Source organism: Metabacillus arenae, assembly GCF_014773385.1.
Classification (GTDB): domain Bacteria; phylum Bacillota; class Bacilli; order Bacillales; family Bacillaceae; genus Metabacillus_D; species Metabacillus_D arenae.
Genome location: NZ_JACXAI010000014.1, coordinates 1 through 57671, shown reverse-complemented (window position 1 = coordinate 57671; position 57671 = coordinate 1). Strand labels below are relative to the sequence as shown.

The window sequence follows — 57671 nt, the reverse complement described above, 5'->3', positions numbered from 1 at the left end:
CCGCTGCTATCGTTGGTCTTGGAAATGATGCCACCTTATTCATAATCAGATCTATTTTCTTTTCATAGTTAAGACCATCCTGACCAGTAAAGCCTCTAAACTGGCTAATATCTGTACCTGCCGCCAATGCCTTATCCCCATCTCCGCGAATGACTAGTACTCGATTCGTAGTGTCGGCGGCAAGTGCGGTTAAATGTTCTTCCAGCCGTTGATACATCTCCCAAGTCATTGCATTAAGCGCACTTGGACGAGAAAGCGTCAATTGAGCAACCGCACCAAAACGGTCAAGTATGACGGACCCAGCTTCAAAGGTATTTTTAACGGACATTTTTCATCTCCCCTTACAATAGAATTGAGAGCAATAGCTTTCTACTATGGCATTAGTTTATAGTTGTTTTTGGGTATCAACGAATAGTTTTCATCCTTTATTTTAGATTTTTTAAATTCAAATCCTATTCTCTTTATAACGCTTGCCATTATTACGGTAGAACGATGCACCTTCTTGAGCCCGCTCTAATAAATTGCTTGATGCTTCTTTTAATTCTTTAGCAGGGACGCCCGCAGCAAGCATTCTTTCCTCAATTATTTTATTTTCTGTGACTAGAGCTCCTGCTGCCATAAAAGCCTGTTTTTTTATGACAGCTCCATTTAAAACCGTTCCATTCATACCAATTACAGCATCCTCTTCAATCTTACATCCATGTATCACACAATTATGTCCAACGGTGACATTCTTTCCTATATACACAGGATAACCTGGATCGGAATGTACAACTGCTCCATCCTGAACATTTGCTCCTTCATCAATCAATAACTTTTCATTATCCCCTCTAAGAACCGCATTAAACCAAATGGATGCATTTGCTTTAATTTCTACATTTCCGATAATTTGTGCACCAGGAGCGATATAAGCAGATGGATCGATGATAGGTGAATAGTCGTTTAATCGAAAGATTCCCAATTAGAAGCCCTCCTTCATTGTTCTGATGTTCCCTATATCCTTAGCAATAGCTAGTGCAACCAGCCAATAAGTTTTTATCTTTCCTTATCGGGAACTAACTTGAGGATAATGATCTACAATACCTTTTTCTCTATACGTTTGGATGTCGTCTTTCGAGTAACCGAGCTTACTTAATACTTCTTCTGTATGCTCTCCTAAAAGTGGTGCAGGTGTTTCAATGTTCACCTTCGTTTCCGAAAACTTTGTTGGAGACCCGATGACTTTCATCTTTCCTAAAAGGGAATGTTCCAGTTCCATGATCATTTCTCTTTCAAGGTAGTGTTCATTGCTAACCGCTTCCGCGAAATTATTAATCGGGCCAGCTGGTACACCAGCCTGTTCACATTTATTAATCCAGTAGCTGGAATCCATCTTTGTTGTCATTTCTTCAATTTCTCTCTCAAGCACTTCAACATTCTCGTGCCGGAGAGAATTAGTTATATACCTGCCATCTTTGAGCCACTCGGGCTTATTAAGAACATCTAAACAAAATCTTTCCCATGTCCTTTGATTAGCACAACCTACCATCATATAAGAATCCTTTGTTTGTATCGCTTGATACGGAGCCGATACTCTGTGTCTCCAACCTGATGGTTCTGGGATTGTCCCATTAGCGAAATAGGCAGCTGCTTCCCAAGTAAACCATGGGAGACCACATTCTGCTAAAGAGATATCAACTTGTTGACCTTTTCCCGTTTTTAGTTTGTGAATATAAGCAGCCAAAATGGCATATGCTGCCGTAATTCCAGCACCAATATCATATACCGCTACTCCTGATTTTAATGGTCTCTCACCTGGCAGACCTGTCATGCTCATCAATCCAGTCATTCCTTGGGCAACTAAATCAAATCCTCCTTTATGTGAGTAAGGACCCGTTTGACCGAAGCCTGAGATCGAACAATAGATCATCCCTTCATTCAACTGATTCATCGATTCATAATCGATTCCTAAAGATTTGGTTACACCCGGACGATAATTCTCAACCATAATATCTGCCTCTTTTGCTAGCTCATTGAAGATCTTTTTACCCTCTTCCGTTTTTAAATTAAGAGCAACACTTTTCTTATTTCTATTAATCTGAAAAAAACAGGTAGATTCTCCATTTACATAAGGGCCCATTTGTCTAGAATCATCGCCGCCATTAACCTTTTCTATTTTGATTACCTCTGCACCTAAATCAGCTAACACCATCGTACAATAAGGACCAGCCATAATTTGGGATGCATCTAATACCTTTACCCCTTTAAGTGGACCCATCTTACCATCACTCCTTTATTTTTCTAACCCCTACAATTTCTGGTAATATTTCTCGTAATTTTGAACGAAAAGCGCAAGGCGCCCGCCTATCGGCGACAAGCATAAGACGAGCCGGCTGGAAGGTTGTTCTTTAACCTTCTCGGGCGGATTGGCTTATGACCTAAGGGCCGATGGCGCCTGAAGCTGGACATCGATACTAACTTTAACACGTTAATACTTTAATTAACTTAAACTTTCTGATTTTTTAAAAAGATACTTACATTTTTTATTGGTACACATAAACTAATCGTTATTTTATAAGCTCTTTATCGTATATTGAATACTGTATACAGTATTCAATATACGATAATCTTAACCATTGCATCCAAATAAGTCAATGAATTTTCTCACTATTTTGAAAATCGATCTATTTACTTTTCAGTTACAATTAAGAATCTAGGTAATGAAAGGAACCCAGCCTATTCTTGATGCCTGAGATAGCTTGATAAAAATTACCTTTAAGTCAACTGATCAAAGGATCTTCTTCTTAAATTCCTCGCAAAAGAATGATTATCGAGAGTAATTCGGAGCGAAATCTACAAACTCTTAACCCCACGGCACTCCAATTAATACGAATACCAACCAAGCCAGCCCAGGTCCTAGAACAACAATAAAACCAGCAACGGTCAATAGTTTCGTATAAAATTCACGTTCTTTCATTCCTTGTGCATTCGCGACCAGCAATGCCCCGCTTGTAGAAAAAGGACTTAAATCCACGATACTTGAGGCAATCGAGATTGCTGCAATAACACCAACCGTCGACATCGTTGGATCCTGAAGAATCGGAGCTGCCAGCGGTATAATAGCCGCCAAGAAACCTGTCGTTGAGGCAAACGCTGAGATTATTCCACCTACGTATGAAGCTGCGAGAGCTGCGATAACCGGGCTATCCACTGAAGCTATTAAGTCAGTCAAATAATCAAGAGCACCAATACTTTCAAGCACTCCTACATATGTCACAATTCCAGTGATCATAAAAATTACCGTCCATGGTAAATTCGCCAGAACCTTTGCATTTTTTTGCGGAGCAATTAGTGTAAGAGCCAAGCCTACGATGAGAGCAGAGAAGCCCATGTTCATTTCTAACACCAGCGCCATGACGATAAGAACAACTATCCCCAATAGAGTCATTCCTCTATACCAAGTTAGCCCAGTCTCCTTACTATCTATACCATCTTCCACAGTAGCTGCTACATAAACTTGAGATGAGTCCTGCTGTTTTAACAAGCGCAGGCCACCCATTGCTACAAATAAAATAAGTGCAGCTATTGTGCTGAAGAGTACGGTGTTTAAGAAGAGCAGCGCTGGTTCATGAGGTATGGAACTTGTTTCCATAACTCCTTTAACGATTAAGCCAAAGAGATTAAGCGGGGAGAATGCGCCAGCAGTTGATGCGATCACTACTAAGCACCCCATCATAACAGGATTTATTTTATATTGGGCAGCTAATCGTAACGCAATTGGAGCTATAATCATGACACAAGCAGTAGCTTGTGTGCCAATGCTTGCCAAAAGCAGCGTTAGCATAAACATTACCCATGGCATCAAACCGACTCTTCCTCTTACCAATTTCAGACCCCAGCCTGTGATCAAATCGATTGTGCCGTTATTCTGCACAATTGCAAAGAAAAAAGTGACTCCCGCAAGCAGGACGAATAGATCTCCAGGATAACCAGCAAATATGTCGTCAACTTCCATCCCAGCAACTACAGATCCAACGAAATAAGCAGCAACAAAACCCAAAAGGCCAATGTTTATCGGTAAGATTGAGCCAATGATGAACATCAGCAAAAGTATAAGTATTGCGATGAGCTCAATACTCATATGATTACCCCCTTGTTCAAATAGTGAAATCCATCCCTATTTTCAATAGTAATCTATAAATCTTGTATTATCTTACTGATCTTGAAGTACAAATCGTAATCGTTATAAGAAAAGAAACCTTAATTTTTTTATATTAAAAAATAGGACAAGTCTAAATGACATTTCCTGCTCATTTCTGTAACTTCACTCCTTTTACAGGTGTATGATAGCGCTTCCATTTTATTGTTTACAAAAAAATCTCTGTAATTTCATAAGGTAAATATAGTTTTGTCAAGGAATGCGATGAAGACAGCCTATATGTACGTAAATATTATACTCATTAGCCCACCTCCTTTTTTGTATCCTGTATACACTATACAATATTAATGACTAGGGTAGGAAATGTCAATTAATTTTCTGATTATTTCAAAATTTATAGGGTAGCTTCTTAGATAAAGACTTTCACCATTGCAAGGCATGTCTTGCAATGGTGAAACTTTTTTATCATTGGTCACTTCCAAAGAAATTTCGGAATGATTGAATAGTGGTATTACGATTTAAGGCAGCAATCGATGTAGTCAAAGGTATTCCCTTTGGACATGACTGCACACAGTTTTGAGAATTTCCACAATTCGCGAGACCGCCATCCCCCATAATCGCTTCAAGACGTTCAGATTTATTCATTTCACCCGTTGGATGTGCGTTAAAGAGGCGGACCTGGGATAAGGGTGCAGGGCCGATAAAGTTCGATTTACTATTTACATTTGGACATGCTTCTAAACAAACCCCACAGGTCATACATTTAGATAATTCATAAGCCCATTGGCGTTTTTTCTCAGGCATACGTGGACCAGGTCCTAAATCATACGTACCATCTATAGGAATCCAGGCTTTTACTTTTTTCAGAGAATCAAACATACGCTTACGATCAACCTGCAGGTCACGAACAACAGGGAACGTCCGCATTGGCTCTAATCGAATTGGCTGATCTAACTGATCGACAAGGGCTGTACATGATTGACGCGGTTTACCGTTAATCACCATTGAACATGCCCCGCAAACTTCCTCAAGACAGTTCATATCCCAATTGATTGGGGTTGTTTTTTTCCCTTCTGAATTAACAGGGTTACGTCTGATTTCCATCAGTGCAGAGATAACATTCATGTTCGGGCGATAAGGAATTTCAAATTTTTCCTGATAAGGTTCAGATTCGGGCGATTCTTGTCGGGAAATAATAAATTGAACTACTTTATTCTCGCTCATTATTTATCCCCCTTTTTACTTTTTGAATAGTCGCGTTTACGTGGTTTAATTAGCGATACATCCACATCATCGTAATGGAATGCAGGAGCGGTCCGATCACCTGTATGTTTAGCCATGGTTGTTTTTAAGAATTCTTCATCATTACGCTCAGGAAATTTCGGTTTATAATGAGCACCACGACTCTCGTTTCGATTGTAAGCTCCAAGTGTTACAACACGAGATAGCTGAAGCATGTTTTTCAATTGACGTGTGAAGGCAGCCCCTTGGTTACTCCATTTCGCCGTATCATTAATATTAATGTTATCAAAACGTTCAATCAGTTCTTGAATTTTCTCATCTGTTTTAAGAAGTTTATCATTATGTCTTACAACAGTAACGTTATCCGTCATCCATTCCCCCAACTCTTTGTGAAGAACATATGCATTTTCATTACCATCCAATTCCATCATTTGATTCCATTTCTCTTCTTCCTGTTTCACAAATCCATCGAAAAGTGCAGCAGAAAGATCCTCGGCACTCTTATCAAGGCCATTCATATATTTAACTGCATTTGGACCAGCAACCATTCCACCGTAGATTGCTGATAGTAAGGAGTTCGCACCTAAACGGTTCGCACCATGCATTGAGTAATCACACTCCCCTGCAGCAAATAAACCAGGAATATTTGTCATTTGATCATAGTCCACCCATAATCCACCCATTGAATAGTGAACCGCAGGGAAGATTTTCATTGGAACTTTACGTGGATCGTCCCCCATGAATTTTTCATAGATTTCTATAATTCCACCCAACTTAATATCAAGCTCTTTAGGATCTTTATGAGATAAATCCAGATAAACCATGTTTTCTCCATTGATACCTAGCTTTTGTTCAACACAGACGTCAAATATTTCACGTGTTGCGATATCGCGTGGAACCAGGTTTCCATATGCAGGATATTTCTCTTCAAGGAAATACCACGGCTTTCCATCTTTATATGTCCAAACTCGTCCACCTTCTCCACGAGCAGATTCACTCATAAGGCGAAGCTTGTCATCACCCGGTATTGCAGTAGGATGAATTTGAATAAATTCACCATTGGCATAGTAAACACCTTGCTGATAAACAATTGAAGCAGCAGAACCGGTGTTAATGACTGAGTTAGTGGATTTTCCAAAGATAATACCAGGTCCGCCTGTTGCCATAATAACAGCATCAGAACGGAATGATTCAATTTTCATAGATGCTAGATTTTGTCCTGTTATTCCGCGACAAACACCATCATCATCAATAATTGCACCTAAAAATTCCCATCCTTCATATTTAGTTACATGACCAGCAACCTCATATCGTCTCACTTGCTCATCTAATGCGTACAGTAACTGTTGGCCAGTTGTTGCTCCAGCAAATGCTGTACGATGATGCTGTGTACCTCCGAATCGGCGGAAATCAAGCAATCCTTCCGGTGTACGGTTAAACATAACACCCATTCGGTCTAATAGATGAATAATGGCAGGAGCTGCCTCTGTCATCGCTTTAACCGGTGGTTGATTTGCCAGGAAATCCCCGCCGTATACCGTATCATCAAAATGTTCCCAAGGAGAATCTCCTTCACCTTTTGTATTTACAGCACCATTTATTCCTCCCTGTGCACAAACAGAGTGAGAACGTTTAACAGGTACTAATGAGAATAAATCTACTTGAACGCCGGCTTCAGCGGCTTTGATCGTAGCCATTAAACCAGCTAATCCGCCTCCGACAACAATCATTTTACTTTTACTCATGAAGCCACTCCTTTTCATAGCTATTGCTGATTAAACGAATGCAAAAATTGCTCGAACTCCCACGATGGAAAGCGCTACAAATATTGCAAGCGTTACGTACGTGGAAATAACTTGTGAGCGAGGAGTAACTGTGATCCCCCAGCTAACTGCAAATGACCATAATCCGTTCGCAAAATGGAAGATTGTTGAAATAACTCCAATTAAATAGAATACTAGCATAACAGGACTGCTTAATATGGAAGCCATCATATCATAATTTACTTCGGCTCCAAATGCGGCTGCTATTCTCGTTTCCCAAACGTGCCAAGCAACAAAAATAAACGTAATAATACCTGTTACACGCTGCAGCATGAATAGCAAGTTTCGAAGATAACCATAATTGCTTACATTGTTTTTCGCAGTAAAAGCAATATAGACTCCGTAAATAGCATGGTATAAAAGTGGAAGGAAAATAATGAAAATTTCCAAAAGATACCTAAATGGCAGCATCTCCATAAAATGTGCTGCCTCATTAAATGCTTCCGGCCCTCTTGTAGCAAAGTGATTGACAACAAGGTGCTGAACTAAAAAGAGGCCAACAGGTATTACACCTAGTAGTGAATGCAGTCGACGATTAATAAATTCCTTATTTACTCTCATAAATTATTCCCCCTTTTGAAAAAAGACTTGTTTTGTTATAGAAAAATTCATCATTTGACTATTTTTGAAATTTTCTTTACTTTATCATATAGTTGACGTATTATAATGTCTAATTTATTATTTGCATAGTTTTCATGCGTTTCAGTAATGAATTGTCCAATATATTACTAAGAGGTGATCCATAAATGGAATGGCAACAAATCGAGTATTTTCAAGTTGTTGCACGTTTACAACACATTACACGTGCTGCGGAAGCCTTATTAATCTCGCAGCCTGCTCTAAGTCGTTCTATTGCTCGATTAGAGGAAGAATTAGGTGTTCCCTTATTTGAACGTCAAGGACGTTCAATTAGACTAAATAGTTATGGTAAGTTATTTTTAAAGCGAGTAGACCGAATAATGAAAGAATTTCAAGATGGCAAGCAAGAAATCCAAGATTTACTTGATCCGGATTATGGGAATGTTTCATTTGGATTTATGCCTACCCTTGGAACTTATCTTATTCCTAACTTAATCAGTTCCTTTCGCTCAAATTATCCAAATGTTAATTTTCAATTCAAACAAAATGGAAACGATTCGCTCCTTAAACAATTAGAGTCTAGTGAAATTGATTTCTGCCTAGTTTCTTCTATTGAATCAAAAGATCAATTTCAATGGGTTCAGTTATGGCGAGAAGAATTATTTTTAATCGTTCCATCAAAACACCATTTAGCAAAACATGAAAGTATTACTTTACAAGAAATAGCTGACGAACCATTCGTGCTCTTAGAAAAAGGAAATGGGCTTCGCGGGATTACTGACCAACTGTTTGAGGAGGCAGGATTAAGGCCCAAAGTAACTTTTGAGGGCGAAGAAGTACACACTATTGCTGCATTTGTAGCAGCAGGACTTGGTGTTACGATAATACCCGAATTCAAAGGAATAGATTGGGATAATATAACTCGGATACGATTACGCTCTCCAAATACCCAGAGAGTAATAGGACTTGCTTGGATAGAAGAAAGATACCTATCACCAGCAGCAAAACGGTTTCAACAATTTATCTTAAATTATTTTAAATAATCATTCTATTAACGTTACCTTACTAGTAGGGATAAGATATTAGTTTTAAAAAATAAAAGCAAACGTTCTCATTAAAAACGTTTGCTGCTTCATCTTTTTATTCAGATATCGTAAGGCCTCGTTTCTGATCATTCAAAAGATGGTTCTCAATCACTTTAATAGATTGCTCAACATCTCTAGATTTAACGGTTTTATAGATCTCCATATGCTCATGATAAATTTCTTGATAATATTGTGGTTTTTTGTTTATATTTGCTCGATAGATTAATAACAATGATCGAACATGGTTTAAAAGATGGGCCAATTGTTGATTAGAGCAGCTCATGATTAACAATTCATGAAATTGAGTGTTTAACTCAAGGATTTTAAAGGTATCTCCTGCTTCTATTGCTTTCTTCGATTCCAAAAGGACTTCATAAACTTTTGCCAGCTCATCTTCTGTGATTTCTGTCACAATCATTCTGATCACTTCTTTTTCTAAGAGCAATCGACAATGAAAAAGTTCCAAAAAATCAGACTTGTTTAATTCAACTACTTTCATACTTGTATGGTCCTGAACGATCAACCCTTCAGTTTGCAGTTGTCTTAAGGCTTCCCTTAGCGGTGTTCTACTTATCTTATATTTTTCAGCAAGCTGTGACATGACTATTTTTTCACCAGGCAAAATTTGACCTGTTAATATTAATTTTTTAAATTCTCGGTATACCTGTTGGTACAAAGGTTGAACAATGTTTATTTCCAATGTCAATTCCTCATTTCCCAATGTACATATTGGTCTCTGTTTGGTTTATAAAATATATGATATAGAGATTTATAACAATATGCAACTTTGAATGAGTATGACAAGTGAATAATGCTCCAATTCATAAAGCAATCTATATTCTATTGATTCTTCTGTTCTGCCCGGTTGATAGACTCCATCAAATAATCAACTATATGAAGTGGTTTGATCGTTTCTTCCTTTTTATTCTTGTAAATTCCCGATTTCATTTGCAGGAAACAACCTGGGTTTGCTGTAATCAAAACATCTGGCTTCATTTGATTTACTTGCTCCATTTTTTTATCCAAAATATCGTTTGCAAGTTCGGGCTGCAGCAAATTATAAATACCCGCAGATCCACAGCAAAGCTTTGAATCAGGAAGGTTTACAAATGTAGAATCCGAGAGTGTTTTTAACAATTTTGTTGGTGCATCCTTCACCTTCATCACATATTGTAAATGACAGGATGGTTGATACGTTACTCTTTCGCCTTCTCCAACTCCTTGGGGAAGAGACCCTTTTTCTAAAATAACTTCACTAATATCACGAACTTTACTTGAGAATTTTTTTGCACGGGGCAGCCATTCTGGATCATCGCGAAACAGCTCTTCATATTCACGTAAAGCTGCCCCACAGCCGCCAGCATTTGACACGATGGTTTCTGCATTCGATTGTTCAAACACCTCAATATTTTGCTTTGCTAATTCAATCGCTTTCTGCCTTTTTCCATTATGCATATGAAGAGCGCCGCAACATGTTTGCTCAGGTGGGGTATGAACATGAAAGCCTGATTTTGAAAGTAATTTTATAGAGTTTTCATTTGTTTCTCTAAACATCACATCCATTATGCATCCCCGAAACATGGCTGCGCTTTTAGGAGATTCTACATTTCCATTTGAATTCGCGGTCAATATTGGCAATGTTTTTCGCTTTCCTGGAGAAAGGATTTCAGGCATAATTCTTTCCATATCAGCCAGCTGAGGAGGAAAAAGTTTCATTATACCAAGTTTTCTAACTAGCCGCTGCAACCCGCTCTTTTGATAAATCCATAACAAATGCCCCAATAGGTGCAGCCGGGTTTGATGTGGAAGAATTTTTTCAAAAAAGAATGCTTTTGCTCTTTTTATAAATAAGGACTCTTTAGGGATATCCTTTACTTCAGCTTTAATATTTTCGCGAGTTTCATCAATTTTTGATTTGGCTAACATGACGATATCTGGTACTGGAACATCAATTGGACAGGCATCGACACAAGCAGAGCACAGCAGGCAACGATCCAATTGATCTTTTATTTCTTTGTTTACTGGAATATCCCCCTGAATCAAACTCCGTGCCATTAGGACACGCCCCCTTGGGCCATCCGCTTCTCTTCCTGTAATATCAAGTGTTGGACAAACTTCACGGCATGCACCGCACCTTACACATGTATGCATAGCCTCTTCTGTTGTCAAAGCTTTCATACTATTCTCCCTTTCAATTAATTTGGAAGTGCCATCTTTCCAGGATTTAAAATGTTGTTGGGATCCATTGTTTTTTTAATTGCCCGCATTAACTCCAGCGCTGGACCGTGTTCTTTCTCCATGTACTCTGCTCTCACAAGCCCAACTCCATGTTCGGCTGTCGTCGTTCCCTCCATCTCAATGGCCAAATTATGAATATCATCGATCATCTTCTGGACATTCACCACTTCCACTTTATTGTTAAGCTTTATGACAGGACCTGTATGAAGATTGCCATCGCCAACGTGACCGTAAATTCCACAAATAATTCCATAAGATTCCGCTATATTTTGGATGCTTCTAAGAACTTCCGGCAGTCTGGATATTGGGACACAGATATCTTCCCCTCCATATACTCTAAATCCACCTGGATTTAAGAGACCAACTGCTGCTCCGACAATTTGTCTTGCTTCCCAAAGCGTCTGACATTCCAAGGGTTCATCACTGAACTTAACGAATACTGAATATTCATTGACCACTTCTGTCAACCTGTGAACCTGAGCAGTAACCTCATCCTTACTTCCGTCTACTTCAAAGATGAGTAAAGCTTCATTATCGTCTGGTAAATTCAAATCTGGTTTCATCATATTCGCCGCTTTCATACAATTTACATCCATGATTTCAATCGCAGACGGTTGAATACCTGATCGAAAAGTGGCATTCACAGCTCCGCCTGCGTCCTCTAATTTCTTAAATGAAGCTAACACGATCCCTCTCGTTACAGGCAGCGGAAGAATTTTCAACCGCAATTTCGTCACAATTCCAAGCGTCCCTTCAGAGCCGATCATTAAGTGGGCAAGATCGTAACCCGAAACAGATTTTAATGCTTTTGATTTCTCTCCTCCTGTCATAATAACCTCTCCCGTTGGCAATACGACCTCAAGCCCAAGTACATACGTACGGGTGACCCCATATTTTACTGCTCTCAGACCGCTCGAATTATTCGAGACCATTCCTCCAACCGTACACATTTTTGCACTCCCAGGGTCAGGTGGAAAGCGCAAATTATATTCTTTCAAAGCTTGATTCAGGTCTGCTTGAACAACGCCAGGCTCAACGATGACCTGCATATTTTGATGATCGATTTCTACTATTCGATTCATTTTGGAAAGATCGATTACGATCCCACCTTTAATGGGAACCGCTCCTCCGGTTTGCCCCGTTCCTGCTCCTCGTGGATAAAGAGGGATTTTATATTCATTTGCCAATTTCACACACGCGCTGACTTCCTCTGTCGATTGAGGAATAACAACAACTTCTGGTTCTTTCGGATCCAGCTGTGTCGCAAAAGAAGCATCATAAGAATATGTCATTCTATCCGTTCTGCTTGTCAATACTCGATTTCCACCAAAAATTTTTTTGAGGTGTAAAATCAGTTTTTCGTTCATTTAGGGCCTCCTTCTTTATTATGGGTTAATTTTCGCCATAGAGTAGATCGTCCAATCCCCAGTATTTTAGCTGCTTCAGTTTTATTACCGTTTACTTGTTTTAACACTCGGTTAATGTATGCCTTTTCATTTTCGAGCAAGCCTTGATTATTTGTATCGGCGATCATTTCCTTTACATCCCACTCATTCTTCTGGGTCAGCTTTTCAAATGGTGAACCGCCTGCTTCTAAAACAGTGGAATAGGATATCGTCTTTTCTGGTGATAGAATCATTGATCTTTCAACAATATTTCGTAACTCTCGAATGTTACCCGGCCAATCGTATGTTTGGAATAGTTTAATGGCCTCTGGTTCAAAACCAATTAATTCTTTTCCCACGTTAGAACTTAATTCTTTAAGGAAATGCTGACACAATATAGGGATGTCTTCTTTTCTTTCTTGTAAGGAAGGGATCGTAATATTCAGTATATTAATTCTATAGTATAGATCGGATCTGAATTTTTCTTTTGCAATTTGGGCTTCTAAATCCCGATTAGTGGCTGCTATAACCCGGATATTAATTGGGATAACACGGTCATCACCTAGTCTTCTAACTTCCGCTTCCTGAAGCACTCTTAAGATCCTTGCTTGCAGCAGCTCTTCCATCTCTCCAATTTCATCAAGAAAAATCGTGCCTCTATGGGCCATTTCAAAAAGGCCCATTTTGCCTCCTTTTTTAGCACCGCTAAATGCTCCTTCTACATATCCGAACAACTCACTTTCCAATAGAGCTGCTGGTATAGCTGCACAGTTGACAGCAACAAACGGACCTTTTGATCTAGAGCTTTCACTGTGGATGATATGAGCAAATACTTCCTTCCCCACCCCAGTTGCCCCCGTAAGTAATATCGTAGAATCCACCTTTGCATACTTTTTAGCTTTGCTAATAGCTTGTAGAAATTTTTCACTTTCTCCAACAATTTGGTCCATTTTATATTTTGTGATATGACCATGATCGGCAAGTTTTTTCCGTATTTCTTGCTCTTTTTGCTGCAGCTTGTTTATTTCCTGAAAAGTACTAACAACACCCAGCACCTGATTTTCATGATGAATAGGAATGTGATTGGCTATCATTTTCATGCCATTGATTTCTTGTATACGATTAATTTCTTCCTTTTCAGTTTCCAGTATGGTAGAAATACGAGAATTAGATAATAGATCATCAATGTTTCTGCCAATCATATTCCCGTAAGGAATATTGAGCATTTTTTCAATTGCGGGGTTGCAAACGGTCACAATTCCTTTATTATCAACAGAAATTACACCATCTGTAATAAAGTCAAGGATTGCCTGCATTTGTTTCGTTCGTTTTATTTCCTTTCGCCTAACCCTCACTATATTTTCTGCTTCTCTAATTGCCTGTAAAATGGAATCTACTCCTGATTTCAACATCACGGATTTGACACCCATCCGTTTTGCAGATTGAACATAAGTGAACTTTCCTATTAAAACATCGATTCCTTTTTCAATTAGAATATTAACCGCTTGTTCTATTTCATTTAACGAATGAACCGGAATTTTCTCTATTTTAATATCAAGAATAGCCTCTAAGCTTTCAACACTGCTTATCATTTTTGGCGTATCTACAATACCAATTCGTTCTCCTAATTTTTTTGCATTCACATAAGCCCTTAGCAGATCAAATCCATTAATCGGGATAGAAACGACTGGAATTCTCACCGCTGATTCCATGATTTTCAACGCAGCCATCCCGCGGGAAATAATCACTTCTGCGCCACTGCTTTCCACTTCTTTTGCCACTTCTACAACTTTATCCATCTTGACATTATATATAGGAATTTGAGTTCCAGATTTGAGGCAAGCCTCTTTTGACCTATCTGCTAAATCCTTAAACGGCACTATCATCACAATCGAAGACATGTTCTCCCTCCAAAATGAATCAATCGTTTTCTAATTCTATTATATTATTAAACCATAACTTAGAATTTTATTTTTTGGGGGTATCAATTGATTGTGATAGTAGATAGGATGCTCATTGTCCATTTCATTTGGATAAATTTTTATCACTTTTTTCTATTAGACTAAACGGATATTACACCGTTATCGGGTTAAAACACTGTTATCTTGATAATTGGACCGTTACCGGATTTTTGCTCCGTTATCGGATTTTTTGCACCGTTACCGGGATAATTACACAGGCCACAATCCTAACCGAATCTAGTTTCTTGTTGCATTCATCTTTCCAACGAAAGAATTAACAGTGTGGATTTTCAAGCCAGAACTTTTGCGCAGCAGCCACTCCGGCACCAAGCTCAACATTAACACCAGTTCGCCTCAATCCTAACTCCAGGGCACCGAACATTTTTAGAATATCCGCGGCATCGGTATAGCCCATATGACCAAGGCGAAGCAATTTTCCTTTTAATTGACCTAAGCCGCCGCCAAGGGCTACATGCAAATCCTTGCGCATCATTTTTCTAAATTGATCAGCATCCGTGAAATCAACTACAACCGAAGTCAAAGTAGGGCTTGCAGCAGAATCTTCTACCAATAACTTCAATCCTAATTCTCGGACGCCAGCTCTAGTCATATCGCGCAAACAAGCATGTCGTCTGTATTCAGCTTCAATTCCACCAGCTTTTCTAATCATGCGGCATGCTTCCAGCAATCCATTGACAAGGGCAATATTCGGTGTGTATGGGGTATGACCGCTTGGCAGAAAGTTTCTGTATTTTTTTAAATCAAAATAAAAGGACGGGCATTGATGTCTCTCAATAGCTGACCATGCTTTTTCACTTAATGTCATTAAGGCAATTCCTGGAGGAAGCATTAATGCTTTTTGACCACCTGCAGCCACTATATCTATTCCCCATTCATCCATATATAATGGGGTGCCTACAATCGAGCTCACAGCATCGACCACAAATACAGCATCCGTTTCCTTTACAACATTAGCAATCTCTTTAATTGGATTAACAGCTCCTGTTGATGTTTCACAATGAGTGGCATAAACAGCCTTCACTTCAGTGTGTTTCTTCAATACGTTTCTTACATCTTCTGGGTCTACAGTTTCTCCCCAACTCGCTTCAATTTTTATCACTTTAACCCCAATATGTTCGGCAATTTCTGTTAAATACTCACCAAAATAGCCAATCGAGCAGATTATAATCGTGTCTGAAGGACCAACTAAATTAACCATTGATGTTTCTAAGGCTGAAGCTCCACTTGCAGTTAACACATAAACCGGGTTATCCGTTTGGAAAATGATCTTTGATGCATCTGTTGTTTCCTTTAATATTTCCTGAAACTCTTCATTTCGATAATCCATCATTGGGTGGTCAAAGGTTCGGAGCATGGCCATCTGTATTTCCTTTGGAACCTGCACAGGTCCAGGTAAACGTAAATCCATTTTTTCTGAAAACATTTTTCACCCTCCTAAATAAATTTTAGTACTAACTTACTTACCCTTTTATAAAGCAAGTTCCATGCCAAATGTAAAAAATGCTGGTATTACGATTAAATCTAGAAATAAATCCGTTTTAACGTTTCATAATAAAACAAATAAGCGTTTCATATCGAAACAATATGAAACGCTTTTTGCCACTTCCGATATGCAATTTTTTTACCTATCACTCCAGTTCAACTGTTTACTCAGACACCTTTTTTAGAGCATTTCTTCTTTTTCAAAGGATTTATAGCTATACATATACTAAAAGATATAGAAAATTATGTACTATCTCATTTATAATTAAAAGAAAAGCAATAGTAGACACTTTTTAAATGGAGATTTGAGGGTAATCATACTATCAGTTTCTACAGATCCTTGTTAAAACTATAAAATAAGAGCGCTTCCATTTATTATTTCCGCTATCTTCCAGCAGTCCCTAAGGTTACGGATCAATAGCCTGGTCATTATTAACTGTGCCATATAGAGATCAAGCAGAAATTTCCGTCAAAAAATGCAGGAATTATGCAGGGGTTAACATACAGCAAAATGATTGGAGGTCATTGGAAAATTTGTTTGAGAGCTTTAAGGTTTAATCAACGGCTATTATAGTACCTATAATCTTTGAAGTTTTTATTGTTAGTTTATATTATAGAGTGGAGAGATACCGATGAAAATTGTCATAGCACCTGATTCATTTAAGGAAAGTTTAACAGCTTTGGAAGTTGCTAGTTCCATAGAAAAAGGATTTAAACAAGTATTTCCTGATGCGACTTATATAAAAGTACCGATGGCAGATGGCGGTGAAGGTACAGTTCAATCTTTAGTTGACGCAACAGAAGGACAAATTATAGAGAAAATAGTAATAGGGCCGTTAGGTAACCCGGTCCCAGCCTTTTTCGGAATGCTAGGAGACGGTAAAACAGCTGTTATCGAGATGGCAGCTGCCTCTGGACTTCATCTTGTCCCGCCGGAAAAACGAAATCCGCTTTTAACTACTAGCTGGGGCACAGGAGAACTGATTTTAGCTGCTTTGGACTACGGGGCTACCCATATCATTATCGGACTGGGCGGCAGCGCAACAAACGATGGCGGGGCTGGAATGATACAAGCACTTGGCGGGAAACTTCTTGATGATAACGGTGATCAGATCGGATATGGCGGAGGTCAGTTAAACAAATTAGCTGCAGTTGACCTTTCTTCACTTAATGATCGAATTGCGAACGTCACGATTGAAGTGGCATGTGATGTTGACAACCCTTTAACAGGCCATAAAGGAGCGTCTGCTATTTTTGGTCCACAAAAAGGCGCAACCCCTGACCTTGTTGAAATTTTGGATCTCAATCTTCAACATTATGCAAGGGTAATGGAAGAAACGATACATAAAGAAGTCCGAGATACTCCTGGCGCGGGTGCTGCAGGCGGTTTAGGTTTTGGGCTGCTTTCCGTCTTATCTGCTGAATTAAAGAGCGGCGTTGAGATCGTTTTGAAGGCCGTTCAATTTGAAAAGCATCTTAAAGATGCCACTTTAGTTATAACGGGTGAAGGAAGAATTGACAGCCAATCCATACATGGAAAAACTCCGGTTGGTGTTGCTAAAGCTGCAAAAAAATATCACCTTCCTGTAATAGGAATTGCTGGTTCTATTTCGACTGATAGTGATATCGTCAATGAACATGGAATAGATGCCTTATTTAGTGTCGTACCTGGCGCCGTTTCCTTAACAGATGCATTTAGGAATGCAGAGGAGTATGTTTCTCTCACTGCTAAGAACGTCGCGGCAACTTTAAACCTTATTAAATTTTAGTCTTATGAACTGACATAGCTGAAAAATCATGCATTGTTTCGATTGTTGAAATGGTTATTTTGTTTCCAACTTGGCTTTGATGCCCATTCTGAAAGCTATATTTTTACCCCTAAGAGTGTATGGGTTTAGATTACGATAAAGGACGTTAATACTCATTGACATAAAACAAAGAGTTGACCCAATAGAAAGTGCCTGGCACCTCTTACACAAATTCTTCCCTTCTAAATGAAGAATATAAGACAAGTGATATTTTTTGGACGCTGGGCGTTGTGGGTCATCTCTTTTTAAATTGATTAAAAAATGATTCTTTTAATACGGCGTCAAGCATTGAATGGAAACTTCCATCATCGATCGTAATCTTCCTTCAGCTGTTTTTTAACATAATCAGATAAAATTGCCCGATGGATGCTTTTACTTGCAACTAGTATACTGTTTTTATCCAATAAATTTATTTTTTCTCCATCGAGGGTAGTTGTCAGCCCGCCTACCTCCTCAATTATGACCAAGCCTGCTGCAAAATCCCAAGGCGCTAATCTTAAAGTAATGTATCCATCCAGCCTTCCAGCTGCTACATAAGCAAATTCGATTGCAGCTGATCCATAGGATCTGGTTCCTCTCACATCTCTTACTAATGGAGCTAGAATATTTGGATCGATTCTTTTATTTTCAGTGACCCATGTAGCATTTAAAGAAAGGATTGACTCGCTTATCGGGACATCTTTTAGATCAGGAAGTTTTATACCGTTCATATAAGCTCCTTCACCTTTTACCGCATGATAAAGTTCATTATGGACGACATCATAAATTAAACCGATTTTTCCGATACCATTTTCATATATCCCGATTGAAATGGCGAAATTTCGCTGCTGATGGACAAAATTCATTGTTCCGTCAATCGGATCTATAATCCAAATAATTCCGTCTGTTGAAGCCAATTCATGGCCTTGTCCCTCTTCACCTAAAATGAAATGATCTGGATATGTATTCCTGATTTTTTCTAGAAAAAATTGTTCTGTCTCTTTGTCCATATTTGTTACGAGGTCATTCGGGTTTGATTTCGTTTGAATCGATAACGTTGTATTAAAAGAACTCCGAATTCTCTCACCGGCTTCTTTTACCCACTCTTTTGCAGATTTGTCAATCTCCGCCCAATTATTCATATGTATACCTCACTTTTATGTAACTTTCGCTGCTTTAAGGATACTTGAAAGAATGAAAGAAATGCAAGTCAAACCACTGCTCTTTAGCAGCCCAGGGCCTACAGACAAAAACGAACCACCTAAGGTTCGTTTAGACTCGGAAGCTTTATGCTTGCAGTCTCAACCATTCTTTTCGAAGTCGTTCCAGCTTTTTTTTGCATTCATTTACTTTTTCATTATTTTTTTCTTCCATCGCCTCAAAGAGCGTTGCTAGTTCATAATCAAGTTCTAACCTTAAAACTCCCAATCGATTTTCTGATTCTTTTTTTTGTACTTGCTTGACAATCTGTTTCAATTCCCTCCGCGCCCCTTTCATAAATGATTAAATGTGGATAAGACCGTACAGTATGTTTTATTGACTTCTCAGATAACTATTTGTTTTTAATATCGTATGAAGATTTGCTTTCATCTGTAACTCTCTGTTACAAATTGTGTGTTTACCTATTATTTAACTTTACCTCTTTTACTCGCTTACAAAACACATTTTACTTTTTTTGGGATGATTTCGTAAGTAAAAAAGAAGAAAACTAAGCCTTACATAAAATTTTTTATTGTTCATGTCGAATATGCTAAAATAATCGTAAAAAAGGCAGAATCGGAGGAAATTATGGGATTTAAAGGATTTAAACAAAAGGATTTTAATGTATTTAAAATAAATGGTTTAGATGAAAGAATGGAAGCATTAATTGAAAGGGTGCGCCCTAAACTTGAAGAGCTTGGCGAACATTTTGCCCCAACTCTTTCCGCGGCTACAGGCGAGGAAATGTTTCCCCATGTCGCCAAGCATGCACGCCGCTCTGTAAACCCTCCTGATGATTCGTGGGTCGCTTTCGCAAACAATAAAAGGGGCTATAAAAAGCATCCGCATTTTCAAATCGGCTTATGGGAAACGCACGTTTTTGTTTGGTTTGCAATCATTTACGAATCACCCATAAAGGAAGAATACGGCAAAGAGCTGAAAAAAGAGTGGGGAAATATAAAAGGACAAATCCCGTCAGACTTTGTTTGGTCAATTGACCACACCGTACCTGATGCAGTGAAACAAAGCGACCTTTCTAAGGAAGATTTCGATAAGATGTTTGAAAGACTGCAAACCGTTAAAAAAGCTGAATTGCTGTGCGGAATTAATATACCACGCGACGATGTAAAAAAGATGACCGGAAAGCAATTTATTCAAAAGGTAGAAGACACTTTTCAAACCCTTCTGCCGCTGTATAAATTGGCTCAAAAGGCTGCAGTTAGCTCTTAAAAGGAATTTTTGTTTGGTCACTCTGCGAGATTTATGATATCTCCCTGAGGGCTGCTGTCATAAATGGATAAACCAAAAAGAGGCAAACCTTTAGAATAAAGATTTGCCTCTTCGCTTTGTAAACAATTGTCCAGACTCAGGTGGTCATCGCGTGCTCATGTGCATTCCTTCAAATAGTTAAAGAACAAATTTTTTTCAGGTCGCCTAATACTTGCCGACGAAAGACTTTTTCTTACATTTTAATTAAATCACCGTCTTGTGCTGCCTTTGCCTTTTGAACCGTTCTATATGGCGAATAGCTGCTTAGCTCTTCAAATTCATGGCATAATTGTTTTTCTTCAGACTTGCTGGGAACGATCTCCTTAAAGCGGCGATAAGCTGTCATAAGATGTTTTCTCACGATCCCTTTTTCATAAGCTTTTTCAATATGTTCATAAAAACGAATGACATCAATAATTTCTTCAGTGCTCCATTCATGGGAAATAGGGTATTGGTACTCCATGCTGTCACCTCTTCTATGCTTTTCCATTTCTAAACCTACCATATTTGTTCGTTTTGTCAAAGTTATTTCCATTTTTGCCGGATAGTGTTTGCCTCTCCAATCATCCGCTCAAAAAGCTCTGATACTTTAGGAACATCTTTTATAAGCCCCATCACTTGTCCAGCCCATGCAAATCCTTCGTTTTCAAGTCCTTCATAAATATATTTTTTGTTAGCATTTCCGCTTATATATTCTTTTATAGCTTCATACCCTCCCTGCTTTGATTCAAGGGAAAGAATTTGATCCGTCCAGGAATTCATAATAGCTCTTCCAGGAGAGCCCAAGCTCCTCTTAATAATGATTGTGTCATTTTCTGTTCCTTTTATTAAAGCCCTTTTGTACAGTTCATGGGCATGCACACATTCTTTTGTCGCAATAAATCTCGTTCCCATTTCAATTCCTTCTGCGCCGAGGCTCAGGGCCGCCATTAATCCTCTTCCATCCCCAATGCCTCCGGAAGCGATAACGGGAATCGAAACAGTATCGACTACTTGAGGAATTAAAACGAATGTTCCTGTATCATTTTTTCCAAGATGGCCTCCCCCTTCCTGTCCTACAACCATTACCGCATCAGCACCAAGCTCGGCAGCTTTTTCTGCTTGCCTTCGAGCAGCAACTAATACTAGCTTTTTTACATTTACTCCTTCTAATTGTTTAAATAGTGGAGCTGGATTTCCACCTGTCATGGAAATGACGGGTACCTCCTCCTCTATGGCAACTTCAAGCATATGCTCAAAAGGACGGCCATGCTGACCAATTGCATAGTTTACTCCAAATGGCTGATCTGTTTTTTCTTTCACTTTGCGAATCTCACTTCTTAATTCTTCTGGAGTTTGTAACGACATTGCCGTTATTTGACCAAGGCCGCCTGCATTTGACACAGCACTCGCAAGCTCAGAGTATGCTAAATAGGCCAGCCCTCCTTGAACAATTGGATATTTTATTCCCAATAAATCGGTAACACGTGTTTTCCATTCCATTTTTATTCCCTCCCCATACACTCTGCGAAACTTCCAAAAGAAATTCCTTTTATTAGTGTATTTATAACATGCTAGCTGTCCGTTCGTCCTGTTTAGCGTCTTATTATTCGATTTTTTCTGGGATTATTTCTTAACTAAAAGAAAAACTCTTTACTTTACGGGAAGAATATAATACAATTCATTTGTTTTATGTAAAAATTACTTAAACAATATACATGATACAAAATAATTGCGTTAAAAGAAGGTGGGAAAGTAAATTGCAGCAGAGTCACACTCCATTATTTACAGGGCTATTAAACCATGCAAAAAAGGATCCGATCCAATTTCACATACCAGGCCATAAAAAAGGGAATGGCATTGATCCTGAATTTCGAAATTTTATCGGAGATAATGCACTTTCTATAGATTTAATAAATATAGGACCTCTTGATGATCTTCATTCTCCAAAGGGGATCATTAAACAGGCACAGGATTTAGCCGCTCAAGCTTTTGGTGCGGACTATACATTTTTTTCAGTTCAAGGGACGAGCGGTGCGATCATGACGATGGTAATGGCCGTTTGCGGACCTGGAGACAAAATAATTGTTCCGAGAAATGTTCACAAATCTGTTATGTCAGCTATTGTTTTTTCTGGGGCAACACCCATTTTTATCCATCCGGAAATTGATAAGAATTTGGGTATATCGCACGGAATTACAACTGAATCTGTAGAAAAAGCACTAAAGCAGCATCCAGATGCAAAAGGTGTTTTAGTGATCAATCCAACCTATTTTGGAATCTCAGCAAATTTAAAAAGAATTGTAGAAATTGCTCATTCCTATCGTGTACCGGTATTGGTTGATGAGGCGCACGGCGTCCACATTCATTTTCATGATGAGCTGCCTTTATCAGCGATGCAGGCTGGTGCAGACATGGCGGCCACAAGTGTTCATAAGCTTGGCGGGTCTATGACACAAAGCTCAATTCTCAATGTAAAAGAAGGATTAATTTCACCGCACCGGGTCCAATCCATTTTAAGCATGATGACAACTACGTCTACTTCCTATTTATTGCTCTCATCTTTGGACGTAGCCCGCAGACGCCTTGCTACTGAAGGCAAGGAACTGATTGAAAAAGCCATTCAGCTGGCAAATAGCATTCGAGGAAGAATTAATCAAATCGAGCATCTATCTTGTATTGGAAATGAGATACTTGGAACAAAAGCAACTTTTGATTATGATCCCACAAAATTAATCATATCGGTTAAAGAATTAGGATTAACAGGATATGATGTAGAAAAATGGCTTCGCGAAAAACATAATATTGAAGTTGAACTATCAGACATTTACAATATTCTTTGTATTATTACACCTGGCGATACTAAACACGAAGCAGATATTCTAGTTCATGCATTGCAAGATTTGTCGGACGAAATGCACCGAGAATCCGATCAAGCACCAAAAGCTGAGGTGCTGCTGCCTGATATACCAGTTTTGGCTTTAACTCCAAGGGATGCCTTTTATGCAAATACAGAAGTTGTACCATTTGATCAATCAGCAGGCAGAATTATTGCAGAGTTCATTATGGTCTATCCTCCAGGAATTCCAATTTTTATTCCAGGCGAAATCATAACAGAGGAAAATTTATCTTATATCAAGAAAAATTTAGAAGTAGGCCTTCCCGTTCAAGGACCAGAGGATCCCACTCTTCAAAATTTCAGAGTGATTAAAGAACATAAAGCCATTCAATAGGTGTATAAGGATGATTCTTTTTATAGAATCATCCTGTTTTGTTGGATGGAATTAGAACTAAAATTCCAAGCTTTGTTGATCCGTGATTGTTTGATATAAAGTTGAACAGTTATAACAAATCATCTCATGATACATCGCTTAGTTTCTTTATTGCTGAAGTTCTTTTAAATTTGTACGTATTCATGAAGATCCCGGCACATATAAAAATGGCTCCGATCATCATACTAAATGTGATCTCCTCCCCAAGTTGCAGATAACCAAAGATAATGCCTAATATAGGAACAAACATTAATGCCATAGAGGCTTTCGCTGCATCTATTTGATTTAAAACCCAAAACCAAACGACAAATGTAAATGCAGTAGAAAACAAACCATTAAACAATAATGATAAAATGGCTTCATTAGACCACTGAATGGAGTTGTTCGGTTCTAATAGTAAAGAGAAAATGAATAAAAAGAATGTTCCCATAATAAGCTGCCAAGCATTCATATGAATGATATCTATATTTTTAAACTTTAGTTTGCTGAAAACATTTGCTAATCCCCAACAAACGGCTGAAATTACTATCAATAACTCTCCAAAAATTACTTTTGTATCGAAATTAATAATTTCTAACCCTAAAATAAATAATAGACCGCTCAGACCAAATAGCAATCCAATCATTTTATACATATTCATTTTCTCATTTAATTTAAAATGACTAATAATGGTGACAAATATAGGCATTGTGTACACTAAAACTGACGTTTTTCCCGAATCCACAAATTGCATACCATAAGTCAATATTCCCATATAGCCTAAAGCCATTAAAAAGCTCATGATAAAATAGTTTTTTAAATTCTCTTTCCCTACAGAAAGCCTTTTCCTTTGTATGATTAGAATGATAAACAAAGGAATCGACCCTATTAATAAACGTAAAGATGAAAATAAAAACGGAGGGATGTCACTAATTGCTATTTTCATCGTAACCCATGTATATCCCCAAACGAGTGTAACAGAAATGATCCCTAAGATAACTTTGAACATAAAAAAATCCCCTTTCTCTTAATGTAATCTAATAGTATGTTATATTTATATATAACTGAAATACATTTTTCGAATATAGGTGATAACTAAATGGTTATGAATATGAACAACCTAAGAATATTTATAAAAGTTGCAGAAAAATTGAATATTACAGAAGCTTCTAAAGAGTTATTTATATCACAACCAGCAGTAAGTAAGGCGGTTAAAAATTTAGAAAAGTCTCTAACTATTAAATTGTTCATTAGGAATAAACAAAATGGAGTAATGCTCACTGAAGCGGGAAAGGAAATTCTGGTTTTGGCAAGACAGATGAAAGGTATTGAAAACAAAATATATCAAGTCGCTGAACAAGAAAATAAACTTCTAAGCGGAAAGATTAAAGTGGGTTCTTTTCCTGCTGTCTCAACAAATATATTACCTAAGACCATCGCTTTATTCAGGTCAAACTATCCGCTAGTTAATATAGAATTAGTAGAAGGAACCTCAAATCAAATAAAAGAATGGGTTGGGGATCGAACGGTTGATATGGGTATCGTGGCATCACCCTTTGAGCCGTTTGAATTTGAAATAGTAAACAATGATTATATGGTTGCAATAATTCCTGAAAATCATCGATTAACTCAAGAAAAAAAGATTGATCTGGAAAAATATCAAAATGAAATTATTTTTTGTAAAGGTGGACACGAAATCGCTATATCAAAAATATTTCAACAAAATAAAATGGAGTTTAAGGAGAACTTAACCGTTCAAAATGCTGAAACTTTAATTAATATGGTCAAAAATAACTTAGGTATAGGTATTATTTCAAATTTTTCACTTTCTTCTGTTTCTCATAACCTAATCATTAAAGATATTAATCCAAGGATAAATCGTGATATCGGGATGATTACACACTCATTTGATGATGTAACACCTGCTACAAAAGAATTCATTTACGTCATGAAAAAATTTTGTGAATCTGAGTTTTTTACACCAGAAAGGTTTTCAGACAAAAATAAAATCGAGTAAGTGGCCAGCCCCCTTTTACTCGATTTTAGGATCATAAAACAGCTCTTTTCCTACTTGTTTCCCTTCCCAATATCCTCTTTGAACTCCGAAACCATGCCTTTTCAAAAAACTATTTGGACACTTTAAAGTGTGACAAAAATTCTTTACGAAATCCATATAACCTAAAGTTTAAAATTAAATCCATCAAAAAAAACATTAAAAATCAACTAATTCTGCTTTCTCACAAAAAAAAGCATGTAACGCCCCTTTCGTTACATGCTTCCTTTTATATAAAATAATACCCCTTTTTGACCTGTTAAGATCTTTTTTCTATTTTTTCGTTATGGCAGCCGCAATTCGTACACTTGCCATACAAAGTCGTTACCTTTTCATCATGAAAAGTACTTATAGTTGAATTGCAGTCCTGGCATACGATTGTTCCCATCTCCCATACCCCATTTCACATAGTATTGGCTTTCCTTTTTTTGAAAGCGTTTAAATACCTTGTAAATCTATAATAATATAACACAATTAAAACGTCAAGCCTAAATTGTATGTCACATTTAAAAATAAGAAGGTGAATTATTCCAAAAATGATTGATTATGAAAAAATCATTCTTTGAAATGAATCGTTTTTATCTTATTTTATATGCAAGAGACTGTAATACCTTCTTCAAAAGTGACCTTGCTAAAATCATGAAGCTTTAAGGTCATAATTTAGAAGAATGTTAGAATGTCAAATCATATTGGAATTTCTCGAGAAGAAACTTGGCTTCCATCACAACAACATAGATAGAATGCAGGAAAAACCTTAGAAATAAAGCGATGAATGGTAACCTCAAGAAATAGAGGATAGCCTAATTTGTAGAGCCAATAGAACTCTCTACATAGGTATCCCCTGCTTCAATCAGCCGCAGCATGCATAAGGGGGGTAGTTCAATCATATTGTGTATTTAACGGAATTGAGGGAATGGCTTCTTTTAAAAAATCAGCCAGGCTTTTTGCTTGAATTATGGATTCTAGATGAAATGCTTGGCGAAGGTGATCAAGGTCCTCTAAATCTTCTGAATCTAGTAAAGCAGAGCGGCCTGTTTGCATGCAAATAACGAGGGGTTTTCCGAAGAACATGTGTGAATAAACAATTCCAAAGTCATATCTGATATCCTCTGTCGAGAAGCCAACGAAACGAACGTTTGCCTTTTCAGTTTCATCATAAAACTTTTCGAAAATATTCAAGATAATCCCTCCTTCAGAATATTCTGACTTTTATTATACAATAATCCCTCCACATGTAGCAAGAGACCTATTTCCTAATCAATTATTGCGAGTCAAACAAAACAGATGTAAAATTTTAATTATTGCAACTTATCAAACAAAGGGGGCATGTGAGATTGGCCAGCTATGCATTTATTAAACTTGGAGAAGCCGATACGGGGTTTAGCCGAGAAGATTTACTTCATTATATTCAATATTATAAAGAAATCACCTCAAAAACTGGACAGCAATTAGATTGGGGATACGAAAATGCGGCTTTTCCATATGATGTAGATGATGTAGACGATCACTTAGTCTTGGCATCTAAAGAAAGGGGATATTACAAGATCTTCTTAAGTGTCCAGCAAAAGGATGAAAACGAGCAGAAGCACACATACATTCAAGTTTTCCTGCCTGAAAAAGCGACACATGGGGATAAAGGCAAAGCAAATGAATTTTGCAAATTTATTGCAAAAAAAGTGAAGGGTGAACTTCATCTTTTTAGCGGGAAAGTAATGTCTTTCAATAAGAAATAAGCGATGAACTGAAAGAAGAAATCGGCTGACTCGCCGATTTCTTAGATTCCAGCCTGTATTATCTGTCTTCTAGAACCCCCACGAAGCGATTTTCTTAGAATGTCAGAAAGGTTAAGTTAGTTAAAGTATTACCGTGGTGAAGAGTGTTCTCATTGTCCAGCGCAGGCGGACTGGACGTCCTAGTGCCGGCAGGCATAAGGCCGTGACGCCTTTGCCGGCCGAGCGCCACCGGCCCTCAGGTCTCAGGGTCAATCCCTGCCCGCTCACCTTGTGCTTTTCGCCGAAAGATTCGCGTTCTGCGCTTTTCGTTACAGACCTTTTATGAGGGCTGGGTCCACAATTGTATACCCTTTATTTTGAAGACCTTTTACTATATCAGGTAAAGCATCTCTCGTCCATACACGATCATGCATAAGCAGGTTCGCTCCATTTGTTAAAAAAGGACTATCAACCATGATTTTTGTAAGGGCCTCCTTGTTTTGGTATTCTGATTCCCAATCATATCCATAGGTCCAATTCATTGCAATCATTTGCTCTTCTTCGATGATCTTTTTACTAGTTTCTGTATTTTCTCCAAACGGTGCCCTAAAAAATCTCGGCTTTTCACCAGTAACTTCTTTTATTAATTGATTTAATTGAATAATTTCTTTTCTTTGCTGCTCTTTCGTCAGGTCGTTTAAATTTTGATGGGTCATTGTATGATTTCCGATTGGAAATCCCATACTATGTATCTTTTTTAGAATTTCTTTTTCTTCATCCGAACGTAAAAAATGTCCATTCACAAAAAAGATCGCTTTTACATCTAGATCTTTTAAGTGTTTAGCCATCTCAAGCGCGTATTGATCTGGTGCGTCATCTATTGTTAGCAGGACAACTTTTTCATTTATCCCTTCTTTAAGGGGTTTGACTAGGGAAGTTTCAGGGGATATTTCATATTGGGGCTCAATCGTGTCATCATTATCCCGCAGGTCTTTTGAATCCTCTTCGTTTAATTTCTCTTCTTTTTTTGGTTTTGCATTTTGTTGATTTGATTCATTCCTTTCCTCGACCTTCGCCTCGTCTTTGCTTTCTTTAGTGCTGGTGGATTGATTGGCCTGCTGTGAGCTGCATGCTTGTACAAAAAGAAGCATAAAGCTTACCGAACATAATACTAATAACTTAAACAAAATCTGTCCCCCATTTCGTTTTTTCATCCAGGTATATTATAAACCTTATTGCTTCACTATAAAAAGAAGAAATGTTACACTAACAACCGTGTGTCTTTTACATAACAAATATAAAGGAGGAAAACTATCGAATGAAAAAAGTAACATCTGTGTTTGTCGTTTCAGTTATCGTTTCTGTGCTTTTTATTATTTGGGGCATTCTTCCTGAAAGTATGATCGGAAGTGCCAACCTTGCTAATGTAACAGGTCTCATCCAAGCTTTTATTATTGAGAAGTTCGGCTGGTTTTACTTATTGACCGCCACCTTTTTTTTAATTTTTGCGATCGGCCTCATTTTTTCCAAATTCGGCAATGTTAAACTCGGAAAAGATGACGATGAGCCTGAGTATTCCTATTTATCCTGGTTTGCGATGTTATTCAGTGCCGGTATGGGAATTGGATTGGTATTCTGGGGTGTTTCCGAACCAATCAGCCATTACAGCGCACCGCCTCCAAATCAAGAAGCATTCACTGATGCTGCCGCTAGTGCAGCTATGCGCTATTCTTTTTTCCATTGGGGTTTACATCCATGGGCCATTTATTCAGTCATTGCTTTAGCACTTGCTTACTTCACGTTTAGGCATAATCAAAACGGGGTGATCAGCAATATCCTCCGTCCTGTTTTTGGTGACAAAGTGGACGGGAAGCTTGGGGTATTAGTTAATTTTATCGCTGTTTTTGCTACAATTTTTGGAGTTGCCACCTCTCTGGGCCTTGGAGCTATTCAAATCGGAGGCGGTGCATCCTATTTATTTCCAGGTATAGAAAATGGATTTGCTACACAATTAGTGATCATTGTCATTGTCACTGTATTGTTTATGGTTTCGGCTCAAACTGGGCTGAACAAGGGCATCAAATATTTAAGTAATATTAATGTAGTATTAGCCATCTTGCTAATGATTTTCCTGCTTTTTGCGGGTCCAACAAACTTTATTATGGACTTTTTCACAACTACACTTGGAAGTTACATCCAAAACCTGCCTTCATTGAGCTTTAGATTAACACCGTTTGATCAAGAAAATACTTGGGTACAGGATTGGACATTATTTTATTGGGCTTGGTGGATTTCTTGGGCTCCATTTGTGGGAACGTTTATTGCCAGAATTTCTAAAGGTCGTACTGTCAGGGAATTCGTAATCGGTGTATTGGCTGTTCCTACTATTTTCGGCGCTCTATGGTTTTCAGTATTTGGAGGAGCAGGCTTATTTCTACAGCATTTTCAAGGAATAGAGATCATTGAAATTATTAATGAAAGAGGAACAGAAGTTGCATTATTTGCTGTATTAGAGAATTTTCCAATGGGAACATTCATGTCTATACTTGCTATTTTGTTAATTTGTACCTTTTTTATTACATCCGCAGATTCAGCAACATTTGTACTTGGCATGCAAACAACGAACGGCAGCTTAAATCCCCCGAATTCAGTTAAATTTGTCTGGGGTCTTATCCAATCGGCAACTGCGGCTATTCTTTTGTATACTGGAGGCCTAGAGGCCCTGCAAACAGCAGCTATTATAGTAGCCTTGCCATTTGCAATTATTATGATTTTGATGGTAGTCGCTCTATGGAGAACCTTATTTAAAGAAAAGGTCATTCGAGTGAAAGTCGTTGAAAAAAAAGATCATTAAATCAAGCTAAAAGGGTTGCCTTTGCGCAACTCTTTTAATTTGGGCAGACATAATCAGGCTGGGTTTAAAGCTTTATTGATTAGATGGTGTATCAAACAGCAATTGGATGAGTTCACCTCTTATGGGTGCGATGTCTCCTATATAAGGTCCCTTCTCTATTGCCGAGTTTTTGTCGGTCTATACACGTGAGTATCACCTCTCTATGAACGAGTTTCCCTCTTCTATGCACGACCTCATCTCTATGAACGAGTTTTGACGGTCTATGCTCGAGTTTCACCTTTCTATGAATGACTGTTCCTCTTCTATGAACGACTTTGGCGGTTCTATGCACGACCTTACCTTATTGCGCGAATTTACACCACTGCAGCATTAAAATTATTAATTTTAAAAGGATGTCCGAACTAATCGGGCATCCTTTTATGTTTTTTAATATTAAATTACTAATAAACAATAGATTCATAAATTTTTTCATTTTTGTAACAATTGGATGACATTGGGAAAAAAAGAGTTTTCGTATGATAAAATAGGATTAATTTACAAGTTTATCTAATAAAATCTAGGAATTTAGTCGTGTAATTATCAGTAACTTTAGGTCATAGATCATTATTTTTACAATAAGAGGTGTGGGAAATGGCTAGATCCATTAAATTTTTCTCTCTGCTAATTCCATTATTCATCCTTTCTGCATGCAGCCCGACTCAGCTTTTTGCTAATGACCATTCTTTAAAAGGGCTAAAAGACCGCCAAATCCTTTTCTATTCTGATGTGCAAAACATGGATAAAGAAGCCGTTTATTATGACGCATTGCTAGAATTAAAAAAAGAATATCCTTCAGAAGTAAAAAACATGAAGGTTTATCAAACACAGCAAGAAGGACCTTTCGACATTGATACATACCCTTCGCTTATAATTGTAGAAAACAATGAAATAGTCATCCATATTAAAGGGAATGTGATGGACAAGGAAGAAATTACTGACCCTGTTTTGAAAGTCTTGTCGCAATAGTAGAAAAACGCTGCGCGCTTTTCTGGAGGTCGGAGGTCAGATTTGAGGAAATCAGGAATGGAGCTGATTTCTTTTATATAAAAATCACCTATCCTTTGGTGAATTTAAAACTCTGAAATGAAGGCAATCGGTGTTTCGCCGATTGCTTCTATTCTCACCTCTCACTTCTCACCTCTAAAACTGAGGTCGGAGATGGAATGTGATAAAATCAGCGAGAGAACTGATTTCTATTTACATAAACCACCCTATGCCTTTTTGAACTAAACCATTCTGTTCTTAATACTAAATGCTCACATAGAGCCTTTTCAATCCTCAGCCAACCCGCCAAAAAGGTTGTTCTTTAAGCTCCTTGACGGGTTGCCTTGGGATCTTGAGCTATGGCGCTCGGAGCTGGGCAACGATAACATTCTTTAGCAGGTTTAATACTTTAATCAAATTAAACGTTCTCATACTATTGGAAAAGCCTCAGTCAATTGACTGAGGCTTGATTTATATTATCCTTACTTTACAATGTGAATTGGGCTTCCGATCGCTACTTCTGCAGCTTCCATTGTGATCTCCCCTAATGTTGGGTGAGCGTGAATGGTCATGGCGATATCTTCAGCCGTCATGCCTGCTTCAATTGCTAAGCTCAGCTCAGAAATCATATCTGAAGCACTTGATCCGGCGATTTGGGCACCAATGACTAAACCATCCTCTTTTCGAGTGATGAGTTTCATAAAGCCTTCAGTAGAATTTAATGATAAGGCACGGCCGTTTGCTGCAAACGGGAATTTAGCTGCTGTTACTTCAATTCCTTCTTCTTTTGCTTGGGCTTCAGTATAGCCTACTGTTGCTAACTCAGGTTCAGAGAATACAACCGCAGGAATACCCAAGTAATCAATTTCAGCATGTTCTCCAGCTATGGCTTCTGCTGCAATTTTTCCTTCATAAGAAGCTTTATGAGCTAGCGGAGGTCCTTCTACTATATCACCAATCGCATAAATGTTTGATACACTAGTACGACATTGCTTGTCAATTTCAATGACACCGCGGTCAGACATTTTTACTCCAACCTGCTCCAAGCCCATTTCATCTGTGTTTGGACGACGTCCAACAGTCACTAACAGATAATCAGCTTCAACCGTTTGTTCTTCACCTTTTACTTCGAATGTCACTTTTACGCCTTTGTCTGTTTCTTCAACAGATTTTGCTTTCGCCTTTGTGAAAATTTCCACATTTCCTTTTTTCTTTAGACCACGTTTTACTAAAGAGCTCATTTGCTTCTCAAAGCCTGCAAGAATATCGTCAAGCGCTTCAATAAACACAACTTCCGTACCAAAGTTAGCGTAAGCTGTACCTAACTCAGTTCCGATATATCCAGCCCCAATAACGACAAGCTTTTTAGGAGCTTCTTTTAAATTAAGGGCGCCGGTAGAATCTAATACACGGTCAGAATATTTAAATCCAGGAATTTCAATAGGACGTGATCCTGTTGCAATGATTGCATTTTTGAATTTATAAGTTTGGGATGAATTTTCGTCCATTACTTTCACAGACTCATTGTCTACAAAATAGGCTTCCCCACTTACGATTTCTACTTTGTTTCCTTTAAGTAATCCTTCAACTCCGCCAGTCAGCTTCTTCACAACACCTTGCTTGAACTCTTGGACTTTTGAGAAATCTAAAGTGACATTCTCTGCTTTGATTCCCATGTCTTCAGAGTGCTTTGCATTTTCATAACGGTGTCCTGCAGCGATTAAAGCTTTAGATGGAATACAACCAACGTTTAAGCACACACCGCCAAGAGTGCCTTTTTCTACGATTGTAACTTTTTGTCCTAGTTGTGCTGCGCGGATAGCGGCTACATAGCCGCCAGGACCCGCACCAATGACAAGAGTGTCTGTTTCAATTGGGAAATCTCCTACTACCATCGATTACGCCTCCATTAAAATTAATTGTGGATCATTCAGTAAACGCTTGATGTGGTTTAATGCATTCTGAGCAGTTGCTCCGTCGATTATACGGTGGTCAAAGCTTAGTGATAAAGCAAGGACTGGTGCTGCTACAATTTCACCATCACGTACAATCGCTTTTTCAGCAATTCGGCCAATACCTAAAATAGCTACTTCAGGATGGTTGATCACCGGTGTGAACCATTGTCCGCCCGCAGATCCGATATTAGTAATTGTGCAAGACGAACCTTTCATTTCCGCAGGAGCAAGCTTACCTTCACGCGCTTTTGTAGCTAAACCATTAATTTCATCTGAGATTTCAAATACAGATTTACGCTCTGCATGTTTTACTACAGGAACTAACAAACCTTTTTCAGTATCAGCAGCAATCCCAATGTTGTAGTAATGCTTTTGAATAACTTCGTCTGTTTTGTCATCAATAGATGTGTTAAGAACTGGGTACTTTTTAAGAGCTGAAGTAAGAGCTTTCACTACGTACGGTAAATATGTTAACTTAATACCTTGGTCTGCCGCAACTGTTTTGAATTGTTTTCTGTGAGCAACAAGGTTTGTTACATCCACTTCGTCCATTAATGTTACGTGCGGCGCTGTATGCTTAGAGTTGACCATAGCTTTTGCAATTGCTTTACGGATTCCGCTCATTTTCTCACGAGTTTCAGGCAGGTCGCCTTCTGGAATTGCTTTTGCCGCAGCTTTTTGTTCGGACTTCTCTTCTTTTGCAGGTTGATCTTCTGTTTTAGCTTCGTCAGCTTGTTTAGAACCGCCATCTAAGAAGGAATCAATATCTTCTTTTACAACACGGCCGTTTTTGCCTGAACCGGAAACTTGACGAATTTCCACACCTTTTTCCCGGGCATATTTACGAACAGATGGCATTGCGATAACTCGTTTGTTCGGATCTGCTTCTGCTTGGTCCTGAGCTCCTGCACCGGTTTCACCTTTTGGTTCTTCGTCTGGAGCTTCTTCTTTTTTCACTTCTTGACCAGCTTCAGCCGTGGATTGAACTTGACCTTCTGTTTTCTCTTCTTTCGGGGCATCATCACTTTCGTCACCTTTAAACTTAAGGTTTTCATACCCTGGTGCATCAAATGTGACAATTGTTTGCCCAACAGTCGCAACCGTTCCCTCTTCAACTTTAAGCTCGATTACTTTTCCTTTTACAGGAGAAGGGATTTCTACTACTGCCTTATCATTTTGGACTTCGGCAATGACATCATCTTCTTCTATTTCATCGCCTGGTTTAACAAACCACTTAACGATTTCACCTTCGTGGATACCTTCGCCGATATCTGGCAATTTGAATTCGAATGACACGATATTCAACCTCCTATTAGTAGTAAGTCTTTAAAATAAGAAATCAGACTATCGATTTCTCTCCGAGTAATTTATATTAGAAGTTCATTACTTTTTTAGCTGTTTCCAATACATCTTTAAAGTTTGGAAGCCATACACCTTCCGCTTGAGAGAATGCAAAAACAGTGTCAGGTGCTGTAACACGCAATACTGGTGCTTCCAAGCTTAAGATGGCACGGTCATTGATTTCAGCGACAACATTAGCTGCGACACCAGCTTGTTTTTGAGCTTCTTGTACAACAATTGCCCGGCCCGTCTTTTCAACAGAGGCAATGATTGTTTCAATGTCGAGCGGCTGAACAGTACGTAAATCTATTACTTCTGCAGAAACGCCATCTTTTTCCAATTCATCAGCCGCTTTTAACGATTCATGAACCATTGCTCCATAAGAAATAATTGTCAAGTCTTTTCCTTCACGCTTCACTTCTGCTTTGCCAAGCTCGATTGTGTACTCTTCTTCAGGAACTTCCTGACGGAATGAACGATATAATTTCATGTGCTCTAAGAAAATAACCGGATCGTTATCGCGAATGGCAGAAATTAAAAGTCCTTTAGCATCATAAGGAGTAGAAGGGATAACAACTTTTAATCCAGGCTGCTGGGCCATTAAGCCTTCCAAACTGTCAGCATGCAATTCTGGTGTATGTACCCCTCCGCCAAATGGAGAACGAATGGTAACAGGTGAAGTCCAGCGGCCTCCGGAACGGTAACGCATACGAGCCAATTGACCAGAAATAGAATCCATTACCTCATATACGAAGCCGAAAAATTGAATCTCAGGAACAGGACGAAAGCCTTCTAAAGCTAATCCGACCGCTAAACCGCCAATTCCAGATTCAGCAAGAGGAGTATCGAAAACACGGTCTTCACCGAATTCTTTTTGTAATCCTTCAGTCGCACGGAATACGCCGCCATTGACCCCAACGTCTTCTCCAAATACTAAGACGTTTTCATCGTTTTTTAGTTCAGTGCGTAACGCATCAGTGATCGCTTGTATCATAGTCATTTGCGCCATGGCCTACTTCGACTCCTTCGCTTTGTAAATTTCATATTGTTCTTTAAGGTTTACCGGCAGCTCTTCATACATATTTTCTATTAAGTCGGTTACCTTTTGTTTTGGATAGTCATCCGCTTTTTTAATCGCTTCTTTAATATCTTCTTTCGCTTGCTCAATTACTTTAGTTTCTTCCTCTTCGTTCCAAAGACCTTTATCTTCTAAGTATTTACGGAAACGCACAAGCGGATCTTTTTCTTCCCACTCTGTTTCTGTTTCTTTTGTACGGTAACGGGTTGGATCATCGCCTGCCATGGTGTGAGGACCATAACGGAACGTTAGCATTTCAATTAATGTCGGACCTTCGCCATTAACAGCACGCTCGCGGGCTTCATGAGTCGCCGCATATACAGCCAATGGATCCATACCGTCTACTTGAATACCAACGATTCCCGCCGCAGCTGCTTTTTGAGCAATTGTTTGAGCAGCTGACTGCTTTTCAACAGGAGTTGAGATGGCATAACGGTTATTTTGGACAACGAAAATAGCCGGAGCTTTGTATGCACCAGCGAAGTTAATTCCTTCATAGAAATCCCCTTGTGAAGCTCCGCCGTCTCCAGTATAAGTAATCGCAACTGTCTTTTTGCCGCGTTTTTTGATTCCTAAAGCTACTCCAGCTGTTTGCACATATTGAGCCCCAATAATGATTTGTGGAGATAAAGCATTTAGATCCTCAGGCATTTGGTTTCCATGGAAATGTCCGCGAGAGAATAAGAAAGCTTGGTATAACGGTAAGCCGTGCCAAATCAATTGAGGTACATCACGGTAACCAGGCAGGATATAGTCTTCTTTTTCTAATGCATATTGAGAAGCAAGCTGAGAAGCTTCCTGCCCTGCAGTTGGAGCATAGAACCCAAGACGGCCTTGTCTATTTAAAGAAATAGAACGTTGATCTAGTACTCGAGTGTAAACCATTCGAGTCATTAATTCTTTTAATTGATCATCCGATAAGTCAGGCATCGCCGCTTCATTTACAACTTCGCCTTTTTCATTAAGAATTTGTAATGTTTCGAATTGCTTAGCAATGGCATCAAATTGCTTTTTGCTATCTACTATAGCTTTTTTAGTTTTAGCAGCCATCTAAGTCACCTCTTCCTTTCAATTTAGCTGTTATTATTTAAGGCTCTAATCAAAAAATGTTGCTGTTGAAGTATCATTGAAAATTAAATAAATGCAATCATTTTGTTGCAGATATCTTCAACTCTCACATACCGCCTCTTACCTCAAAGAGACAAAAGTTCTCACGGTGATTATGTTTCAATCGCAACTAAATTTACGAAAACAGCCTTATTAAAGATGATCCCTAAGACATACAGCATTAGGTTACCCCAAAACATTAAGGATGACACGTAGTACTTTATTAACTGTTTACCACTAACCATTACGCCCTAAAACGTTTATGTAAAAATGGGGTTGTATACTCGTTGAACTAAACTGTATTAATTAAATTTTTAATTAAATTAATACAATCAAGTTTATCAACATTAAGTTTACAACAACTGTTTTCTATCCGTCAATGTCTTTGTTTATATTACAGTTGTAGAAATTAGGTAATAGACAACAAACCAATTTTTAACAAACTTCACAACTGTTTTAATACACAGATACAAACTGTACTAGTATTATAAGAACAGATCAGAGTATCGCATTATTCATACAACACCCACTTTAGCGGCTGAAGGCGGTGAAAAGCTAGTTAATAACAACGGAAAAACTACCAGGTCCTTTTTTAATTGAGCCAGGATTGAACGTTTCTCGAATAAAAGCTATGATCCGACTAATCTAAGCTCTTCCTCCATGCTCGGAGATTTGAGCAATTTTTACGTTTGCGAGCCAGGTCAAAGAATTTGGTGTCCAGTTCTCAATAATCTCACAGTGTTCATCAAAAAATTTCGTTTATAAATATTTGTTTCCATCCATGAAAAATACCACAGTTAAGGGCTGTGGCAGGAAAAATTTTATCCTTTCTTACTATCTATCTTTTATGCGGTGATCCTTTAATCAAATTAAACTTTCTTGTAACAGGGGTGTTGATTAACCAAAAAAAGTAAGAAAAATATTCCTAAAATGAAAAAAAGAGCTGACAAATCAGCTCTTTTTTTCAGATTGTGCTACTTGAATATCAGCAGCTTTATAAAATTCTTTTTTTGATTGGTTATATTCCTCAGTTAGTGAATTAAATTTCTCACTTTCTTCTAACACTTTTTCATAGCTTTTATTGATTTCTGTAATATGCTTTTCTAATTCTTCTAATTGTAAATCCTCTTGTTTAAGCATGGTGTACAGCTTTTTATCAAGTGCAATAGCATCCTTATATGTATTATATAGATTTTCATATGTGGAATATCTCTCGGACATAACTTTCTGAAGCTCAGCTGCCTGCGTTTTAAGTTTCTCATCGTTTAATTTTTCTATCTCTTCATTCACAGTTTTAAATTCTTTCTTAGCACTGTTTATGCTTTCTTTTTCTTTCTCAATGTGTTCTTCACGTTCCTCTACAAGCTTTATCGCCTCATCTGACAAACTGACGATTTTGTCATACTCTTTCATTCCAAGACCTATGATTTCATTGTAAAGGTCACTTTCTTGCTTTTCCAATTCATTTATAGGTTTTTGCTGCTGTGTAAACGTATCTTCCAATGAGACAACTTTTTCAAGCGTATTGTAAATGTTTTCTTCTGGAGATGCTCCAATACACCCTGTTAGCAAAACAGTAGTAAACAATAATGCTGCCCAAAGAGCAGACACTTTTTTCTTTATTAAAAGCACACAATTTCCCCCTTACTTTCACACTATCTACTATAAATTTTCCCACTTCATTTTACAATACGTTTTAAGTAAGTATTTTCACTGATATCGGGTAAACCTTTTAGAGAGGATACAGATGTCTGAGAAGGACACGCCAGCTTTCCCACATCCTCCGCAAATGTATACTCGGCCCCTGGCAGTAAACCCTGTTAATTTTGAGGGCGATGCACAGAAACACGCCTATCAAAAATAGCTCTATTATACATATGAAACTGTCCAAAAATTAGTCCTTTTCATTAGAAAAAATTCAAATATTTGGGCGTTTGACTATACACTCTTTTATTAAGATCATATCTTATACTAGACGCTCTGTCTGCAAAAGAGCGTATTTTAAAAGGAGGTCATCTTCAATGTACGGTTACGGCGGTTACGGTTGCTATCCTTCATATGGTTATGGTGGAGGTTATGGACGCACTTTTGCGTTAATAGTTGTTTTATTCATTTTGCTTATTATTGTAGGAGCAGCATATTTAGGCTGCTAATGCAGCAAGGATTATGAATTCGGCTATTAATTGCCATTTAAAAGGAACCATCGATGAATAACGAGTATATTAAAAGGGGCCAGGCTTTATTTATGGTGTATGATATGTACTTTATTAAATTGCCTGGTTCTGATTAATTACTAAAAACCTTTACACGTTTGCTTTCAATACGATAGAGCAAAATCCTTCTCTCTTTGCGCGAATACATCATCTATGCGCGATTCTAGATTAGCTATGCGCGATTCATCAGGTTCTATGAGCGATTTTCTTGGTTCTATGAGCGAAATCCTTCTCTCTTTGCGCGAATACATCATCTATGCGCGATTCTAGATTAGCTATGCGCGATTCATCAGGTTCTATGAGCGATTTTCTTGGTTCTATGAGCGAAATCCTTCTCTCTTTGCGCGAATACATCATCTATGCGCGATTCTGGATTGGCTATGCGCGATTCATCAGGTTCTATGAGCGATTTTCTTGGGTCTATGAGCGAAATCCTCCTCTCTTTGCGCGAATACATCATCTATGCGCGATTCTGGCTTGGCTATGAGCGATTTTCTTGGGTCTATGAGCGAAATCCTCCTCTCTTTGCGCGAATACATCATCCATGCGCGATTCTGGCTTGGCTATGAGCGATTTTCTTGGGTCTATGAGCGAAATCCTACCTTTTATGCGCGGATCCGCGATCTATTCGCAATATTTGGCTTTGGCTATGTTTTTGGAGTTCCAGGAGTGAATTGTCTTGCTCTTTACGCCATAATCTTTATTCATTTATCTCAAATCAGATACATAAAAGTATAATGAACTCCCATCTGTTCCGAGTTTTTATTGGATGGAATGGGGGAGATAAGTGTAGACCCTTTCCGTTTTTCGTTCCTTTTTATATAATGACTATATGTGCTTTGCTGATAAGGAGTGATAGTATGCTAACAATGAAAGATGTTATTAGAGAAGGGCACCCAATTTTAAGAGAGGTAGCAGAGGGTGTCAAGATGCCTCCTTCAAAAGAAGATGAGGAAACATTAACGAAAATGATTGAATTTGTTAAAAATAGTCAAAACCCTGAAATTGCGGAGAAATATGATCTGCGCCCTGGTATTGGGTTAGCAGCCCCACAAATAAATGTTTCGAAAAGAATGATTGCCATTCATGTGACAGATGAAAAAGGTGAACTTCATAGCTACGCCCTGTTTAATCCTAAGATTGTCAGTCATTCAGTTGAAAAGAGTTACTTAACAAGCGGTGAAGGTTGTTTATCAGTAGATCGCTCTGTACCTGGATATGTTCCTCGTTATGCAAGAGTTCGGGTTAAAGGCTTAACATTAGAAGGAGAACAAATTGATATTCGTCTGCGCGGATTACCTGCCATTGTATTTCAGCATGAAATAGATCACCTGAACGGTGTGATGTTTTACGATCATATTGATGAAAATGATCCATTTAAAATCCCTGAAAATGCGAAAGCAATTGAAAGATAAATCAAAAGAATCCTCTAGTCCCTAATTGAGTTCAGCCTGAAAACCACGAAATAGCGCTCTTGGTCTCCTGCACACTGAGGGCTGGTATTCCCTATCTTCTAAGAATTTTGTGGCATAAGGTGTTGAGGGGAAAAAACCTAACAGCAACGATATTTCTAATACCAATAGAAAAGAGGCTGCTAATAAACAGCCTCTTTTCTCATGATCAAAAATTATGAGTGCACCTATAAAAAACGCTTTAAGCTTTTCCGTACTTATTTTAATAACCCAAGCTTTCTAACGCCATTTGCGATCCCGTCTTGGTCAACTGGGGTTGTAACAAAATCTGCTACTTCCTTTAATTTTGGATTGGCATTTCCCATTGCCACGCCTGTTCCGACGTATTGAATCATCTCCAAATCATTAAGCTCGTCCCCAAAAGCAATGATATCTTCACGTGTGAAATCTAATCTTTCAACAAGCCTTTTAATTCCTTCTGCCTTAGACCCTCCGGTTGGCAAAATATCTGTGGAAAATTTATGCCATCTAATAAAATTTAAGTCTTTGTATTTTCTGTACTGATTTTCTTCTCCATCCTGACAAAAAAGCAATGTTTGATAAATTTCATTTGTTCTAAAGAAATCAGGGTCATATTGCGGATGTTTGAATTTTAGGCTTCCAACACTTTCATGAATATATGGGTGATCTTCAACACTAGCCATCATTGTTTCATGGTTCATAAAAACAAGTGGATGCCTTGAGTCATTTGCATAATTTAATAATTGATCAAGTGTTTCTTTTTTTAAAGGATTACGATAAATCACTTTCCCTTCGAAGACCACATATTGGCCATTAAAGGAAACAAAAGATTTTATCCCAAGACTCTCTCTTAAATCAGCGAACATAAATGGGGCCCTGCCAGTTGCGATTGCTACATGATGCCCTGCATCTTTTAATTGTTCAATCGTCTCTCTTGTTGATGCTGGAATTTCTTTATTATAGTCATACAACGTTCCATCTATATCAAAAAATATCACTTTCTCTTTCATTTAAATCAGACTCCTCTATGATGAAATCAAGCTGCGGCTTTTATCTTCATCTTTTTATTGTTTTGATTTTAAATAGAACATATATATACAAGTTTACATTAAGATTAACCCAACAATCATGTTAGCGGATATTTTCTTATGAAGCAACCAATAGACATCACTAAAAGCAGAACGAAATCAGCAATCAATGATGCAAACTCTTTACTGCCATCAAATCACCACATTCCAGCTAATAAGATCCATTGCCTCCCTCTAGCGGAATCCATCAAAATAATCCACCAATTTATGTTCCATTGTTTGCTGTCTATTAAAGATATCCATAAATTATCTAAAATTTTAGCAATTGTCAATTCTTTTCTCCATTTCTTACCACCTTCTCCATTGAAAGAAAAACAAAAAAATATACATACTAATAATGAATAAAGGAGCGGAACCCTTTTTCTTAAAAGATTAAAAAAGGAGATGAAAATTGGTGCTAAGAAAACTTAGAAAACGTCTAAAAAACCAGTGGAAACACCTTGTAACAAGAAAATCAATCGCTTAATATTAATCGTATAATAAAACTTTATTCTAAGACGTTGCTGTTACTTTTAAAAAGCAATCGGTCAAGCGCCGGTTGCTTTTAGTCTCATTTAAAAACTCTCTATTTGGCGGGATATTAAAATCCATCCTGTGATTTCTTTGTTACTTTTGGTGGTCCTACTCAAACACATAGCATGATTTTTAAAATTAACAAGCCATGATCCTCTTAAAAGAGCAAGCCCAGCATTAAAATGAGGCTCTCTTTGTACTGCTCTAAGCAATGAAAGGTGCTTCGCTTTTCTTTATAGGGAAAGAAAGTTAAAATGATTAAAGTGTTATTGTGTTGTAGAATGTTGTTGTTGTCCAGATGCGACGCCTAGCCCTTCTGAGGTCACAAGCCAATCTTCAAAGAAAGGGAAAAACGCCTTTCTTTGAAGCTCGCCCGAGTGCTCGCCCTAGGCTGAGCAAGGCGCTTCCGCTTTTTCTTGTTGGTCAGCTGCAGCGCCCAGCCCGTCTGAGGTCGCAGGGTCAAATCGCCCGAATGCTTGTATCCGAAGGGCTGTCTAGCACCTCTCGTTTTTCTAATAAGCAATGGAGTTTACAAAACAGCCTAAAATAAAGAGAATCTTTTCTATCAGTTGGGGTTTTGATGCATATGCTGAAGAAGTAGAAGCCCCTGAGACAGGACGCCCGGGAAATTCAGCCTTTGTTCATTAATCCCCTACTGATGGTTATTAGATGAGGCCAGCAAGATGTGAGTCATACAGACGTTGCCACGGACGTGGCGCTTTTTAGTCTGTATTCCTTTTCCCGGACACCTGCGGGCAGTTCCCCAACTTACCTTAATTGCTTCTGCTGAATTTGAGGGTTTTTCTGCCCGTTAAGAGAGTGGGATAAAACCGGAACAGGCTCATAACAGGAAAACGCTTAAGCTTGTCCCTCTTGGCTTAAATGGTAATTTCGAATATAATAGAAAAAGTTAGTCTAACATACGGAAGCTAAGGAGAGATTTGGTAATGATTTTTAAGGTATTTTATCAAGAGAAAGCTGACGAAGTACCGGTTCGTGAAAAAACGAATGCGTTATTTATTGAAGCGGAATCAGAAAAGGATGTTCGTTTAAAGCTAAAATCGCACAACTATAACATTGAATTTGTTGAGCGGGTTACGGGCTCTTTTCTTGAATATGAAAAACAAAAAGAAAACTATAAAGTATTGGAGTTATGATAACAGATGAAATTTGTAAAAAATGATCAAGTTGCCGTTTTTGCGCTAGGCGGTCTTGGAGAAATCGGCAAAAACACGTATGGGGTTCAATTCCAAGATGAGATTATTCTCATAGATGCTGGGATTAAATTCCCTGAGGATGAACTTCTGGGAATTGACTACGTGATCCCTGACTATACCTATTTAGTCAAAAATGAAGAAAAGATCAAAGGTTTATTTATTACGCACGGTCATGAAGACCATATAGGCGGAATTCCTTACTTGTTAAGGCAAGTAAACATTCCGATTTATGGGGGAAAATTAGCACTTGGATTGCTAAGAAACAAATTAGAAGAGCACGGTTTATTACGGCAAACGAAATTAATCGATATCCAAGAAGAAGATATTATTAAATTTAGAAAAACATCTGTATCTTTCTTTAGAACGACCCACAGTATTCCTGATTCCTATGGTGTTGTTGTAAAGACTCCACCAGGTAATGTCGTACATACCGGGGATTTTAAATTTGATTTTACTCCTGTAGGAGAGCCTGCTAACTTAACAAAGATGGCCGAGATCGGTAAAGAAGGAGTCCTTTGTTTGCTTTCTGACAGTACAAACAGTGAAATTCCGGATTTTACGATGTCAGAAAGACGAGTAGGAGAAAGTATAAATGACATTTTTAGAAAAGTAGATGGAAGAATTATTTTTGCTACATTTGCCTCAAATATTCATCGTCTGCAGCAAGTAACGGAATCAGCCGTCATAAATGGAAGAAAAATTGCTGTTTTTGGTAGAAGCATGGAAGCTGCTATTAGAATCGGTCTTGAACTTGGGTATATTACAGCTCCGAAGGATACCTTCATTGAAGCAAATGAGATTAACAAGCTGCCGGCTAACAGAATTACGATCTTGTGTACGGGCAGTCAAGGTGAGCCGATGGCAGCATTATCTCGGATTGCAAATGGTACCCACCGTCAAATCCAGATTATTCCTGGGGATACTGTTGTCTTTTCTTCTTCACCAATTCCTGGAAACACACTAAGTGTCAGCAAAACCATTAATCAATTGTATCGGGCTGGTGCAGATGTTATTCATGGGCCATTAAGTGATATCCATACATCGGGTCACGGCGGACAACAAGAACAAAAATTGATGCTCCGCTTAATGAAACCTAAATTTTTCATGCCGATACATGGTGAATTCAGAATGCAAATTATGCATTCTAAACTAGGTATTGATTGCGGAATCCCGGAAGAAAATTGCTTTATTATGGACAATGGCGAAGTCTTGGCACTAAGTTCTGATGAAGCATCTGTAACAGGGAAAATCCCTTCTGGTTCAGTATATATTGATGGAAGCGGCATTGGGGATATCGGAAATATTGTTCTACGGGACCGCCGCATTTTATCAGAAGAAGGTCTTGTTATCGTAGTCGTAAGCATTAATATGAAGGAATTTAAAATTTCAGCAGGACCTGATATTATTTCTCGCGGCTTTGTTTACATGAGAGAATCAGGTGATCTTATTAATGACGCACAGGATTTAATTACGAAGCATTTAAACAAGGTAATGGAACGACGTACAAGTCAATGGTCCGAAATCAAAAATGAGATTACGGATACACTTGCTCCATTCCTATACGAAAAAACGAAACGCCGTCCGATGATCTTACCAATCATCATGGAAGTATAATGACCATAAGGACTTGTCCTCTGCTTTGAGAGGGCAAGTCCTTTTCTGCTTCAATCTTAAGGTTTTACAAGTTTTTATTTGGGTAACTTGATAAGAGAATCTTTTTACCGTATAATTATTTTATAACTGACCGTTCAGTCACAAGGTGTAAATTAATTTTTTTATACATATATCGTGGATGAAAGGGTGTGCTTGCCATTCAAAATAATAAGTCATCTCTTAACAAGTTTGTCGAATATTTTAAAAAGAAGGGCGTAAAAATAGAGACAATCAGTCCCTCTAAGAAGAAAATTTTTAGTTTAGTTAACCAAAAAAGAATTTATGCTTACCCGCCGCATCACGAATGTGAAAATTAGGAAAAATAGTGTGAAAAGCCATTTTTTAATCTGCCAGATGGATCATGACCTACCTCTCAATTTTTAATTAAGGCTTAAAAGTTTAGGATTAGTTGTTTTTTCATTTATGAATTGTGGTATGATAAAGATAAATAAACATAAGATGCATTAAGTAAACAAAAACTAAAAAGACCGTAAGTGCTGCAACACTTACGGCCAGGCATATCGTTCGTTCCCTATGGGGATCGGCCAATTAGAGAATAGACCTCTCCCTCACTTTGCGGTTAAGGGAGGTCTATTTTTTATCGTTAAATGACAGGACTGCGATAATGAGTGTCGCGAAAGAAATCGCAAACGTTAAACTCTCGAATACTGTCATTAAGGCATCACCCCCTCTCTATAGAGGAATTAGGGGTTAGCCGACCACCCTTAAAGAACGAATAATAGCTTGTTTATATTATAGCACGTTCACGACAAGAACAAACGTTCGTATTGAAAAACGGGAAAAAAGTAACAGAAAATTTAGAAAGCATAAGACGAGCATTTAATTAATTAGATGATTTCTCTCTTCTGTCTATATTCGGTCACTTTTCGATAGGCGCAGTTTGGTTAGTGTGGTCACCAGTTTTTCCTCTTTATGAACGACTTTCCCTCTTCTATGCACAACTTCCCTCTCTACGCACGAGGTTTGTCGGTCTATGCTCAAGCTCAAGTTTCTCCTCTCTATGCACGACTTTCCCTCTTCTATGCACGACCTCCCTCTCTATACACGAGTTTCGTCAGTCTATGCTCGAGGTTCTCCTCTCTATGAACGACTTTCCCTTTTCTATGCACGACTTTGGCTGTTCTAGGGGTTCAGCCGAGATACATGTAAAAATGGGTCAAAGGCATACTTTTAGTTCCAGCCTATAACCCATTTTATGTTTATACTGGTATTTTCTCCTTTACTGGCAGCTGTAAGTACATTCCTTCACAAAATTATAGAAAAAGCCAATCTTTCTATTTTGGAAAATTGGTATTTTTTCTGTAATTAATTTTAAACAATAAGCTGGGTTTATATTATAAACTGTAATGTTACCAATCGATTGGTTTTCCATCATTAAAAAACCCCCCATTAGGTCCTTCAGGTCCAATCGTCGCTAACCAAAGGATAGACTCAGCTGCTTGCTTTGGCGTTCTTGGAGCAGATGGTCCACCCATATCTGAGCTCACCCATCCTGGATCGACTGCATTTATTTTGATATCACCATGGAATTCCGCAGCTAGCAATCGTGTCAATCCATTAAGGGCAAATTTAGACAACTTATAAGCTCCTACTCCTGGATGTGACAACTCGCTTATCGCCCCATATTCTGAGGAAACATTAATAATTCTCCCATAGCCTTGTTTTTCCATGAGGGGAATAAAGGAACGAATCACATGGAAAACTCCAAAGAAATTGGTTGCCATTGTTTTCTCCAGAATAGAAGGGTTCATAGCCACTAACTTTTTATTCTCATCCAGATACACGCCAGCATTATTAATCAATACCTCTAATTTTCCAAAATTCTCATTTATTGTATCCGCAGCTTGACGGATGCTTTCTTGATTATCTACCTCTATCGACACAAACGAAACGTCCAGATTTGACTCCCTAAGTTGTTGTATCGCTTTATGACCCTTCTCTGGATCCCGACTTCCCAATATCACCTTAAAACCCTTCAAAGCTAATTGTTTAACCAACTCATATCCAATTCCTCTATTTCCGCCAGTGACAAGTGCAACTTTTATATCCTTTGACATTTTAATTCCTCCATTTTATGGCTACTAATCTTGGGCTAGAACAGATTTAGAAAGTTGTTTTGTAGGATTATACATATAATTTCTTAGTAAAATTGTTAGTAAACCTATTATCAATGATAAGATTCCCACCAATACGACGTATTGTGTACCCATTTGTGATATAAATAACCCGCCTACAGCTGCACCTATTGTTGTTCCTACGTTACAGGCTGATATAAATAAGCCATTGGCGAAATCAGGCGCTTCGGGAGCTGAAGACGCAATCAAATATTGATTAATATTTGCCATTATCCCTCCAGCCAATATTCCCCAAATTATCGCAACCGTTTCATTACCGAGTACAGTTATGCACCAAGCTTTATTATCAGACATGGTGATTACCTCCTGAAATTATAATTTGCCTCAATTACATAAGTAAGTATAAAAGTTATAGTTAACTCTAACGCAAGAGAAAGGTTTAGAAAAAAGGGAAACCAATCTACTAACTTGACTAATCGTTAACACGATCTCTATGTTGTAAAGTCGTTTTGAGTTAGTCATAAGGGGGATATTGAATGGTAAACCTTATGATGACTGACTCCGTAGTGGACATGTTGGGGCTTTATATGATGATACTATGTTTGGGGTTAGGGCAATCATGGAATGGTTGTTTCAGAAGGAAGGGGAAAATGATACTGCTGTTATCGGGTCAGTGAGTGAAATGATATTTCGGCCAACTAAGCAAGAAATATAAAATCTCCAATTATATGAATGCTATATGATGAGAATGAGTAAATTTTCCTTCATACTCACCTTTTTTTGTTGAATTAATAAGCAAAGGTTTAGGAATTTAATTGAACAAACCAACATGGTTATGAGAGACCAGAGATAGAAAATGATCCAAACAAATAGAGCCATCTGTCTTTCAAAGCAACAGTTATGAAGGACAGGTGGCTCTCTGTTAATTAAATTTTGCTATTTTATCGTTTTTATGAATGTCTTCCGTTCCGGCATCCAATGCAGTCTTGTAATACCAGCATTTATGCTCGATGACTTCCATTGTTTTTTTTAGTTCTTCCATTTGGGCCTCTACATTAGCTTTTCTTTCCATAAACATGGCATATCTTTGTTGCAACGTAGAATCCCCATCAGAACACCAATCAATAAAAGCTTTAATTTCCTTAATAGGCATCCCAGTGGCTTTCAGGCATTCAATTATTTTTAAGGCATTGATATCGGATTCTTTAAACAATCGTGTTCCGTTGGGTCTCCGTTCTACAAAAGGCATAAGTCCCTCCTTGTCGTAGTAACGCAAGGCATATGGTGTAAGATTTAATTCTTTTGCCACTTCGCTAATAGAATATGTCTTCATCATTTATCTCCTCTTTTTAGATATTTATAGTTAGAGTTAACTATAAATTTTTAACAAACCTATCATTGTATTTGTTAAATGTCAAATTCAATGTATAGGGAAAATAGAAATTGGTTCTGTTCAACGAAATATACGTACTTTAAAAAACGAATGCAGCTAGCTGCAGGCTATTTGGATAGAAGATGTGAAACCTGTATCGGCACGCACCTTTGAAAAAATATAAAATAACTACTTGACTTAGAGTTAACTATAACATTTAACATGGTTTTGCAAGAGAAGAAGTCAGGATAACAATGAATGAAAGGGAATTGTAATCTTACTAATTCATTTATATCCGATACAAGCGCATTCTCTTGAAAAATATAAATGATAGGAGGTTTCTTAGGATAACGGCTAAAGCATGAGCTGTCGATTAGGACGTGAAGTATGGATTCGTGATGGATATCAGTACAATGTGAGTTGTGTCATTAATAAATTCTATATCAATCTTAATTTTTTTAACATGAAAGGATGTTATTTAATATGCCAAACTATATTTTTAAGTTAAGCGATAAGGTAACAAGGAAATCAGTTTCATACAACAACAGATTTGGAATCAAAATTGCGGCAGACCTCTACCTGCCAAAAGACTTTGATGAGTCAAAGAAACACGCAGCCGTTATTATAGGGGCACCCTATGGTGGTGTTAAAGAGCAGGGTTCGGGTATTTATGCTCAAAACATGGCAGAGCGTGGTTTTGTGGCTCTTGCATTTGACCCATCCTACAACGGATACAGTGGTGGAGAGCCACGGCACCTTTCTTCGCCTGATCTATTCGTAGAAGATTTCAGTGCAGCCGTTGATTATGTAGGTACGCGTCCATTTGTAGATAGAAACCAAATTGGTGCCATTGGTATGTGTGGTAGCGGTGGTTTTGCGATCAGCGCAGCGCAGGTGGATAGACGTATCAAGGCCGTAGCCATGGTCAGCATGTACGATATATCCCGTGCGCAAGCCAACGGCTTTAAGGACTCGTTAACTGAAGAAGATCGCGACGCCATACTCGATGCCATTGCCGAGCAACGCTACGCAGAGTTTGAGGGCAACCCGCCAGCGCTGACCGATCGAGGAGCACCTATTGGATTTGATGAAAATACAGACTCTATCGGTCGCGAGTTTGGCGAGTTCTATTCTACGCCTCGAGGGTACCACCCAAACTCCATTACTCAATTTACCATGACAAGCAGCATGTCATTTATGAACTTCCCTCTGCTTACGTATATTAAATCAATTTCACCGAGACCGCTTTTATTCATTATGGGGGAGCATGCTCACTCACGGTACTTTAGTGAAGATGCTTACGAATTGGCGGCAGAACCAAAAGAGCTGTACATCGTTCCAAATGCAGGACACGTTGATTTATACGACAAGACGGATGTGATTCCATTCGACAAGTTGGAAGCATTCTTTACCGAGAATTTGAATTAACAATCGCTTCAAAGTAAGCGTAAAGATTTGTAAGTGGAAAAGATCAACGTTAAAAGATGATAACGTAGAGGGCTTACTTCCTAAGAATGGTAAAATATTTCTTAGGGAACACTTAAATCGTACAAAATTTTTACTCAAAACATTTTCCTTAAAGCTAGCTCTAAGGATTAACATAACGAAATAAAGTTTGAAAGGATGAAAAAACGAAATGACAATTGAAAACAAAGTAGTTATAATCACTGGAGCTTCATCTGGAATTGGTGAAGCAACTGCAAAATTATTGGCCAGTAAAGGTGCTAAAATTGTTTTAGGCGCTCGTCGCGAAGACAAATTAAAAGCATTGACTGAGGAAATTCAAAAAGCTGGTGGACAAGCTACTTATCGCGTCACAGATGTTGTTAATCCAGAGGATAGTCAGCAACTTGTTCAACTAGCTAAAGACACTTTTGGTGGTGTCGATGTAATCTTCTTGAACGCTGGAATTATGCCTAATTCACCACTTTCTGAATTAAAAACTGACGAGTGGAACAGCATGGTTGACGTCAATATTAAAGGTGTATTGAATGGTATCGCTGCAGTATTGCCAACATTTACATCGCAAAAGTCTGGACATATCATCACTACTTCATCAGTAGCTGGGCTTAAAGCTTACCCAGGCGGTGCGGTTTATGGCGCAACAAAGTGGGCTGTTCGTAATTTAATGGAAGTGTTACGTATGGAATCTGCCCAAGAAGGTACGAACATCCGCACAGCAACGATTTATCCAGCAGCGATCAACACGGAATTGTTGGATACGATTACGGATAAGAATACTTCAGAAGGTATGACTGCGGTATACGAACAATACGGAATTACATCTGATCGAGTTGCCAATGTTGTGGCATTCGCGATTGAACAGCCAGAAGATACGAACGTTAATGAGTTTACAATTGGACCAACAAGTCAACCTTGGTAATTTTCACCCTTAACAAATGGTGAATCCATTTTGATCAATTTATCCTACAAAACAAGCATAAAACTACTAATAAGAAATCCTGTCTCTTAGAGTTAAGAGACGGGGTTTCTCTACTTATATTAAGTAGAGAAAAGGGATATAATCATGAACGTACTTGTCATAGGAGCAAATGGACAAATTGGTCAACGCCTTGTGGGAAAGCTACAAGAATCATGTCAGCATAACCCATTGTCGTGATTCGCATGGAAGAGCAATTGGCAAAGTTTGCGGAACAAGGAGTTCAAACAGCACTGATCTAGAAGGAAGCATTGATGATATGAACAATATGCCATTGACAAGCGCATACCCCATAAAGCTCCGATCTCGAAGCAAGGAACCGTAGTTTCTTAATACTTCCCTGAAATTGCTGGGAACACGCTGCTCAGCATGTAAGCTTTCTTTTATTCCCCATGTGGTTATGCCTGTTAAAATAAGCCCTAAAAAACCTAGAAAAATAAACACACCGATCCATGAAGTGAACGTAGTCACCGCACTTCCGGCAGTAGGGGAAATCAATGGAGCGACATTACTAATCATCGTCAACAGTGCCATGAATTTGACCATTTCTACTCCACTGTAGCGATCACGAACAATCGCGCGAGAAATAACAAGCCCTGCGGAAGCGACAAATCCTTGAATGAAGCGCAAAACAATAAACATACTGATGTTTGGCGAAAACGCACATGCTATAGAAATGACAAAATAGAACAGCATCGAAATCAGCAAAGGCTTACGCCTGCCATGAACATCGCTTAAAGGACCTGCAACGAGCTGCCCCAGACTTAACCCTAACAAACTGGCAGTTAGGCTCGCTTGAATTAAAGATGCCGTTGTATTTAATTTAATTCTGAAAGTGAAACTCTGTATAGCTTATCGTCATTCTCCTCGGGAGTACCACGACCATCTGTGTTATTGCTAATGAAATAAAGAGAGTCATCTTCAATCAGCACATCTCGAATTCGGCCAAGTCCGGTTATAACTTCACGGTATTCGCCTGTTTCAAGGTCAAATTCTAAAACTGCAGACCCTCTTAGTGCAGCAACATACAACTTTTCATTATAATAGTCCATTCCAGACGGCGCCCAAGTTTCTTCTCCAGAAGTGAATTGCGGTGAAACCATCCCTTCTTGTTCCTCATGGCCTTCGATAATCGGCCAGCCATAATTTTGACCGGCTTCTATTCTATTTATTTCATCATTTGCATCGTTACCGTGTTCCCCAGCATATAGCGTTTCATCAGATGACCAAGTAATCCCTTGAGGATTTCGATGACCATAACTATAGACGTAGGAATTAGGAAACGGATTATCATTTGGAATCGATCCATCAAGATTGATTCTTAGAATTTTTCCACCTAATGAAGTAGTGTCTTGAGCTAAATCCCTGTCATATGCATCACCGGCAGTTGCATAAAGTTTTCCATCAGGTCCAATTTTAAGTCTTCCTCCATCATGCCAGGAATTCCCTGGAATTTTATCGAGCAGTAAGCTCTCTTCTTTCCAAACGTTATCCTCCAAACGGAGTGTTACAATACGGTTAAATTGTCCGGAGCTGTCTTCAAAAGTATAATAAGCATATGCAAGATTCGATTCCTGGAAGTCAGGAGCGAGCACAAAACCCATTTGCCCCTCCTCTGAAACTGTCGAAAGTTCTTTCTTGAGTTCTACGCTTTGCCTGTCAATTTTTCCATTTTCTATTTTTACAATCGTTCCCGGTCTTTCTGTCAAATAGAAGGTTTTTTCATGTTTTTCTATCGACCAAGGAGCCTCAAGATTTTCTGCTAGTACTTCGTATCTTTGATTTTTTGGCTCATCTACAGAATTTTCCCGTACATTTCCTGTAGTTTGTTGTTCATTCTCAGAACAGCCCGCAATTAAAGGTATTGCCAGCAAAAATATGGCTAAAAATTTTTTCAACTTCACTCACCTCTATCTTTTGTAAATCATTTCAGAACTAATCAACAAGGAATACAGTTTCTTTTGAAGAGATTTGGATTGGAGTCTTGAATGAAAAGCAGCACTACATTTAATCCATTTTTTCAATTGTAACTGTAAAATCACCCTGAATACTTTCAAAGTTTTCTTTTCCTGATTCAATCTTACCTAGTATAATAAGATCATTTGTGGCATCCGCTAAACCTTTATAAAAAATAGCCAAATTTCCCCAAGGAGAATAATAAGCAAAGTCTCCTTTTTTTGGTTGGTTTCCGGATTGCACATTATCTGTCGATAATCTTTTTTGTAAAATACTAATTTTCTCTTTACCTACATAATCTTCTAATGTTATCGTTAACGGCAATTGAGCTAAAAAATCTCTACTTGTTGGATTATCATACATGTTGACAATGACTTCTTCGTTGTTAAATGTTAATTTTATACTTGTATCTTCCATAGCATCTGCCCCTTCATTATCAAGTGTAGAATCTTGTCTATCCCCGTTGTTTGATTCGTCAGCGGAATTTTCTTCGCTGCTTGTGTTTTCTTCATTGGTCCTGCTATTGCAAGCCGTTAAAAACATTGAAGATACTATGAGTGATAACAGTATCAGTTGAACGGTCTTCTTCATTAAAATACTCCTAGTGTATTTGCATATAAATTACATATACAAAGATTACCACCAATTTACTATTGTTTAAAATGACTCAAGACGATGAGAATTTTTTTAAAATGAAAGATTTTACAACCATTGTCAAAGAAGAATCAATTTGTTAATTGTGACATTTATTAAATAACTTGCTTAGTTGGCCGAATCAGGATTTCACTTACAGCAACAGTTTCAGGTGTGCTAATCGCATAAGCTACTGCATCTGCAATATCGCTTGATTTCAAAGAAAAACCTTCTCCTGTATCCATAAGATTCTTTACCCATTCTCGATCTTCAGGAGTATTAATTGTTGTATAAAGTTCAGTACTTACAGCACCTGGTGAAACAATAGTTGACCGAATATTATTTTCCCTTTCTTCCTGGCGCAATCCCTCCATAATCGCTCTAACTGCAAACTTAGTCCCACAGTATACAGCAGACCCTGGATAAACAGCATGTCCAGCTACGGAATCAGTTGAAATAATGTGACCAGACTGTTGTTGCTTCATAATAGGTAATACAGCAGCAATCCCATTCAAAACACCCATGATATTGATGTCTAACATTTGTCTCCATTCATCAAAGCGTTTTTCTGAAAGCGGTGCAGTTGGCATCACACCAGCATTGTTGAAGAGAACATCTACACGACCATATTTTCGGGCTGCTAAATCGACAACGGCTTGAACTTCTTCTTTATTCGAGACATCTGCCACAGCGTATGACACTTCAGCATTTGGCAATGATTCAACAAGAGATTTCAGACGATCTTCACGGCGAGCCGCAATGACTAATTTCGCTCCTTCTTGTGCAAGTTTCTTGGCAGTTGCTTCACCAATCCCACTTGATGCACCCATAATAATAACAACCTTATCTTGAATAGCAGACATAATGAATAACTTCCTTTCTTATTTGTATTGAAAACAATTCTTTTGCTAACTATAATGGTGGATATTGACTTCGCTCAACAAAAAAACATCATTAATTGATTAATCAACACGTGTTTATAATTATAAATAAAACCAGCTTGCATACAATGGTCAAGTTAGCGCAGTTCGTTGATTATTAAACATCTCAATCAAAATTGTTGATTATCTTAAGAAAAGTTTGGAGACCAAACAATGTCAAAAGTGTATAGAAGAATAACCAAAAGCCAAGAAGCCATTAAAAAGGCTCTTATTGAACGGATGCCTGAAAACCCAATCCAAAAATTCAATTAATATCCTTCACTTTTAAAGTTATTTCAGTTTTTTTGAACTACTTTTTTCTCCTGGCTCTGAATAAATTTCAAAGCATAATGTGTTCCTGCAATATAGATTCCCATGATCGATAGGTGGTCAATTAAAAACTTTATAGTGGAATCATCATTGAACCACCCAAATGGGTTGTAAATGAATAGCTTAGAACCCATTTCTGCCTCGAAGGAAGAATGGACCCCGTAGGCAACAATTAAAACCGCCAAAATACGCAACCCAATCGTGCGAATACGACTAGTGCCGGTGATTCCTGTCATCCTACGTATAGAATTGATAATCGTACCCCAGGAAAATCCTATATGGACTGCCATAATGATAAATCCCCAATAGGCAGTTTGAACATGTAATTGCCGCAGCGCCATGTCGTTATTTATAGGAATATAGGGAAATAAATCACTTGAAATCAGGACAGCACTTATCATCATCATAGACATTGTTACAAGAAAAAGTAGATTGATTCCTATTTGTAAAATGCGCCGTACAGTATGTTTTCCCTTTAAAATCGCTTTATACCAACGTCGATTTAAAAAGTTATGGACAATAAATAATACAAGCACCACAACTCCAACGACTTCATGGATCATATTTCCGGTAATATAGTAAGCCATTGCTATGAGCATGAGAACTGTCATAACAAGGTCATTTACCAGCTTGAATAACATCTTTCGATTCAAAGTATTCTCCTCTTTCTATTTAATGAATCACTGCTTTGTTTTTCCATGGTGAACATCAAGTATCCTTTAATAGCAACACATTCATTAGCTTTTATATTGCTGTAAATACATCTTCAAAAGAACGTCCTGAATTTTATTTGCTTTTTCCTCATCCTCTTTTAAATGACTTTCTTCTTTATTTATATCCTTAGAATCATTCACATGAGCAGATATTTCACTAACCTTCCAATGCTCTGTAGGGATAGCTGCGATTGGGGTTTCTGAACTGCTGTTTTTTGATTGTGAAATCTCTCCCAAATCAAACTCTTTCATCTGATCCATCGAATTCATATAGTCATCTCTTTCCTGATTTGCGTGGCAGGAAAAGCAACGGCCAATATTATCCGGCCTCACTTCTTTATCAGGAGTAAATGCCTGGTATTCCCATTCCCCATTACGTTCTTCAGGCGAGTACTGGGAACCCCATCCCGTACGCTTTTCCATCACTAAATATTGGTCCAGCTCTCCATCCTCATATCCTACGAGAGTGATAACGGTGCCGCTCGGAATCTCCTCTCCGTTCTGCACTGCTTCAATTGCTTCCCTATTATTTACATAGATGTCTTCATGAATATTTCCTCGATCGTAAGTGGCAAACACAATCCCCTTTTCAAGGTCTTCAGGGAATTTAACAAGGTTCGCCCCAGATCCAATCTCAGCGTATTCCCCGGACTTAGCCCCAGAGGAATTCTCTTCTTGTTGAGAACTGTCCTTTGTACCAGTATCATTGTTGTTGCAAGCAGTAAGGCTGAGGGCTAGCATCAACGCAAATGAATGAAATAATCGTTTTTTCATCCCGTTTTCCTCCTCCAAGTTTCATTTTATTATCTTGTAAATTCATCGTGACTTGACTTCTATCCAACCAGTAATCCAAGTTGAATATCGTTATCTTTAGATGGTAAGGTAATTACTTTCAGACTGACTTCTTCTCTATTCGGTAAAGCATAAAAACTCCAGAACAAGGTGATTATTAACTACACCCTTCAAATCTACATAGCATATGGAATTCAATTCAGACAAAAAAAGTGTGAACCCCGACAAGATATGCGGGATTCACACCGGGGTTTCACTCAAAGTACCATTGGCACGCAAAGCTCTCTATGCACTTTAACACAAGCCTTATTTTTTCTTCAGATTTTCTTTAAAGAAAGATTCAAGTTTTTCAAAAGGGATAAGTTCCGTTCTATCGTACAGATCCACATGACCTGCGCCTGGAACAATATAGAGTTCCTTCTCTTCGCCCGCCCGCTTGTAGGCGTCTTCGCTGAACTCTCTAGAATGAGCGTTTTCACCCGTGATGAAAAGCATCGGACGAGGAGAAATCGTCTCTATGTCTTCGAATGGGTAAAAATTCATGAATTTGACGTTGCTGGTTAGCGTCGGGTGTGTTGTAAGTTCTGGCGACGAACCTTTAGGCGTGTATTCACCTCTCGAAGTACGGTAGAAGTCATAAAACTCACGCTCAATGGCAGTAGAGTTTTCATTTAGTTCATGTACGGTCCCGCTAGTGTATTTGGTTTTACCGCCTTTGAACTCCACATAGCGTTGCTCGGCTGCCTCTTCGAGAATCTTCTTTCTTTGCTCGAGAGTCTGCGAGTGTTTAAGCCCGTTACGGTTAGCAGCACCCATGTCGTACATGCTGACTGTCGCAACGGCTTTCAGGCGCGGATCAATCTTAGCTGCGCTAATGACAAAGCTCCCGCTGCCACAAATCCCGAGAACACCGATCCGTTCCTTGTCAACAAACGACCGGGTGCCTAGGAAATCCACCGCAGCACTGAAATCCTCGGCATAAATATCCGGCGAAACAGCGTTGCGAGGCTGACCCTCACTCTCTCCCCAGAAAGACAAATCCAAGGACAACGTAACGAATCCCTTTTCAGCCATTTTTTGTGCATACAGATTCGAACTTTGTTCTTTTACTGCGCCCATAGGATGACCGACAATGATCGCAGGATTTTTAGTGTTCTTCTTCAAACCTTTGGGAATAAAAAGATTCCCTGCCACTTTCATGTTGTATTGATTTTTAAACTCAACCTTCTTCTTCCTTACCTTGTTGCTCTTGTAAAAGTTGTCTGCTCCATTGGACATGTCCGGCTTGTATGCAACTTCGGCCGCGGATGCAGTGTCAACGCCGGTCGTGGATGCTGCGCCAACGCCGGTCGTGGATGCAAAGGTTGCCGCGGATAAAAGCAAGCCCACTGCTATCACTGTGAGTACAAGCTTGTTAGTAGATTTTTTCTTCATTTTAAAATATCACCCTTTCAAATTCGGATATTTAAGGATTTTCTTCTGTGGTATAAGCCATCATATAAAATCCTTTGTTATTTATTCTAGCGTGTTTTTTGTATATATCCTATTACTTATATGTTATATCAAGATATGCTTGATGAGCATATCTGAAACATATATACTAAAACATGTTAAAGGAGGAGTGTTATATGGAATTTAGAGTATTGCGATATTTTCTTACGGTTGCAAGAGAAGGAAGCATGACGGCTGCCGCTGAAGTTTTGCATGTGACACAGCCAACCTTGTCCAGACAATTAAAA

At 38.3% G+C, this 57671-nt stretch carries 50 protein-coding genes and 2 pseudogenes (1 of these 52 running past the window's edge); 15 read left to right on the top strand and 37 right to left on the bottom strand.

What is annotated here, in order from left to right:
* The 7 genes from IC621_RS11875 to IC621_RS11845 form a co-directional block, all read right to left on the bottom strand.
* Positions 1 to 328, bottom strand: the 5' end (the start) of a protein-coding gene (locus IC621_RS11875; RefSeq protein ID WP_191158526.1) for an enoyl-CoA hydratase. It extends 479 nt beyond the left edge of the window; only the first 328 of its 807 coding nucleotides appear in the window; the start codon lies at positions 326 to 328; its stop codon lies beyond the left edge, outside the window.
* Between the two features lie 117 nt (positions 329 to 445).
* Positions 446 to 961, bottom strand: a complete 516-nt coding sequence (locus tag IC621_RS11870) for a gamma carbonic anhydrase family protein (protein WP_191158525.1) — start codon at positions 959 to 961, stop codon at positions 446 to 448.
* 84 nt (positions 962 to 1045) lie between these two features.
* On the bottom strand, positions 1046 to 2257 hold the full coding sequence (locus IC621_RS11865; RefSeq protein WP_191158524.1) for a CaiB/BaiF CoA transferase family protein: 1212 nt from the start codon (positions 2255 to 2257) through the stop codon (positions 1046 to 1048).
* Between the two features lie 585 nt (positions 2258 to 2842).
* Complete coding sequence (locus tag IC621_RS11860) at positions 2843 to 4120, bottom strand: SLC13 family permease (protein ID WP_191158523.1); 1278 nt, start codon at positions 4118 to 4120, stop codon at positions 2843 to 2845.
* Positions 4121 to 4603: 483 nt separating this feature from the next.
* On the bottom strand, positions 4604 to 5362 hold the full coding sequence (sdhB, locus tag IC621_RS11855) for a succinate dehydrogenase iron-sulfur subunit (protein ID WP_191158522.1): 759 nt from the start codon (positions 5360 to 5362) through the stop codon (positions 4604 to 4606).
* A complete protein-coding gene (gene sdhA, locus IC621_RS11850) occupies positions 5362 to 7125 on the bottom strand; it encodes a succinate dehydrogenase flavoprotein subunit (protein WP_191158521.1) in 1764 nt (587 codons plus the stop codon). The genes sdhB and sdhA overlap by 1 nt, the downstream gene beginning before the upstream one ends.
* A 30-nt stretch (positions 7126 to 7155) precedes the next feature.
* Positions 7156 to 7764, bottom strand: a complete 609-nt coding sequence (locus IC621_RS11845; RefSeq protein WP_191158520.1) for a succinate dehydrogenase cytochrome b558 subunit — start codon at positions 7762 to 7764, stop codon at positions 7156 to 7158.
* 185 nt (positions 7765 to 7949) lie between these two features.
* On the opposite strand from IC621_RS11845, the gene IC621_RS11840 reads away from it, so the two are divergent.
* Complete coding sequence (locus IC621_RS11840; protein ID WP_191158519.1) at positions 7950 to 8825, top strand: LysR family transcriptional regulator; 876 nt, start codon at positions 7950 to 7952, stop codon at positions 8823 to 8825.
* Positions 8826 to 8922: 97 nt separating this feature from the next.
* On the opposite strand, the gene IC621_RS11835 is transcribed toward IC621_RS11840, so the two are convergent.
* The 5 genes from IC621_RS11835 to IC621_RS11815 form a co-directional block, all read right to left on the bottom strand.
* Positions 8923 to 9567, bottom strand: a complete 645-nt coding sequence (locus tag IC621_RS11835) for a GntR family transcriptional regulator (protein ID WP_191158518.1) — start codon at positions 9565 to 9567, stop codon at positions 8923 to 8925.
* A gap of 140 nt (positions 9568 to 9707) precedes the next feature.
* Positions 9708 to 11045, bottom strand: a complete 1338-nt coding sequence (locus IC621_RS11830) for a (Fe-S)-binding protein (protein WP_191158517.1) — start codon at positions 11043 to 11045, stop codon at positions 9708 to 9710.
* A 17-nt stretch (positions 11046 to 11062) separates the two neighbouring features.
* On the bottom strand, positions 11063 to 12472 hold the full coding sequence (locus IC621_RS11825) for an FAD-binding oxidoreductase (protein WP_191158516.1): 1410 nt from the start codon (positions 12470 to 12472) through the stop codon (positions 11063 to 11065).
* Complete coding sequence (locus tag IC621_RS11820; RefSeq protein ID WP_191158515.1) at positions 12469 to 14391, bottom strand: sigma 54-interacting transcriptional regulator; 1923 nt, start codon at positions 14389 to 14391, stop codon at positions 12469 to 12471. The genes IC621_RS11825 and IC621_RS11820 overlap by 4 nt, the downstream gene beginning before the upstream one ends.
* Positions 14392 to 14725: 334 nt before the next feature.
* Entirely contained in the window at positions 14726 to 15895 is a 1170-nt protein-coding gene (locus tag IC621_RS11815; RefSeq protein WP_191158514.1) for a pyridoxal-phosphate-dependent aminotransferase family protein, read from the bottom strand.
* Between the two features lie 691 nt (positions 15896 to 16586).
* Here IC621_RS11815 and IC621_RS11810 point away from each other — a divergent pair.
* The gene (locus tag IC621_RS11810) at positions 16587 to 17723 is read left to right on the top strand and encodes a glycerate kinase (RefSeq protein ID WP_191158513.1); all 1137 of its coding nucleotides are present in this window, start codon (positions 16587 to 16589) and stop codon (positions 17721 to 17723) included.
* A gap of 344 nt (positions 17724 to 18067) precedes the next feature.
* Here the strand turns inward: IC621_RS11810 and IC621_RS11805 are convergent, their stop codons facing one another.
* The gene (locus IC621_RS11805; protein ID WP_191158512.1) at positions 18068 to 18883 is read right to left on the bottom strand and encodes an inositol monophosphatase family protein; all 816 of its coding nucleotides are present in this window, start codon (positions 18881 to 18883) and stop codon (positions 18068 to 18070) included.
* 145 nt (positions 18884 to 19028) lie between these two features.
* Complete coding sequence (locus IC621_RS11800) at positions 19029 to 19217, bottom strand: hypothetical protein (protein ID WP_224752485.1); 189 nt, start codon at positions 19215 to 19217, stop codon at positions 19029 to 19031.
* A 312-nt stretch (positions 19218 to 19529) separates the two neighbouring features.
* Between IC621_RS11800 and IC621_RS11795 the strand changes: the two genes are divergently transcribed.
* Positions 19530 to 20171: a YktB family protein gene (locus IC621_RS11795; RefSeq protein ID WP_191158510.1), complete on the top strand. Its 642-nt coding sequence runs from the start codon at positions 19530 to 19532 to the stop codon at positions 20169 to 20171.
* Positions 20172 to 20403: 232 nt separating this feature from the next.
* On the opposite strand, the gene IC621_RS11790 is transcribed toward IC621_RS11795, so the two are convergent.
* Together IC621_RS11790 and IC621_RS11785 are read right to left on the bottom strand one after the other, a co-directional pair.
* Complete coding sequence (locus IC621_RS11790; RefSeq protein ID WP_191158607.1) at positions 20404 to 20673, bottom strand: UPF0223 family protein; 270 nt, start codon at positions 20671 to 20673, stop codon at positions 20404 to 20406.
* 62 nt (positions 20674 to 20735) lie between these two features.
* Complete coding sequence (locus IC621_RS11785; protein ID WP_191158509.1) at positions 20736 to 21692, bottom strand: NAD(P)H-dependent flavin oxidoreductase; 957 nt, start codon at positions 21690 to 21692, stop codon at positions 20736 to 20738.
* Positions 21693 to 21949: 257 nt separating this feature from the next.
* Between IC621_RS11785 and IC621_RS11780 the strand changes: the two genes are divergently transcribed.
* Positions 21950 to 23422 (top strand): aminotransferase class I/II-fold pyridoxal phosphate-dependent enzyme, encoded by a 1473-nt coding sequence (locus IC621_RS11780; protein WP_191158508.1) that lies wholly within the window; start codon positions 21950 to 21952, stop codon positions 23420 to 23422.
* 124 nt (positions 23423 to 23546) lie between these two features.
* On the opposite strand, the gene IC621_RS11775 is transcribed toward IC621_RS11780, so the two are convergent.
* Complete coding sequence (locus IC621_RS11775) at positions 23547 to 24449, bottom strand: DMT family transporter (protein ID WP_191158507.1); 903 nt, start codon at positions 24447 to 24449, stop codon at positions 23547 to 23549.
* A 90-nt stretch (positions 24450 to 24539) separates the two neighbouring features.
* On the opposite strand from IC621_RS11775, the gene IC621_RS11770 reads away from it, so the two are divergent.
* The gene (locus IC621_RS11770) at positions 24540 to 25457 is read left to right on the top strand and encodes a LysR family transcriptional regulator (protein ID WP_191158506.1); all 918 of its coding nucleotides are present in this window, start codon (positions 24540 to 24542) and stop codon (positions 25455 to 25457) included.
* A gap of 295 nt (positions 25458 to 25752) precedes the next feature.
* Here the strand turns inward: IC621_RS11770 and IC621_RS11765 are convergent, their stop codons facing one another.
* Together IC621_RS11765 and IC621_RS11760 are read right to left on the bottom strand one after the other, a co-directional pair.
* Positions 25753 to 25881, bottom strand: coding sequence for a GapA-binding peptide SR1P (locus tag IC621_RS11765; protein ID WP_191158505.1), 129 nt, complete (start codon positions 25879 to 25881; stop codon positions 25753 to 25755).
* Positions 25882 to 26372: 491 nt separating this feature from the next.
* Entirely contained in the window at positions 26373 to 26672 is a 300-nt protein-coding gene (locus IC621_RS11760; RefSeq protein ID WP_191158504.1) for a DUF3055 domain-containing protein, read from the bottom strand.
* A gap of 149 nt (positions 26673 to 26821) precedes the next feature.
* On the opposite strand from IC621_RS11760, the gene IC621_RS11755 reads away from it, so the two are divergent.
* Positions 26822 to 27226, top strand: coding sequence for a DUF1885 family protein (locus IC621_RS11755; protein WP_396653009.1), 405 nt, complete (start codon positions 26822 to 26824; stop codon positions 27224 to 27226).
* Positions 27227 to 27534: 308 nt separating this feature from the next.
* Here IC621_RS11755 and IC621_RS11750 read toward each other — a convergent pair whose 3' ends face one another.
* The gene (locus tag IC621_RS11750; RefSeq protein WP_224752484.1) at positions 27535 to 28392 is read right to left on the bottom strand and encodes a polysaccharide deacetylase family protein; all 858 of its coding nucleotides are present in this window, start codon (positions 28390 to 28392) and stop codon (positions 27535 to 27537) included.
* A 131-nt stretch (positions 28393 to 28523) separates the two neighbouring features.
* On the opposite strand from IC621_RS11750, the gene IC621_RS11745 reads away from it, so the two are divergent.
* Positions 28524 to 30059 carry a glycine betaine uptake BCCT transporter gene (locus IC621_RS11745; RefSeq protein WP_191158501.1) on the top strand — a complete coding sequence of 512 codons (1536 nt, stop codon included), beginning with the start codon at positions 28524 to 28526 and terminating at the stop codon, positions 30057 to 30059.
* 630 nt (positions 30060 to 30689) lie between these two features.
* The gene (locus tag IC621_RS11740) at positions 30690 to 31064 is read left to right on the top strand and encodes a hypothetical protein (RefSeq protein WP_191158500.1); all 375 of its coding nucleotides are present in this window, start codon (positions 30690 to 30692) and stop codon (positions 31062 to 31064) included.
* A 500-nt stretch (positions 31065 to 31564) separates the two neighbouring features.
* Here IC621_RS11740 and lpdA read toward each other — a convergent pair whose 3' ends face one another.
* From lpdA to IC621_RS11715, 5 genes are all read right to left on the bottom strand, one after another.
* Entirely contained in the window at positions 31565 to 32977 is a 1413-nt protein-coding gene (gene lpdA, locus IC621_RS11735; protein WP_191158499.1) for a dihydrolipoyl dehydrogenase, read from the bottom strand.
* Positions 32978 to 32980: 3 nt separating this feature from the next.
* Positions 32981 to 34333: a dihydrolipoamide acetyltransferase family protein gene (locus IC621_RS11730; RefSeq protein ID WP_191158498.1), complete on the bottom strand. Its 1353-nt coding sequence runs from the start codon at positions 34331 to 34333 to the stop codon at positions 32981 to 32983.
* Between the two features lie 76 nt (positions 34334 to 34409).
* Entirely contained in the window at positions 34410 to 35387 is a 978-nt protein-coding gene (locus IC621_RS11725) for an alpha-ketoacid dehydrogenase subunit beta (protein WP_191158497.1), read from the bottom strand.
* A 3-nt stretch (positions 35388 to 35390) separates the two neighbouring features.
* Positions 35391 to 36506: a pyruvate dehydrogenase (acetyl-transferring) E1 component subunit alpha gene (gene pdhA / locus IC621_RS11720; protein ID WP_191158496.1), complete on the bottom strand. Its 1116-nt coding sequence runs from the start codon at positions 36504 to 36506 to the stop codon at positions 35391 to 35393.
* A gap of 1008 nt (positions 36507 to 37514) precedes the next feature.
* Positions 37515 to 38195, bottom strand: a complete 681-nt coding sequence (locus IC621_RS11715) for a YkyA family protein (RefSeq protein WP_318153033.1) — start codon at positions 38193 to 38195, stop codon at positions 37515 to 37517.
* Positions 38196 to 38632: 437 nt separating this feature from the next.
* Here IC621_RS11715 and IC621_RS27005 point away from each other — a divergent pair.
* Positions 38633 to 38716: pseudogene (locus tag IC621_RS27005) on the top strand (YjcZ family sporulation protein); the annotation flags it as partial.
* A 920-nt stretch (positions 38717 to 39636) separates the two neighbouring features.
* On the top strand, positions 39637 to 40191 hold the full coding sequence (def, locus tag IC621_RS11705; RefSeq protein WP_191158494.1) for a peptide deformylase: 555 nt from the start codon (positions 39637 to 39639) through the stop codon (positions 40189 to 40191).
* Between the two features lie 254 nt (positions 40192 to 40445).
* Here def and IC621_RS11700 read toward each other — a convergent pair whose 3' ends face one another.
* A complete protein-coding gene (locus IC621_RS11700) occupies positions 40446 to 41219 on the bottom strand; it encodes a Cof-type HAD-IIB family hydrolase (protein ID WP_191158493.1) in 774 nt (257 codons plus the stop codon).
* 1538 nt (positions 41220 to 42757) lie between these two features.
* On the opposite strand from IC621_RS11700, the gene IC621_RS11695 reads away from it, so the two are divergent.
* Together IC621_RS11695 and rnjA are read left to right on the top strand one after the other, a co-directional pair.
* Positions 42758 to 42967: a DNA-dependent RNA polymerase subunit epsilon gene (locus IC621_RS11695; RefSeq protein ID WP_191158492.1), complete on the top strand. Its 210-nt coding sequence runs from the start codon at positions 42758 to 42760 to the stop codon at positions 42965 to 42967.
* A 6-nt stretch (positions 42968 to 42973) separates the two neighbouring features.
* Positions 42974 to 44641 carry a ribonuclease J1 gene (rnjA, locus tag IC621_RS11690; RefSeq protein WP_191158491.1) on the top strand — a complete coding sequence of 556 codons (1668 nt, stop codon included), beginning with the start codon at positions 42974 to 42976 and terminating at the stop codon, positions 44639 to 44641.
* Between the two features lie 630 nt (positions 44642 to 45271).
* On the opposite strand, the gene IC621_RS27180 is transcribed toward rnjA, so the two are convergent.
* The 4 genes and pseudogenes from IC621_RS27180 to IC621_RS11675 form a co-directional block, all read right to left on the bottom strand.
* Complete coding sequence (locus IC621_RS27180; RefSeq protein ID WP_224752490.1) at positions 45272 to 45355, bottom strand: putative holin-like toxin; 84 nt, start codon at positions 45353 to 45355, stop codon at positions 45272 to 45274.
* Positions 45356 to 46050: 695 nt separating this feature from the next.
* On the bottom strand, positions 46051 to 46758 hold the full coding sequence (locus tag IC621_RS11685; RefSeq protein WP_191158490.1) for an SDR family oxidoreductase: 708 nt from the start codon (positions 46756 to 46758) through the stop codon (positions 46051 to 46053).
* 24 nt (positions 46759 to 46782) lie between these two features.
* Positions 46783 to 47082: pseudogene (locus IC621_RS11680) on the bottom strand (MFS transporter); the annotation flags it as partial.
* Positions 47083 to 47698: 616 nt separating this feature from the next.
* Positions 47699 to 48109, bottom strand: coding sequence for a MerR family transcriptional regulator (locus IC621_RS11675; protein WP_191158605.1), 411 nt, complete (start codon positions 48107 to 48109; stop codon positions 47699 to 47701).
* A gap of 522 nt (positions 48110 to 48631) precedes the next feature.
* Here IC621_RS11675 and IC621_RS11670 point away from each other — a divergent pair.
* Together IC621_RS11670 and IC621_RS11665 are read left to right on the top strand one after the other, a co-directional pair.
* Positions 48632 to 49576: an alpha/beta hydrolase gene (locus IC621_RS11670; RefSeq protein WP_191158488.1), complete on the top strand. Its 945-nt coding sequence runs from the start codon at positions 48632 to 48634 to the stop codon at positions 49574 to 49576.
* Between the two features lie 208 nt (positions 49577 to 49784).
* Positions 49785 to 50531: an SDR family oxidoreductase gene (locus tag IC621_RS11665; protein WP_191158487.1), complete on the top strand. Its 747-nt coding sequence runs from the start codon at positions 49785 to 49787 to the stop codon at positions 50529 to 50531.
* A gap of 210 nt (positions 50532 to 50741) precedes the next feature.
* On the opposite strand, the gene IC621_RS11660 is transcribed toward IC621_RS11665, so the two are convergent.
* The 7 genes from IC621_RS11660 to IC621_RS11625 all read right to left on the bottom strand — a co-directional run bounded on the left by IC621_RS11660 (position 50742) and on the right by IC621_RS11625 (position 57366).
* The gene (locus tag IC621_RS11660; RefSeq protein ID WP_224752482.1) at positions 50742 to 51365 is read right to left on the bottom strand and encodes an MFS transporter; all 624 of its coding nucleotides are present in this window, start codon (positions 51363 to 51365) and stop codon (positions 50742 to 50744) included.
* 41 nt (positions 51366 to 51406) lie between these two features.
* On the bottom strand, positions 51407 to 52486 hold the full coding sequence (locus IC621_RS11655; protein WP_191158486.1) for a PQQ-dependent sugar dehydrogenase: 1080 nt from the start codon (positions 52484 to 52486) through the stop codon (positions 51407 to 51409).
* A gap of 109 nt (positions 52487 to 52595) precedes the next feature.
* Positions 52596 to 53135 (bottom strand): cyclophilin-like fold protein, encoded by a 540-nt coding sequence (locus tag IC621_RS11650; protein WP_191158485.1) that lies wholly within the window; start codon positions 53133 to 53135, stop codon positions 52596 to 52598.
* Positions 53136 to 53293: 158 nt separating this feature from the next.
* Positions 53294 to 54040 (bottom strand): SDR family oxidoreductase, encoded by a 747-nt coding sequence (locus IC621_RS11645; RefSeq protein ID WP_191158484.1) that lies wholly within the window; start codon positions 54038 to 54040, stop codon positions 53294 to 53296.
* A gap of 353 nt (positions 54041 to 54393) precedes the next feature.
* Positions 54394 to 55080, bottom strand: a complete 687-nt coding sequence (locus IC621_RS11635; RefSeq protein WP_191158483.1) for a DUF4405 domain-containing protein — start codon at positions 55078 to 55080, stop codon at positions 54394 to 54396.
* A gap of 84 nt (positions 55081 to 55164) precedes the next feature.
* Positions 55165 to 55914, bottom strand: a complete 750-nt coding sequence (locus IC621_RS11630; protein WP_191158482.1) for a cytochrome P460 family protein — start codon at positions 55912 to 55914, stop codon at positions 55165 to 55167.
* Positions 55915 to 56238: 324 nt separating this feature from the next.
* A complete protein-coding gene (locus IC621_RS11625) occupies positions 56239 to 57366 on the bottom strand; it encodes an alpha/beta hydrolase (RefSeq protein WP_191158481.1) in 1128 nt (375 codons plus the stop codon).
* A gap of 194 nt (positions 57367 to 57560) precedes the next feature.
* Here IC621_RS11625 and IC621_RS11620 point away from each other — a divergent pair.
* Positions 57561 to 57671 (top strand): LysR family transcriptional regulator (locus IC621_RS11620; protein WP_191158480.1); only part of this gene is annotated, 111 nt, incomplete at its 3' end.

What these genes read in the sequence shown, in the direction of transcription:
- IC621_RS11865 (WP_191158524.1), bottom strand. Translation starts at nt 2,257, where the DNA reads ATGGGTCCACTTAAAGGGGTAAAGGTATTAGATGCATCCCAAATTATG.
- IC621_RS11860 (WP_191158523.1), bottom strand. Translation starts at nt 4,120, where the DNA reads ATGAGTATTGAGCTCATCGCAATACTTATACTTTTGCTGATGTTCATC.
- sdhB (WP_191158522.1), bottom strand. Translation starts at nt 5,362, where the DNA reads ATGAGCGAGAATAAAGTAGTTCAATTTATTATTTCCCGACAAGAATCG.
- sdhA (WP_191158521.1), bottom strand. Translation starts at nt 7,125, where the DNA reads ATGAGTAAAAGTAAAATGATTGTTGTCGGAGGCGGATTAGCTGGTTTA.
- IC621_RS11845 (WP_191158520.1), bottom strand. Translation starts at nt 7,764, where the DNA reads ATGAGAGTAAATAAGGAATTTATTAATCGTCGACTGCATTCACTACTA.
- IC621_RS11840 (WP_191158519.1), top strand. Translation starts at nt 7,950, where the DNA reads ATGGAATGGCAACAAATCGAGTATTTTCAAGTTGTTGCACGTTTACAA.
- IC621_RS11830 (WP_191158517.1), bottom strand. Translation starts at nt 11,045, where the DNA reads ATGAAAGCTTTGACAACAGAAGAGGCTATGCATACATGTGTAAGGTGC.
- IC621_RS11825 (WP_191158516.1), bottom strand. Translation starts at nt 12,472, where the DNA reads ATGAACGAAAAACTGATTTTACACCTCAAAAAAATTTTTGGTGGAAAT.
- IC621_RS11820 (WP_191158515.1), bottom strand. Translation starts at nt 14,391, where the DNA reads ATGTCTTCGATTGTGATGATAGTGCCGTTTAAGGATTTAGCAGATAGG.
- IC621_RS11815 (WP_191158514.1), bottom strand. Translation starts at nt 15,895, where the DNA reads ATGTTTTCAGAAAAAATGGATTTACGTTTACCTGGACCTGTGCAGGTT.
- IC621_RS11810 (WP_191158513.1), top strand. Translation starts at nt 16,587, where the DNA reads ATGAAAATTGTCATAGCACCTGATTCATTTAAGGAAAGTTTAACAGCT.
- IC621_RS11805 (WP_191158512.1), bottom strand. Translation starts at nt 18,883, where the DNA reads ATGAATAATTGGGCGGAGATTGACAAATCTGCAAAAGAGTGGGTAAAA.
- IC621_RS11795 (WP_191158510.1), top strand. Translation starts at nt 19,530, where the DNA reads ATGGGATTTAAAGGATTTAAACAAAAGGATTTTAATGTATTTAAAATA.
- IC621_RS11790 (WP_191158607.1), bottom strand. Translation starts at nt 20,673, where the DNA reads ATGGAGTACCAATACCCTATTTCCCATGAATGGAGCACTGAAGAAATT.
- IC621_RS11785 (WP_191158509.1), bottom strand. Translation starts at nt 21,692, where the DNA reads ATGGAATGGAAAACACGTGTTACCGATTTATTGGGAATAAAATATCCA.
- IC621_RS11775 (WP_191158507.1), bottom strand. Translation starts at nt 24,449, where the DNA reads ATGTTCAAAGTTATCTTAGGGATCATTTCTGTTACACTCGTTTGGGGA.
- IC621_RS11770 (WP_191158506.1), top strand. Translation starts at nt 24,540, where the DNA reads ATGGTTATGAATATGAACAACCTAAGAATATTTATAAAAGTTGCAGAA.
- IC621_RS11765 (WP_191158505.1), bottom strand. Translation starts at nt 25,881, where the DNA reads ATGGGAACAATCGTATGCCAGGACTGCAATTCAACTATAAGTACTTTT.
- IC621_RS11745 (WP_191158501.1), top strand. Translation starts at nt 28,524, where the DNA reads ATGAAAAAAGTAACATCTGTGTTTGTCGTTTCAGTTATCGTTTCTGTG.
- IC621_RS11740 (WP_191158500.1), top strand. Translation starts at nt 30,690, where the DNA reads ATGGCTAGATCCATTAAATTTTTCTCTCTGCTAATTCCATTATTCATC.
- lpdA (WP_191158499.1), bottom strand. Translation starts at nt 32,977, where the DNA reads ATGGTAGTAGGAGATTTCCCAATTGAAACAGACACTCTTGTCATTGGT.
- IC621_RS11725 (WP_191158497.1), bottom strand. Translation starts at nt 35,387, where the DNA reads ATGGCGCAAATGACTATGATACAAGCGATCACTGATGCGTTACGCACT.
- pdhA (WP_191158496.1), bottom strand. Translation starts at nt 36,506, where the DNA reads ATGGCTGCTAAAACTAAAAAAGCTATAGTAGATAGCAAAAAGCAATTT.
- def (WP_191158494.1), top strand. Translation starts at nt 39,637, where the DNA reads ATGCTAACAATGAAAGATGTTATTAGAGAAGGGCACCCAATTTTAAGA.
- IC621_RS11700 (WP_191158493.1), bottom strand. Translation starts at nt 41,219, where the DNA reads ATGAAAGAGAAAGTGATATTTTTTGATATAGATGGAACGTTGTATGAC.
- IC621_RS11695 (WP_191158492.1), top strand. Translation starts at nt 42,758, where the DNA reads ATGATTTTTAAGGTATTTTATCAAGAGAAAGCTGACGAAGTACCGGTT.
- rnjA (WP_191158491.1), top strand. Translation starts at nt 42,974, where the DNA reads ATGAAATTTGTAAAAAATGATCAAGTTGCCGTTTTTGCGCTAGGCGGT.
- IC621_RS27180 (WP_224752490.1), bottom strand. Translation starts at nt 45,355, where the DNA reads ATGACAGTATTCGAGAGTTTAACGTTTGCGATTTCTTTCGCGACACTC.
- IC621_RS11685 (WP_191158490.1), bottom strand. Translation starts at nt 46,758, where the DNA reads ATGTCAAAGGATATAAAAGTTGCACTTGTCACTGGCGGAAATAGAGGA.
- IC621_RS11675 (WP_191158605.1), bottom strand. Translation starts at nt 48,109, where the DNA reads ATGAAGACATATTCTATTAGCGAAGTGGCAAAAGAATTAAATCTTACA.
- IC621_RS11670 (WP_191158488.1), top strand. Translation starts at nt 48,632, where the DNA reads ATGCCAAACTATATTTTTAAGTTAAGCGATAAGGTAACAAGGAAATCA.
- IC621_RS11665 (WP_191158487.1), top strand. Translation starts at nt 49,785, where the DNA reads ATGACAATTGAAAACAAAGTAGTTATAATCACTGGAGCTTCATCTGGA.
- IC621_RS11650 (WP_191158485.1), bottom strand. Translation starts at nt 53,135, where the DNA reads ATGAAGAAGACCGTTCAACTGATACTGTTATCACTCATAGTATCTTCA.
- IC621_RS11645 (WP_191158484.1), bottom strand. Translation starts at nt 54,040, where the DNA reads ATGTCTGCTATTCAAGATAAGGTTGTTATTATTATGGGTGCATCAAGT.
- IC621_RS11630 (WP_191158482.1), bottom strand. Translation starts at nt 55,914, where the DNA reads ATGAAAAAACGATTATTTCATTCATTTGCGTTGATGCTAGCCCTCAGC.
- IC621_RS11625 (WP_191158481.1), bottom strand. Translation starts at nt 57,366, where the DNA reads ATGAAGAAAAAATCTACTAACAAGCTTGTACTCACAGTGATAGCAGTG.